The following is a 56603-nucleotide window of genomic DNA, read 5'->3' on the forward strand; positions in this document are numbered from 1 at the left end:
GGAGAAAACAAGCGACAGCTGTGGATCCCGGAAGGATTTGCGCATGGCTTTGTTACTCTGACAGAGACGGCCGAGTTCTTGTATAAAACAACCAATTATTATGCCCCCGTAAGTGATAGAGGCATTGCATGGAATGATGCCTCTATTGGTATTAAGTGGCCCGAGTTAAACGCGGATATCCTGACCTCTGCAAAAGATAGTACTGCCAAGTCATTAGCGACCGCAGACCTGTTTATCTAAATTACACTCCCTGCATTACTGCAGGGAGTCTTTAGTTCGCTGAGATAATATGGATTTATATACGGGTTCGAAAGGTATTCTTGCCAGAAAAAACAATATTGAACCTATGCTTGGTTGCTCATTACGTCATATGGCAGGGGCCGTCTCTTTCTCTGAAAATGATGTTTTAGTTGGCTGGGGCCAAAAAGCCAATACCAGGCAGATTAAGCAGAAGGCACAAGCGTTAGGGTTGTCCTATTGGCAGCTGGAAGATGGCTTTATCGGTTATATCGGTCATCCCGCCAGGGGGGGCAAGGCGGTCTCGTTGATCGCCGATCCTGTGGGGATCTATTACGATGCCCGCCAGCCCAGCCAGCTTGAGCAGTTGATTGCCGCCCCGTGCGAGCCACAGATGTTGGCACGGGCCGAGCGATTGATCAGTGAGTTGGTTCACCTCGGGATCACCAAATACAACTGTTATGCCACTGTGCCGGCTCACGCTGCCAACCATGGCAGCGTGAGTCGTTTCGCCGCACAAGGGGGGGAGGGTGGCCTGCCATCGGCGCTGGCCGCGCGGTTGCAGCAGAGCGCCAAACCCAGGGTCCTGTTGGTCGATCAGGTGGCGGGAGATCTCTCCATTCCGGGGGCGCTGGCCAGTGAAGCTGATTTTGTGGCGATGGTGGAGGCGGCGCGCCGCAATCATCCCGATGCGCGCCTGCTGCTGCGCACCCATCCCGATACGCGCTTTGGCAAGAAAAGCGGTGTGCTGGCGCGCTTGCAGCTAAATGATGTTGAAGTGGTTGCCGAGCATTGTCATCCTCATGCGCTGCTCAATGCGGTGGATGCTGTCTATACAGTCTCATCCCAGCTTGGTTTTGAGGGGTTGTTGCTGGGCAAGCCGGTCTACTGCTTCGGTATGCCGTTTTATGCCGGTTGGGGGCTGACCCATGACAGCAAGCAGTGCGAGCGCCGCAACGTAAACGTGTCGCTCGCCCAGCTGGTCGCGGCAGCCTTGATTTGCTACCCGCGCTATCTGGACCCCGTGCTTGGCCAGCGTTGTGAAGTGGAAGAGGTCATTGCCATCATCGCTCGCCAGCAAAAGCCCGCTCCACGTTGGCGCAGGCTTTATCTGGTCGGTTTCTCGCTGTGGAAGCGCGCCTTTATGCAGGCGTTTTGTCATCACCTGGCCGAGGAGCTTTGTTTTGTTAGCAAGCCTCCCAAGCGGTTGACTGGTGATGAGCAGGTTCTGGTGTGGGGAAGTCGCTATCCCGAGCTGGTTTCAGCGATACGGGTCGAAGACGGCTTTATCCGCTCGAAAGGGTTGGGTTCCAACCTGTGCCGTCCTTCGTCACTGTCACTGGATCCGGTCGGCATTTATTTTGATAGCCGAACCCCCAGCGGGTTGGAGCAGTTGCTCAACTATCAGCAATTGACCGAGCCGGAGATTGAACGTGGCGAGAGGTTGATCTCGTTGCTTCGTCAACATCAGATCAGCAAGTACAACGTGGGGGAGATTCAACCCTATTCACCGCCCATGGATGGTCGACAACTGGTGTTGGTGGTGGGGCAGGTGGATGGTGATGCCTCTATTCTGACCGGTAGCCCGTATATTCGCAGCAACGAGCAGTTGCTCTGGGCGGTGCGAGCGGCCAAACCCGACGCTCATATTCTCTACAAACCGCATCCTGATGTGGTGGCGGGCAACCGTGGCGGGGCGATTTCTGCGGCTTGTCTGGCGGAGTGTGTCGATAGTCAGGTGCTGGATGTTGGCCTCACCAGTCTGTATCCCCATGTGGATGAGCTGCATACCATGACGTCACTCAGTGGCTTCGAGGCGCTGGTGCAGGGAGTCAAAGTGACGACCTGGGGCCAACCCTTTTACAGTGGCTGGGGTCTGACCACGGATGCCAATCCGCCTGCTCGCCGTCAGCGCACGCTGCCTTTGTCAGCACTGGTCTATCTGACGCTGGTCGCCTATCCACTCTATCTGGATTGGCAAACCGGGCTCTGGATCAGCCCTGAGCAGTTGATCCACCAGTTGGCGACACAGGGACACTCATCAGCTCAGAAAGCGAGCCGCTGGCAACGCTGGCAGCTCAAGTTCGGTTATTTGATCCAGACGCTCATGCAGCGCCCCTCTCTCTCCCCGTTTTTGAGATAAGTCGTTAATGAAGATTTTGTTACTGCAAGGACCGCTTGGTCCTTTCTTTCAGACCCTGAGTCGTCAGTTGACCGAGGCGGGACATCAGGTGGTGAAGATCCAGTTCAATGGCGGGGATGAGTGCTGGCCCTGTGCTGGAGAAAATCTGCGCTTTCGCGGCAAACCGGAGAGCTGGAACGCCTTCTTTCGCCGGGTGCTCAAGCAGCATGGTATTGATGCGGTGGTCTGTTACGGGGATTGCCGTTACTACCATCTGGAGGCAGGTCGCATCTGCAAGCTGAAGCGAGTGCCATTCTGGGCAATGGAAGAGGGGTACCTCAGGCCTGACTATGTGACCCTTGAGCAAGGGGGGGTCAATGCCTTCAGCCCCTGGTATGAGCGGCGCGATCAACTTGCCCAACTGGATTGGCCTGAGCCTTATGACAGTTCACTCAAGGTGGGCAAGACCTTCGCCGTGCGCGCCTGGTATGCCAGTCGCTACCACATCAACAAGTCGTTGTATCGCTGGCGTTATCCCCACTTCGTCAATCATCGCCCCTGGAGTCTGGTGCAAGAGGCGATGGGGTGGGTCTGCGGGGCCATGGTGAAGTATGGAAACGTGCGTCAGGATCGCGCCCTGCTCAAGGCGTTGCCCCGGCACGCTGGACGGATCTTTTTCGTGCCATTGCAAGTGACCGAAGACTTTCAAATCAGGGAACACTCAGACTTGAGCGGGGTCGAGGAGATGGTTGCGCAGGTGATCAACTCGTTTGCGCAGCATGCCAAGCCTGAAGATATATTGCTGTTCAAGCATCACCCCATGGATCGGGGCTATGTCAGCTATCGCGCCCAGATCAATCGACTCATTGCCGTACTTGGCCTGGAGGGGAGGGTCTTTTACGGTTATGAACTGCCACTGCCGACCCTGTATCCCTTGCTCAAGGGGGTTGTTACCATCAACAGCACGGTCGGTCTCTCTGCCCTGCTCCATGACGTGCCCACCTTTTGTATGGGACGGGCACTCTATGATATCGCCGGGTTGACCACCAAAGGCTCGCTGGCCTCCTTCTGGCACAAGCAGAGCCCGGTATGTGCCGAAACATTCAAGCGGGTGCGCCACTCCTTGCTCCATCTGACCCAGCTCAATGCCAGTTTTTACCGTCATTTGAATATGAGTGCGCAGGCGGTCATGGAAAAAATGAAGCTTTCGAAGTCCTGTCTGGGAGATGGTGTTGTATCACCGGAACGCCGTATGAGAGTGAATAAAACAATGTGCCTTACATTGCCCTGGCTGGCGACTCTCGACAGTATTACCGACCCGTTTACATCTGTGGGTTCAACCGCTCTGATGTTACTCGTTTGAAGTCTGCTGAATTTTGCGTTAGTTTGTTAGTGAGAGGTAAATAAAACCAGGAAGGTTAACATGAACATTCACGGTTGCTTGTTATCCATTGGGTTATTGGGGTTGCCGACTTTTTCCATGGCAGCTGATCATGATCTTTCACTGATTATTCACGGCGCATCTATTCACAGTCATTGCTCAAAAGGTACAGGAAGCAAGAGCAAGACCTGTGATTTTAATGGTTTTAACCCCGGGCTGGGATTGGCGTGGGTGTTCTTGGGTGACAGCGACACGGGGAAACTGGCGCTTCGAGGTGGTTTTTATCGAGATTCTCTCGATAATACAGCAGGTTATGCCGGTGTCTCTTATCGAAAAGAGTGGTATTTCACCGAACATGTATTTGCCGGAGTTGGCATGGAGGCCGGTTATCTCAACGGTTCGGGTATTGATGGTTTTGCTGCATTACCGATGGTGACATTGGGTTATAAATCGGTTGCATTGGAAATAGGCTATGCACCCAAGGTTGATTGGGTACCAGGAGGAGACCATGTTGCGGTCACCACATTTACATTGCGATGGACGCTATAATAGTCCGGATATATTGCTGCAAGTTTTTAATTTGTAACTTTACCACGTACTTTTCATTCATGGTTGCTGGGAAATACACGCTCTTGTTGCTTTTTATATATTAAAAGTCAAGTTTTCCTGAAAAGCTAGAAAGTTGAAGATCACTTTTTTATGTGGGCGACAATGATGTTTGATTTATTCAAGGTGGAGTCAATAGCATATTTATTTGTCAGTGTTGATTGCGCCTGAATAATTCGGAAAATAAAAAAGCCCTTCACCATGGTGAAGGGCTTTTTGCTATCTGGCGTTAGCCGATGGGGTCGCCCCGCTCTGGTTTAGTAGCCCTGCTGGTGCACATCCATTACGGCGCGACCGGACGGGTCGGCCATCTCCTTGAACTTGGCATCCCACTCCAGCGCGGTGGGGGTGGAGCAGGCGACCGACTTGCCGTAGGGCACGGTGCGGGCGGCGGCTTCCAGCGGGAAGTGCTCGTCGAAGATGGCGCGGTAGAAGTAGGCCTCTTTGGTGAGCGGAGTGTTGATGGGGAAGCGGAATGCGGCCGCCTCGAACATCTGATCCGTCACTTCCTGCTCCACCATGGCTTTCAGGCTGTCGATCCACGAATAACCCACGCCGTCGGAGAACTGCTCCTTCTGGCGCCAAGCCACTTCGTGGGGCAGCAGATCCTCGAACGCTTCGCGCAGGATGTGCTTCTCGATCTTGCCCTTGCCGCACATCTTGTCGGCGGGCTGCAGGCGCATCGCCACGTCCATGAACTCCTTGTCGAGGAAGGGCACGCGACCTTCCACACCCCAGGCGGCCATCGACTTGTTGGCTCGCAGGCAGTCATAGAGGTGCAAAGAGGCAAGCTTGCGCACGTTCTCTTCGTGGAACTCGCGGGCATTGGGCGCCTTGTGGAAGTAGAGGTAGCCACCGAACAGCTCGTCGGAGCCTTCACCGGAGAGCACCATCTTGATCCCCATCGCCTTGATGTAACGGGCCATCAGATACATCGGCGTGGAGGCGCGGATGGTGGTGACGTCATAGGTCTCCAGGTGATAGATGACGTCGCGCAGGGCATCCAGACCCTCCTGCACGGTGAAGTGGATCTGGTGATGGATGGTGCCGAGGTGATCGGCCACTTTACGGGCGGCGGCAAGATCCGGCGACCCTTCCAGCCCCACGGCGAAGGAGTGCAGTTGTGGCCACCAGGCTTCGCTCTTGCCATCGTCCTCGATGCGACGCGCCGCATAGAGCTTGGTAATGGCGGAGATAACGGAGGAGTCCAGCCCGCCGGAGAGCAGCACGCCATAAGGCACGTCGCACATCAGCTGGCGCTTGACCGCCGCTTCCAGCGCGGCTTTCAGCTCCGCTTTGTCGCTGACGTTGTGCTCGACCGCGCTGTATTCCATCCAGTCGCGCTTGTACCACTGTTTGAGCTCGCCATCCTTGCTCCACAGGTAGTGTCCCGGCGGGAAGGTTTCGACGCTCTTGCAGACCGGCACCAGCGCCTTCATTTCGGAGGCGACATAGAAGTTGCCGTGCTCGTCGCGGCCGGTATAGAGGGGGATGATCCCCATGTGGTCGCGACCAATCAGGTAGGCATCCTGTTCGGCGTCATAAAGAATGAAGGCAAAGATGCCGTTGAGATCGTCGAGAAACGCCGGGCCCTTCTCCTTGTAAAGGGCCAGCAGCACTTCGCAGTCAGATTTGGTCTGGAACTGGAAGTCGACCTTGAGGGTCTTCTCCAGCTCTTTGTGGTTGTAGATCTCGCCATTGACCGCCAGCACATGGGTGCGCTCGGGGTTGTAGAGCGGCTGGGCGCCATTGCCCGGGTCGACGATGGCCAGACGCTCATGTACCAGAATGGCTTTGTCGGAGCTGTAGACGCCGGACCAGTCAGGCCCGCGGTGACGAAGTCGCTTGGACATCTCCAGCGCCGATTTGCGCAGGGCTACTGCATCGGACTTGATATCCAGAATGCCGAAAATTGAACACATTGGCGGTAATCCTCTTGATTTTTAGATGAGCCCCCCACGTTTGGGCTCGAAATTCCATTTACATTCCTCGTCAGACACAATGCCTAGCGGAAAAACCTTTTGCAAGCGGGAAAACCGCAGAAAATCATGCCGTAAGCGTCAAGCGGATCAACAGGATAAGGGCTGCTGCAACGGGGCAGGGTGACGTGAACGTCAAGTCGAGGCGGGTTCGAAGATGACGTAGACCTTGCGACAGGGGGTGAGGGTCTCCCACTCTCCGACAAAACCGGCGGGAATGACGAATTGATCGCCGGGTTTGAGGGCCAGCTGGCCGCCCAGATTGTCGTGGATCACCACATCCCCCTCCAGCAGCTGGCAATACTCGTGTTCGGTGTAGTGGATGGCCCAGCGGCCGGGCTCGCAAGCCCAGAAGCCGACGTGAAACTGCTGGCGGGGGTCGGAGTAGTGGTTCCACACCGTCTGGCTCGGGTTGCCCGCTTTAATGCGCTCGGGGGCGGGCATCAGCGGGGTAGGGGCCGCCTCGTGGCGGTCGAGCAGGATCCAGTCGTTGAGGGTCTTCATGGTGCCTCCTTGGCTTCGGCAGATAGGAACGCGGGGCCATCCCGGCCCGCGTTTGTTTGTTTTATTAAACGAGGTTGTGCATAACTTAAACGATGCGCATTCCCTTGCCAAGGGCTGCTGGCCGACGACTCAAAGCGGCTGCAAGCGGCGGATCACATGACGGGCAAAGCCGCTGCCCGCTTCGTTGTAGACGTTGAACACCGCATCCACCCCCTGCTCCTGCAAGGAGGCGATATCATCCTCGAAGCGGACGATGGCAGCGATCTTGCCGTTGAACCCGTGGCTGCGCAGCTTCTCGATGGCGTAGAGATTACCCGAGTGGTGGGGCATCGCCAGCAGCACCAGATTGACCTGGTTGGAGAGCAGCACCTTGTCCCAGAAGTCGGTATCGGTGGCATCCCCCTCGATGACGTTCATCCCCTGGGCGCGCAGGGTGGGTAGCTTCTCGCTGTCGTTCTCCACCCCGAGGATGACGTTGCCGTACTTGTTCTCCAGCTCGAAGTAGGCCCCCTGACCGATCCGCCCCATACCGAGGATGATCACCTCGGCATCGCCAAGCTCTATGGGTCTGTCTTCCGGATGGAGGTTGCTCGCTTGCAATCCTCGCAGCCAGTGGCCGATGCGGTGATATATGCGCTCGCTCTGGGCATTGAGGGGGGCGGAGATCATAAAGCTCGCCGCCAGTGCCAGCGAGACCGCCACCAGCCACTCGTGGGAGAGCCAGCCCGCCTTGGCGGCGATGGCGGCGACGATCAGGCCAAACTCCGAGAAGTTGGTGAGCGCCAGGGTGGAGAGCAGCGCGGTGCGCACCCGCAGGTGAGCGCCGCTGTAGACCAGATAGTAGAGCGCGCTTTTCAGTGGCAGAGCCAGCACCAGCGCCAGTGCCAGCAACATAGTGTCGTGGGTCGGCAGACCGTTGAGGCCGATGGTGAGGAAGAAGCAGATAAGAAACAGGTCTTTGAGGTTGAAGAGCGCCTTGGCAAGCCCGGCTGCGGCAGGATGGGAGGCGAGCATCATGCCGATGATCAGGGCTCCCAGATCCGGCTTGAGGCCGACCACTTCAAAACCGGCTGCCCCGACGACCAGTGCCAGAAAGACCCCGAACAGCACCTGCAGCTCGCCGTGACCAGCCCGCTCCAGGAGCTTGAACAGCAGCGGACGCAGCAGCGGCAGTCCCAGCACCCAGAGCGCCCAGATGCTGGGCCACTTGCCGCTGGAAAACGCCAAAAAGGCCACAGCGAACACATCCTGCATGACCAGCACGCCGATGGCGATGCGGGCGTAGAGGGCATTCATGTCGCTGCGATCTTCCAGCACCTTGACCGCAAAGACGGTGCTGGAAAAGGAGAGGGCAAAGCCCAGCAGCAGCGCCAGTTTCCAGTCCAGCGAGAGGGCAAGTTCAAGCCCCAGCCCTTTGCAGACCAGCAGCACCACGGTAAAGAGCAGGGTGGAGAGCAGCAGGTGCAGGCTGGTAGTACCCCACACATCGCGCCGCATCAGGGTCTTGATATTGAGCTTGAGACCGATGGTGAACAGCAGCAGGGTGACGCCGAGATCGGCCACCTCGCTCAGGGCGGGGGTATTTTCATATCCCATGCCGTTGAGGATAAAACCGGCGGCCAGAAAGCCGAGCAGGGGGGGCAGGCCAATCAGATTGACTACCATGCCGCAGCCAAAGGCCACGGCGATCAGAATGGGTTCCATAACAGATCCTGCAAGGGCAGGAGAGACCTGCCCTGTTTAACGCTTGGTGGTGATTAGACGATATCGATGTCGACCACGGAGTCGAAAATATGGTTCGGCCGAAAAGGCATGCGGTCTATATCGGCGACCTTGCTCACCCCGGAGAGCACCAGCACCGTCTCGAGACCGGCCTGAAAGCCCGCCAGAATGTCGGTGCGCAGGTTGTCGCCGATGATGATGGTGTCGTCGGAGTGGGCCTCCATCCGGTTGAGCGCCGCACGGATGATCCAGGCGCTCGGCTTGCCGACATAGAACGGCTTCTTGCCGGTCATCCGCTCGATGGGGGCGCACAGGGCGCCGCAGGCCGGGTGCATCATGGGGCCGTGGGTATCGGGGTTGGTCGCGATAAAGCGGGCCCCCTGATCGACGAACTTGGCCCCCTGTTGCATCATGGTCCAGTTGTAGTTGCGGGTCTCGCCTACCACCACGAAGTCGGGGTCGATATCGGTGATGGTGAAACCGGCTTTGTAGAGCTCGTGGGTCAGCGCCCCTTCACCGATCACATAGGCCTTCTTGCCATCCTGACGCTTGAGGAAATCGGCGGTACCCATGGCGGAGGTGTAGAAGCATTCCTCCGGCACTTCGATACCTGCGGAGCGGAAGCGGTTTTGCAGATCTTTCTGGGTCTGGGCCGGGTAGTTGGTGAGGAACAAGAGCTTGCTGCCCTGCTCCAGCAGGCGATGGACGAAACGGTCAGCACCTGGGATGAGATCGTTGTTGTGCAGGATGACACCGTCGATATCGCAGATGACGTTCTTCTTCATGAAAACTCCTTGTCAAGGCGCAGGCGAGCCGCCAATCGGTAAGATGTTCAATCATTTATGATTTTTGTGACGCCATTATAAGTCTGTTTGATGACAAGTCTCCCCTGTCTCGCCACTTGGGTGCACAATAAAGTTGTCATGGTGTCAGTCTGGTGGAGGGGCTGACGCCGGGATCACTTTGCTGCTGGAGCCGTCGCTATGGACACCCCGATTCCCAAGCCCGTCACATCCGAACACCTCACCGCCGCGCAATTTATCGCCGGACTGCCGAAACTGGAGCTGCACCTGCATATCGAGGGCAGCCTCGAACCCGAGCTGATGTTTGAGCTGGGCCGCCGCAATAACATCCCGCTGCCCTGGCCTGATGTGGCCAGCGTGCGCGCCGCCTATGATTTTGACTGCCTGCAATCCTTTCTCGACCTCTACTATCGCGGCGCCAGCGTGCTGGTGACCGAGCAGGATTTTTTCGACCTCACCTGGGCCTATCTTGAACGTTGCGCTGCTGACAAGGTGGTGCATGTGGAGATCTTCTTTGACCCGCAGACCCACACCGCCCGCGGCGTCCCCTTTGCTACTGTGCTGGGCGGTATCGAGCGGGCGCTGCAGACTGGGGAGCGGGAGTTTGGCATCAGCTGGCGGCTTATCATGAGCTTTTTGCGCCACCTCAGCGAGGATGAAGCGTTCGCTACGTTGGCAGAGGCTATGCCCTTCCTGTCGCGCATTCACGGCATCGGCCTCGACTCGGGGGAGAGGGGCAATCCGCCGACCAAGTTTGCCAGGGTCTTCGCCAAATGCCGCGAGCTGCGGCTGCCGGTGGTGGCCCACGCCGGCGAAGAGGGGCCTGCCGACTACATCTGGCAGGCGATCAACGAGCTGCAGGTATGCCGTATCGATCACGGAGTGCGCTCGGCCGATGATCCCGAGCTGCTGCGCTATCTGGCCGATACCCGCTTGCCGCTTACCGTCTGCCCCCTCTCCAACACCCGGCTCAAGGTGTTCGGCAATATGGCCCAGCACAATGTGCTGCGGCTGCTGGAGCAGGGGCTCTGCGTCACCATCAACTCGGACGACCCCGCCTACTTTGGCGGCTATATGAATGCCAACTTTGCGGCGCTGGCCGATGGCCTTGGCGCGACCATGAGTCAGCTATGTCGCTTGTCGCTCAATGCGGTGGAGGCGAGCTGGCTCTCTCTGGCCGACAAGGCGCGGCTGACCAGGGAGATCCGCAGTTATGCCGCGACTCACGGGGTGATCCTGCATTGAGTCAGGCGCCAATGAAGTCGAGATGACATGCAGTAGATATAAAGAGAGGCCCGCCATCACTGGCGGGCCTCTCTTATTTTAAAGGCTGGTGTGATTTCTGGAGGAGGGCTGTATTACGCCACTCGCACCAGAAACTTCTCGCCCTGTCCTTCGCGCTTGAAGCGCTCGAGCTGGGTAGGCAGTGCCTCAAAGTCGCCGACCACCAGCGGCGGTAGGGTCAGCTCGCCGCTCGCCATCTGCGCCATCATGGCGACCCCGGCGGCGACCAGTCGGCTCCACTGTTTGTCCGAGCCAAAGGCGTGCTGGGCACCCAGTGCAATCTCGTGTAACGAGTGGCAATGGGCAAAGGCGGGCAGCGGATTGTGCGGGATGCGCCCCAGCACAGTCACCATATGGCCGTAGTAGCCAAGGGCGGGCAGCAGGCTCTCTGCCTGTTGGCTCGAGACCAGATCGATGATCCCCTCGAACGGCTCGTTGCCGTTGGCGGCCTGCAAGGTGGCCAGCCAGTCTGGTTCCCGATAATCGGCCACCCCCTGCACGCCGATCTGTTTGAGCCACTGATGGTGGCGTGGGCTGGCGCTGGCAAAGACCCGCGCTCCTTGCTGGAGGGCAAGTTGCACCGCAAATCGGCCGACACTGCTGCCGGCACCTGTGATGAGCAGTGCTTCCCCGTGCAGGCGCGGCAGCTTGGCCAGTGCCTGCCAAGCGGTGAGACCGGGACAGGGCAGGGCGGCGGCGGCCTCGTCACTCAGGGCATCGGGCACCGGCAGCAGGGCACGGGCCGGTACCCTGGTGTGGCGGGCAAAGCTGCCGTGGTGGCGCAGGTCGGTGTGATAGGCGACCCGGGCACCGAGGCGCAGATGGCTGACGTTGGCGCCGAGGGCCATGATAGTGCCCATGCCATCAACGCCGGGCACCTGACCGTCCTGCCAGTGGGAGTGGCCATATTCGATCAGCTTCCAGTCCACCGGATTGAAGGCGATAACCCGGTTTGCCACCAGCACCTCGTCAGGGGCGAGCGGTGCCAGGGGCAGATCGGCGAGGGTCAGCTGGGTCGGTTCACCGGGGGCATGCCAGCACCAGGCTTGGGTGTGATTCATGGTGACTCCTTGTGAAAGCGAGGGGAGATAACAACGAGATCATTGCAACAGCAATATAGAGAAACTGCCACTGCTGCGAATGGGCAACAATACGGCAGGCCCCAACCTGTGGGGCCTGCGTTACATGGCTGGTTGGCCATCGGCAATCAGCTGCTGGTGGTTGCGTCATCAGCCTGATAGACGGGGTAGTCGGTCAGCCCCTTCTCGCCGCCGCCGAACAGGGTGGCCGGATCGTGGGGGGCCAGCGGATAGCCGTGGCGCAGCCGGTTCGGCAGATCCGGGCTGGCGACGAAGGGGCGGCCAAAGCCAATCATGTCGGCCCAGCCCGCTTCGAGGGCGGCGCGAGCCCGCTTGCCATCATATTTACCGGCGTAGATCAGGGTGTTGGGGAAGGCATCGCGCAGACCCTGCTTGAAGTTCTCCGGCATCAGGGGGGCATCGTCCCAGTCCGCTTCGGCGATGTGCAGGTAGACCACGTTGAGTTGGCCCAGCAGTCGGGCGGCGGCCAGATAGGTCTCCTGCGGATTGGCATCGACGGTGCCGTTGAGGGTGGTGAGCGGCGCAAGGCGCACCCCGACCCGGTCAGCCCCGATCTCGCTGCAGACCGCTTCGGTCACCTCTTTGAGGAAGCGCAACCGGTTCTCCAGCGATCCGCCATAACTGTCGGTGCGGGCGTTGGATTCGGAGTCGAGGAACTGGTTGATCAGATAACCGTTGGCGGCGTGCAGCTCGATGCCGTCAAAACCGGCGCTGATGGCGTTGCGAGCCGCCTGACGGAACTGGCCCACCACTGCATCGATATCGGCCTGAGTCATGGCGCGCGGGGTGACGGTCTCGACAAAGCCCGGCACATCGCTGCCGTTATCGACGAACACCTTGACGCCCACTGCGGGCAGGGCTGAAGCGGAGATGGGCTGGGCGCCGCCGATGTTGTCCGGATGGGTGACCCGGCCCACGTGCCAGAGCTGGGCGAAGATGGTGCCCCCCTTGGCGTGTACGGCATCGGTCACCCCTTTCCAGCCAGCGATCTGCTCGGCGCTGTAGATGCCCGGCGTCCAGGCATAGCCCTTGCCCATGGGGTCGATTTGGGTGCCTTCGCTGATGATCAGGCCCGCCTCGGCGCGCTGGGCGTAGTAGCTCGCCATCATGGTGTTGGCCACATCACCCGGCTGACTGGCACGGGAGCGGGTCATGGGGGGCATGACGATGCGGTTGGCAAGGTGCAGCTGGCCAAGGCGCAGCGGGCAGAACAGGTGATCGTGGCTCATCTTGAGTTCCTCATGGTGGAAGTGAGGCCACTTTATGCCGCCATCTTGTTGTGAAAAAGAGGGGTAATTGCACAAGAGAATTGTGCTTGATGCAGCAATCAGCACAAACCGCCGGGAAAGAAGGCGTTGAGGCATAAAGTTGAAGCATAAAAAAGAGGGCCGTCTGGCCCTCTTCTATTTTCTGCTGGTGGCAGGCTCAAGCCGCGGCGGGCATCACTTTCACCCGCTCGATGCGCCGCTCGCTCACCTCGATCACCTCGAAGTTGAGCTGCTGCAGTTGCAACTGCTGACCCGGGGTGGGCAGGGTGCCGAAGTGGGAGAGCAGCATGCCCGCCAGGGTCACGTATTCATCGCTCTCGCTCACCAGCCCCTCGTACTCCAGCACCTGCTCCACATGGTGGATGTTGGTGCTGCCGTTGATCAGCCACCCTTCGCCATCGCGCACGATATCCGGGGTTTCGTCCTCGTCCGGCAGTTCGCCGACGATGGCCTCCAGCAGGTCGTGGGTGGTGACCAGCCCCTGAATGACGCCAAACTCGTCGGAGACCAGAATAAGGCTCCCCTTGGCTTTGCGCAGCTCCGCCAGCAGGCGGATCACGTTGATGGTCTGCGGCACGATTATGGGATCGTTCTGCTTGGCCAGTTCGCTCAAGGATTGCCCTTCGTTCAAGGCAAACAGCAGATCGCGCGCCTTGACCACTCCGATCACCTCGTCCAGATCCCCGTCACAGATAGGGAACAGGCTGTGGGGCTCGCGCTGCAGCAGGGCGCGGATCTCGTCGCTGGAGTCGTTGATATCGATCCAGGCCATCTCCGAGCGCGGGGTCATGATGGTGCGAATGGAGCGCTCGGCCAGCGACAGCACGCCGGTCACCATATAGCGCTCCTCCTCGCCAAAGCTGAGCGGTTCGGCAGGTGCGGCATCCAGATCGTCATCCGGCTGATCCTGATAGGCCTTGCTGCCCATCAATTTGAAGATGGCGGCGGTGGTGCGCTCACGCAGGGGCAGCTTGGATTCGTGACGCATGGCGCTGCGCTGGGCCAGCTGGTTGAAAAACTCGATCAGCACCGAGAAGCCGATGGCTGCGTAGAGGTAGCCCTTCGGAATATGGAAGCCAAATCCTTCCGCCACCAGGCTGAAGCCGATCATCAGCAGGAAGCTCAGACAGAGCACCACCACGGTGGGGTGGGCGTTGACGAAGCGGGTCAGCGGCTTGGAGGCGAGCACCATCACCACCATGGCGATGGTCACGGCGGCCATCATGACGCCAAGGTGCTCCACCATGCCGACGGCGGTGATGATGGAGTCGAGCGAGAAGACCGCATCGAGCACCAGAATTTGGGCGATCACCACGCCGAAGCTGGCGTAGGCGCCGACAGGGCCGTCATCCTGGGGTTTGGCTTCCAGCCGCTCATGCAGCTCGGAGGTAGCCTTGAACAGCAGGAACAGGCCGCCTCCCATCAGGATCAGGTCCCGACCGGAGAAGGGGTGATCCCACAGGTGCAAAATCGGGGTGGTCAGGGTGACCAGCCATGACATGACGCTCAAGAGCCCAAGTCGCATCAGCAGGGCCAGCGACAGGCCGATGATGCGTGCCTTGTCCCGTTGGGCGGGGGGCAGTTTTTTCACCAGAATGGCGATAAAGACCAGGTTGTCGATCCCCAGCACGATTTCCAGAATGATCAGGGTAAACAGACCAATCCAGATGTGGGGATCCAGCAGCAATTCCATTGTATGACCTCAATAAAAACAGACAGAGCAGAGAGTGATCACGGCGCACGATGGCCGCAGTAACAGCAAGGCAAAGGTGTTATTCAGAGGCGCTGATTAAGCAGAAAAAGATAGGCTTTGACAGAGAGAGACGAAGGGCAACTTCGGGGATTGTCCATGATGGGCAATAAAACCTCGGGTGAAAAATGAGCCCTGATGATAGCGGCTGGCGCCGATTTGGCAAGAGCCGCGTCAGTGGGCGTCATCGGGGGTTGTGATGCGACAGGGGGAGGCGGCCGCGTCGCGCTCCCCCGTGCGGTCGTTACAACCAGCGCTTTTCGCGGGTGAAACAGACCGACAGCCAGGCATCGCCAAGGCTATCGCCGAGGCGGGACCAGAGCTCCTGGCGCAGGGCATCCTGCCGTTCGACCGGCCACTCCTGGCCCGGTGCCACCAGAATGTTCAATTCCAGATCGAAGCGGCGCCCGCTCTTGGCCAGATGGCTGTAGCACTCGACGCCATGGCGCTGGCGCAGCGCCTCGACTTCGCTCTCGACCAGTTGGGAGACATCCCCTCTGGGGGCAATTTTCAGCACTTCCCGCAGGTTGCGACCGAGCACCTTGATGGGAATGAGGGTGGCACAGAGGGCCAGCAGCGAGACCAGCACCGGGTCTATGTAGCGGTTGTATTGGCCGTAGCCGATGGCATCGAGGCCGATGGCAACCACAAAGCCAATCAGCAGAGTGGCGCTGAGCAGGGTATCCACCAGCCACTCCTTCGAGTCGACCCTCACCAGTTCGGAGTCAACCTGCTCGGCGACCTGGGCTTCAATCCGGTAGAGGATGGCGCAGAAGAAGGTGGAGACAACGGCATAGATAAGGGCGTGGCCGAGATCGATCTCCCGTCCGCCAGCAAGCAGGGTGGTGACGCCGTTGTAGAGTGCCGCCAGACAGAGCAGCAGAATAATGGAGCCGTTGATGACGTTGGCGATGGGCTCGAAATGAGCGTAGCCATACTGGAAGCGGTCATCGGAGGGGCGGGTAACAAGATAGGCTGTGATGAGGCCAAGGCCCGTCATGCCCATGCTGAACAGGGTGAAAATACCATCGAGCATGATGGCATTGGAGCCGACGAACAGGCCGTAGCTGATGCCGAAGATGGCGAAAGTGATGCAGCCAAACAGCGACAGGGTGAGTGCCTGCTTCTCTGTGGTGACCAGCGTACTGATAACATGGCTGTGGTGAGCCATAAAAGTCCTCCTTTCAAATGGTTAATATTGCTACGCGCAAGGGGTTTTCTAGCTGATATACTGCCCGCTCACATGTGAGCGGACTGGCCTGATTGCCATTGATAGGCGAGGGGCCAGTCGTAGTCGCCGGGGTGCCGGCATCAAGCAAAATAAGGGAACAAGGATTCATGATCCCGAGACTCGATTACCAGGACAGTTTGTCACCCACAACCCTGTCGTTCCTAGAGTTGCTAGGGCGCAGCGCCTTTCGTGGTGATATCGAAAAGTCTTATGCAAGCCGGTTGGCGATGGCGACGGACAACAGTGTCTATCAGGTAGTACCTCAAGCGGTTCTCTATCCGCGCAGTGCGGATGACATAGCAGTGATGCTCAAGCTGGCGGCTGAGCCGGCGTACCACACTCTGAGTTTTTTCCCTCGCGGTGGCGGTACCGGCACCAACGGTCAGTCATTGGGCGGCGGCATTATCGTCGATCTCTCCCGTCATATGAACCAGATCATGGAAATTAATCTGGAAGAGGGGTGGGTACGCGCCCAGGCCGGGGTGGTGAAAGACCAGCTCAATGCCTATTTGAAGCCTCACGGCTACTTCTTCTCGCCGGATCTCTCCACCTCCAACCGCGCCACTCTGGGTGGCATGATCAACACCGATGCCTCGGGGCAGGGCTCGCTGGTATACGGCAAAACCTCGGATCACGTGCTCGGCCTCAAAGCCGTGCTGGAGAATGGCGACCTGATGGCGACCGAACCGCTGACCGGCGAGCGACTGGCCGACAAGTTGGCGCTGGAGAATCGGGAAGGGGAGATCTATCGCACCCTCTATCGTATCGGCAAGGAGCGCCGAGCCGACATCGAGGCGACCTTCCCCAAGCTCAACCGCTTTCTGACCGGCTACGATCTCAAGCACCTCTATCAACCCGATACCGACACGCTGGATGTGAGCCGGGTACTGTGCGGATCTGAAGGGTCTCTCGGCTTTATCACCGAAGCCAAACTCAATATCACGCCAATCCCGCGCTACCGCACCCTGGTCAACGTCAAGTACGACAGTTTCCCCTCCGCCCTGCGCAACGCCCCCTTTATGGTTGAGGCCCAAGCGCTGTCGGTGGAGACGGTGGATTCCCGGGTGCTCGGGTTGGCCCGCGCCGACATCATCTGGCATTCGGTGAAAGAACTTATTCAGGATGTGCCCGGCAAAGATCTGCAGGGGCTCAACATTGTCGAGTTTGCCGACACCGACGAAGCTGCGCACAAGGCCAAGGTAGCTGAGCTATGCCGCCGTATCGACGCGCTGCTGGCCAAGGGTGAAGCCGGGATCATCGGCTATCAGGTGTGTGATCACCTGCCGAGCATCGAGACCATCTACGCCATGCGCAAGAAGTCGGTGGGGCTGCTGGGCAACGCCGAAGGGCGCAAGAAGCCTGTGGCCTTCACCGAAGATACCGCGGTGCCGCCAGAGTCGCTGGCTGATTTCATCATGGAGTTTCGCGCCCTGCTGGACGCTCACGGCCTCGACTACGGCATGTTTGGCCACGTCGATGCCGGTGTGCTGCACGTGCGCCCGGCGCTGGATTTGTGCGATCCCGAGCAGGAGGTGCTGCTGCGCCGCATCTCCGATCAGGTGGTGGCCCTTACCGCCAAATATGGCGGTCTGATGTGGGGCGAGCATGGCAAGGGCTTTCGCTCCGAATACAGCCCCGCCTTCTTTGGCGAGCTGTGGGAAGAGCTGCAGCGGGTCAAGGGGGCGTTCGACCCGGCCAACCGCATCAACCCGGGCAAGATCTGTATCCCCTACGGTAGCGGCGCCGAGCTGGTGTCGGTGGATGGCCCCAAGCGTGGTAAGTATGACCGCCAGATCCCGCTCGCGGTGCGCACCAGCTACACCCGCGCCATGGATTGCAACGGCAACGGCCTCTGTTTCACCTTCGAGACCGACTCCCCCATGTGCCCCTCGGTCAAGATCAGCCGCGATCGCCGCCACTCCCCCAAGGGGCGGGCGGGCCTGATGCGTGAATGGTTGCGTCAGCTGGCGGAGCAGGGCTTCGATCCGTTGGCGGAAGAGGTGGCACTGCAATCCGGTGGTGTGCGCTTCAAACAGCTGGTGGACAAGGTACGCAACAGCTGGGCTAAACAGCGCGGCGAGTATGACTTCTCCCACGAGGTGATGGAGGCGATGGCCGGCTGCCTCGCCTGCAAAGCGTGCACCAGCCAGTGCCCGATCAAGGTGGATGTGCCCGATTTTCGCGCCCGCTTTATGCAGCTCTATCACGGCCGCTACCTGCGAGCTCCCAAGGATTACTTCGTTGGTACCGTCGAAAGCTATACGCCGCTGCTTGCCAAGGCGCCGAAGCTGGTCAACTTCTTCCTCGAAAAAGAGTGGGCCCAGAAGGCGGCCGAGAAGAGCATCGGCATGGTCGATGTGCCGCTTCTGAGCGTGCCGACTCTGGCCGAGGCGCTGCGCGATAACCGCGCCCGCTATTTTGATCTGCAGGGTCTGGAGCGGATGAGTGCCGAGCAGCGCAAGCAGGTGGTGCTCATCGTGCAGGATCCCTTCACCAGCTATTATGATGCCCCCGTGGTGCGCGACCTGGTGAAACTCGCCAGCAAGCTCGGATTCCAGCCCTACCTGCTGCCCTTTAAACCCAACGGAAAACCCCAGCATATCAAGGGGTTCCTGCGTGCCTTTGCCCGCACAGCTGCCAACAGCGCCCAGTTCCTCAACAAGGTGGCGGCGCTTGGCATCCCTATGGTGGGGGTGGATCCGGCCATGGTGCTCTGCTATCGCGACGAATATGCCAAGGCGTTGGGGCCGGCCCGCGGTGATTTTCAGGTGATGCTGCCTCAGGAGTGGCTGCTCTCGCTGCCGGCTGATCAACTGCCTGCTAGTGCCAACAAGGCAAAGAGCGAGGAGGGGAGCGAGCCCTGGTATCTCTTTGCCCACTGCACCGAGAAGACCGCCAAGCCCTCGACCCACGGCGACTGGAGTACCCTGTTTGGCCGTTTCGGGGCCAGCTTGCAGCCGGTCTCTGTGGGTTGCTGCGGTATGGCGGGCACCTATGGCCACGACGTCAAACAGGTGGAGAATTCCAAGGGAATTTATGGGTTGAGCTGGGCCGAGCCACTCGCTCGTCTGCCCAAGGGACGCTGTCTGGCGACCGGTTATTCGTGCCGCAGTCAGGTCAAGCGGATGGAGGGGGAGAAGCTAAAACATCCATTGCAAGCCCTGTTGGAGCTGCTCTGATGCTGCGTTTCCCCAAGCGGTTTCGGGTGCCGAAGGCCTATCGGCACCCATGCTTCTTGCTACTGCCCGCTACCCCTGCTCAGGCGGTGGTAGAGTTTGTCGCCATGTTGCGCGAGCGGGAACAACTCCATCAGCTGTTTCGTCCAAACGATATCTGGCCCTCCACCAACTTCAGCCTGAGCCAGCACGAAGGGGATCTGGAGTGGCAGCAGTCGGAATTTCTGGCCAAGCGCTCCTTTGCCTATGGCCTCTGGAGTCCGGACCGGGAGCCTGAGTTTTGGGGAGGCGTCTACCTCTATCCATCGGTGCTGCCGGAGGTGGAGGTCGAACTCTTCTTCTGGAAGGTGGCCGAGGCGCCCATCGCTGATGAGGAGCTGGAGACGCAGTTGCGCGAGTGGCTCGCCAGTGTGTGGCAGTGGCCAGAACCCCGCCTACCGGGACGAGATGTGCCCTGGGCCGAGTGGCCCGGCGTTACCTACCCTTGGTGACATCCCGCTTAAGGGCATGATTGTGTAACATGCAGCGCCGGGTCGGTGCTGCGTTGTTAACACGTCACCTGGTAACCAACAACTCATATAACCGAACCATTTTGCCGATGGAGGGCGTTTCACCCATATCGGTACGCATTCATCGCTTACATAAGGAGTCTGCTCGCAATGAGTCACGATATTGCGCCCATCTGGCGTAAACCCATGAGTCTGGAGGGGCTCAACGCCACCTCTCGCAACACCCTGATGGCCCATCTCGATATCGTCTACACGGCTTTTGGCACCGATTGGCTTGAAGCGACTATGCCGGTGGATCATCGCACTCACCAGCCTCTTGGCATGCTCCATGGCGGCGCATCTGTGGTGCTGGCGGAAACCTTGGGATCGATTGCCGCCAATATGGCGGTCGGGCCAGATAGCTACTGTGTGGGGCTGGAGGTGAATGCCAACCATCTGCGAGCCAAGCGGGAAGGGGTGGTGACCGGGCGTTGTCAACCGCTCCATCTGGGAGCAACAACCCAGGTGTGGCAGATTGAAATTCGGGACGAACGTGAGCGTTTATTGTGCACCAGCCGACTGACCATGGCGGTGCTCAAACACAAGCGGGGCAAGGACTCCAGCGAGGAGTGATCTACAATAACGCACTATGAGTGCAAAATAAGCAAGCCATACTCGTCAGATCCCTCTATAATTGCCAACGTCTTGAGAGGCTTATCACATTTTTCAAGACAGCAGAACAAAGTGGCGCTATAATCGCCGCCTTTTTGCTATTCCGCGGTGTTAGCCGCCTGCCTTAATCTGGAAGAATCTATGTCTGATACCGAACAACTGCCCCTTTTTAGTGAGCTTGGACTGGCCGCGCCTGTATTGAAAGCGCTGCAGGACGTGGGCTATGAGCGCCCGTCACCGATCCAGGCCGCAGCAATTCCCCACCTGATGGCGGGACACGATCTGCTGGGGCAGGCGCAAACCGGTACAGGGAAGACCGCTGCTTTTGCCTTGCCTCTGTTGTCTCGTCTGGAAGCTGGTAACCGCAACACCCAGATCCTGGTGCTGGCGCCTACCCGCGAACTGGCGCTGCAAGTGGCTGAAGCGTGCCAACGCTACGCCCACCATATGCCTGACTTCCACGTACTGCCGATCTACGGTGGTTCCTCTTACGAAACCCAGACCCGCGCCCTGCGTCGCGGTGCCCAGGTTGTCGTCGGTACTCCGGGTCGTGTGATGGATCTGATCCGTCGCAAGAACCTGGATCTCTCCGGCCTGAAAGCTCTGGTGCTGGACGAAGCGGACGAAATGCTGCGTATGGGCTTCATCGACGACGTGGACTGGATCATGGAGCAGTGCCCGAGCACTCGTCAGGTTGCCCTGTTCTCTGCCACCATGCCGGAGCAGATCCGTCGTGTTGCCCAGAAGCACCTGAAGCAGCCCAAAGAGATCAAGATTGCCTCCAAGACCTCTACAGCAACCACTATTCGCCAGCGCTACTGGCAGGTAACCGGTCTGCACAAGCTGGACGCCATGACCCGCCTGCTGGAAGTTGAACCGTATGAGGCTGTTCTTGTCTTCGTGCGTACCAAGAACGCTGCCGAAGAGCTGGCTGGCAAACTGGCCGCTCGCGGTCACGCCTGTGAAGCATTGCATGGTGATATCCCGCAGAAACTGCGTGAGCGTACCGTCGACAAGCTGCGTCAAGGCCAGCTGGATATCCTGATCGCCACCGACGTTGTCGCCCGTGGTCTGGACGTTGAGCGCATCACTCACGTAGTGAACTACGACATTCCGTACGACACCGAATCTTACGTTCACCGTATCGGTCGTACCGGTCGTGCCGGTCGTAAAGGCGAAGCCATCCTGTTCGTCGCTCCCCGCGAGCGTCGCATGCTGCGCGCCATCGAGCACGCAACTCGTCAGGCTATCGAGCCGATGAAGATGCCGAGCACCGATGACATCAACCAGCATCGTCTGGCCAAGTTTAAAGAGCGCATTCGCGAAACCATGATGGGTGAAGAGCTCGAGATCTACCACAACCTGGTGAACGAGCTGATCGAAGAGGATTCTGCTGATCCGCTGGAGCTGGCTGCTGCACTGGCCAAGCTCGTTCAGGGTGACCAACCGCTGCTGCTGGATGACTCCATTCCGGATCCGCTGTTCAACAATAGCAACGATCGCGGTGGCTTCGAGCGCCGTGAGTTCAATGACCGTGGCGGTCGTGACTTCGGTGACCGTGGTGATCGTCCTGCCCGTCGCATGCCGTCCCTGGAGCCGCGTCCGCTGAAAGACAACCCGGATGTGGAGATGGAGCGCTATCGCGTAGACGTGGGTGCCCATCACGGCGTCAAGCCGGGCCAGATCGTAGGCGCCATCGCCAACGAAGCGAACATCGAGAGCCGCTTCATCGGCAACATCGACATCGCTGATGACTTCTCCACTGTCGATCTGCCGAAAGGCATGACCGCCGATGTACTGGAAGTGATCAAGAAAGCTCGTGTTTGCCAGCGTCCGCTGCAGATCACTCGCTACACCGAAGTGCCGGCCGGTGGCAACACCAGCAGCCGTCCGCCCCGTGGTGATCGTCCGTTCCGTGGCGACCGTCCTTTCAACAAGGATCGCCGTCCCCAGGGTGACCGTCCGTTCAACAAGAGCGGGGAGCGCCGTGAAGGTGGCTTCAACAAAGATCGCAAATTCGGTGGCAAGCGTCGCGAAAGCTGATTGCTGATCCCGTTATGAAGAAGGCCGCTCATTGAGCGGCCTTTTTTTGTATCTGCGATAGGGACTGTACCGTCAGTTTGCCTGTGTGGGGTCATATTTCTGTTCCACAAGCCAGGTCGAGAGCCAAAGGGAGATGAATATTTTCCGATGCAGTTGTGACATTCGGAGCCAGGATGCCATGCTTTTGGTGGCATTCGGGTACAGCCTGATGCTGGTTGCCTGTTGTGGTGAGCTGGTTGCAGCAACATTGTTTTGCATTGTGACTCTGCCGTTGTCATGTGGGTGGGCTGAGTGAAACCAATAAAACAAACAGTACGATACGGAGGTCTATCATGGGTGGATGGCTTGGCAGGATGCTGCTGTTATCCGGCTGTCTCGTTTCTGGCATGGTGTTGGCTGATGATCCCTTCCTCAAGATCAAGGGGGATGGCTGCTGCCATGGTAAAGGAGAGGTCGTGTTGACCCGGGCCGAGTTTGAGGCCTTACCTCAGACAGAGGTCAAGACCGAGACCCCCTGGACCGAGGGGGACCACACCTATCGTGGCGTGCTGCTGCGAGATCTGGTCAAGATGTATGGTCTCAAGAGTGGGGAGGTCAAGGCGGTCGCCATCAATGATTACTGGGCGGCTGTGCCGCTGGAAGATGGAGATAAATATGCGGTACTGCTGGCCGAGAAGCAGGATGGCAAGGCGTTGACCCTGCGCAACAAGGGGCCGCTCTGGATCATCTATCCCCTCTCTGATCACCCGGAGCTGAACAAGGAGCTCTATCACAGCCGGATGGTGTGGCAACTGACGGCGATTGAGAGCAAATAAGATGCTGCGCGGCAAGTTTCTGAGCTTGATCCTGATGGTGACTACCTTTTTGGGGGTCGCCATCTGGTCGGTCTGGAACTATGACCGTGCTTTTAATGCTGTGACCCGCTATACCCAACTCTCCGCCTGGGCGTTGGCGCAGCTGGAGCTGGAAATCCGTGGCTTTGATGAGGCTCTTTCTCTCTATCGTACCGGTTCGACCAGTCAGGAGGAGATGAACAAGCGCTTTGATATTGCCTGGAACCGGCTCGATGTCTTCCTGCACGGGGATGAAGCCAGGCCAGTGAGAACGCGTTTTGGGGCTGAACAGGCAGCAGGCAATATCATGGCCCTGTTCGAGAAGTATGAGCAGGACGTGATCAGTGGAGGGCGAGATTCAAAAGAACTTGCTCGCTTCGCCGAGGAGTTGGCGCGGGATCTGGCCGCGATCCGCGATGTGATGGTGAAAAATTTCACCGGCCCATCCGCCATTGCCCAGCGGGAGGTGCTCAATTCGTCGCGTACCCAGAACTTTTTCATTCTGGCCTTCCTGATGCTGGCGACCGTGGTGATGCTGCTGATGTTGTTTCGCGAAGTGCGCCACCAGCACTTTCTGGCGTGGAATGATGCGTTAACCTGTTTGCCAAATCGGGCCTCCCTGATCAAACACCTCAAACAGCTGACGGGACATAAAGGGCGTCCCAGTAGTGTGACTGTCTGTCTGGTGGATCTTGGTCATTTCAGGGAGGTGAATGACAGCTTGGGCTACGAGGCGGGGGATGCATTGCTGACGCAACTGGCCGGGCGGATCCGCGCGGTATCGGTTGACGGTATCTTTGCCGCCCGCACAGGTAGCGATGAGTTTGCCATCATTATTTCCGGTGTCATGCCCACCTATCTGCGCTTTCCATTTCTGGAACAGCTGCGTAATGAGCTTGCCGGGCTCGCCTTGGCGACCGACCCCGCCCACAGGGTACGGGTCTTTATGGGGATCAGCCAGTACGTGCGACCGGTACACACGCCGGAGGAGATGCTGCTGTTTGCCGATATCGCTCTCGACAGTGCCAAGCGCAAGCGGCTGAATCGTTACGTGGTTTTCTCCAGCAGCATGTATCAGCACTATCTGCGTAACCGCCGTTTGTCGACCGAGTTGCGCGAGCTGATCCAGCACCACAGTAATTTGCAGTTGAGCCTCTACTATCAGCCCATTGTCCGTGGTCAAGGTAGGGTGCGACTGGGGGCTGAGGTGCTGATCCGCTGGAATCATCCTGAGTACGGTTTTATACCGCCCCTGGACATCATCTCGCTCGCTGAGGAGAACGGCTTGGGTGAGGCGCTGGGATTATGGGTCTTCCGGCGCTTGCAACATGATCTTGCCACTTTCCCTGGCGACTTGATTGAGCCGCTGGAGATCTCGGTTAACCTTTCCAGCTCCATGTTCAATATGGGGTTGGCAGCCCAGCTGGAAGAGAACATGAAAGATGGACCACTAAGCCTGCAACAGCTGATCGTCGAGCTGACCGAAACTATTGCTCTGGATGATATAGAGCTGAGCAAGCAGATCATCGACACCCTGCGTCAGATCGGAGTGCGCGTGGCTCTCGATGATTTCGGCACTGGCTGGTCATCGTTCTCCTACTTGCGGGAACTCTATTTCGACAAGCTCAAGATCGACCGCTCATTTATCACAGCCATCGACAATGACACCCGACAGGCCCTGTTCGTCGAGGCGATTACCAGTCTTTCTCATCAGCTCGGTGTGCGGGTGGTGGCGGAAGGAGTGGAGAACAACGATGAGCTGAATGCGGTGTTGAGTATCGGGGTGGACGAAATTCAGGGCTACTTCTACTCGAGACCCTTGCCGGTGCAGGACTTTTTGCTGTTCTGCCATCGCTACTTTATCAATCGGAGCATCATGCAGGAGGTCGCACTGGGTTAGAGAGCTGTATCTTTTCATCTTCACCACAAGCTATCTGATGTTGTTCCTCTAGCCGAATCAATAAAGAAGGCGACCATGTGGTCGCTAATGCCAGTCAGTTAAGCCTGAGTGACATTGTTTTTATTGGATTTTTTAACTCCATACTTCTCTGGTCTTGGCTTCACACTGCGGGGTAACTCCGCTCCCGTCATGCCTGCAGCACAAACTGCCTGCTTCTCCAGCTCTGTCATCCGCTTCGGGAGACGCCCCGGTGACAGGTACGGTATGCAGCTCAGTTCATGGATGAGTGACATCGACGCCATGTGAAAACTCCGCTGGTTCGCCGTGTATTCGTTCAAACTCGCCGCCATCATCACCATCTGGTGCGCAGCAGGTTGTACGCCAGCAACACGCCCCACCGTTATTGCTGTATCCCCGCCGCCTTTTTGCCAGGCAGGGTCAGCCGATGTTGTTGCAGGCTGTGCTTCATCTCCCGACAGCCCAACTCGATTTCCCTACGCTGGATATAGAGCTCGACAATGTCGGCGCCCGGGAAACGCATCGGGTCGACCATCGAGGTCAGCACTTGCCGCTCCTTGCCATTGATGTGGCGGGTCAGCAAGCACGCTGCCACCATGCCAGCCAGTTGCGGGCACTTCCTCCTCGCCTGTGGACTGGTTTTGAGATGCACCAGAGCATTCTGACCTCCTGCTTGCGTACCACCGCTTATTGGGAGCCCTTTTTGAGTGGCAGCAACCAAGTGCTGTTCGCTGCCGGTTGTTTGCCATGCGTGGAGCAGTCGAGGGCGCAGAACCCCTTGTCGAACAGGGTGAGCGAGTGGTCCGGTGTGCGCGATGAGTTGCTTGGCCAGTACTATCTCGTTGACGCCGCAGCTCTCTATGACCGCTTGTACAAGCAGGTGGCTGGTGAGCCCCATCTGGCAGAGCATGCCTACTTGCGGATAGGCAGTCTCGCCATGCCGCGTGCCAGGTTTGGTAAAGACAGCGGCATTGTTCGGGGTAGCACCACACCATCGACGGCGAGTGGCCCAAGCGGGGGGTCTGCTGGTGCCAGCGCGATGCGGTTTCGTGAAACAGCCGTTCGATAATCTTGTCCCCCAGTTTTTGGCGAGCTTGCAGGAAAGCGCTGTGGGCAACGAAAGGGCGGTTGCCGGGCAAAAGGATATCGAGCTGATTGACTAGCTGGGTCATGGGGATGCGGCGGAAGATCTCCATGCCGATGATGATCCGTACCAGACGCTCCATTGGCATACGGCGATGACGCAGGGTGGCGACATCCTCTTCGGCGAGCTGCGTTGTGATGAGCTCGGGAGGAATGAGGTCTGAGAGTGACTCGAACTGAGCGGCATTGCTGGCGTAGAGGAAGTCGGAAACTTGAGCTATATGCATAAAAAATCCGAAACCAATCAACATGTTCTGGATTTTTACACAGCAGAATGATCGATCAGATCCTTAACTGATCGGCATTAGCTCATTGAGCGGCCTTTTTTTGTAAGCACGCCAGGTTGTAAGGACGCAGTGAGCCGTAGATGAGAGTAAAAAGGTACCACGCCTTTTAGTTATCCTTCCTGCTGTCATAACGGCGCGATACGCGGTGACAGCCTGGCCGTGGTCATATGGAGTGATAAGAAGAAGTGTGGGTGTGGCCACCGACGCGACTTGTAGTGCCCTACTGTTGCTCTAAGGGGCGTTCTGGATGAGGTTTCTCCCTTCAGCAGAAGAAGGGCGAATGCCGACAAATGATACTGGCGGCGATGAGCAAGTTCATCTCCCACCCGTTGTTGAATGGGATGTGCCGGGGTCTATTGGATTGAGCCGTCGAGTTGGAGTGGTGTTGCTCATAGAGGCGAGGGCCTGGCGAGAGCGTCCACCTGTTCTTGTCGCTGCAATACTTGTCCGGTATTTGTTTTTCCGGAAAGCAAAAAACCGACCCTGAGGTCGGTTTTTTTAAATTTGGCGGTGAGGGAGGGATTCGAACCCTCGATACGTTGCCGTATACACACTTTCCAGGCGTGCTCCTTCAGCCACTCGGACACCTCACCAAATTTTCGTTCGCTGCGCTGTTACGCTGGAACGGGGCGTAATTTAGGGGAAAGGACTGTGTGGGTCAACCTCTTTTCCCCTTATTTTTCATAATCTTTTCCGAATGCTTAACCCTTGCGCAGAATGCCGGTTTTTTAAACCGGATCAGGGCTTATCGAGGATGATCAGACTGTCCGGCAGCTCGTTTTGATCCCGGGTGGCCGGGAAGGCGTCGGTCAGAATGGCGCTAACGCGCTCCACGCACTCCAGAAAACCCTGTTCGATCTCCTTGTTGCGCACGCGCGCCACGAAGTCGTCGATGATCTCCTGCCACTGGCCGTTGTCGATATGCTGGGCGATGCCGTCATCCACCAGTATTTCTACATAGTGCTCGGCGGCCGAGACGAAGATCAGCACCCCGAGCCGGTCGCGGGTGCGGTGCAGCCCCTGCTCGACAAATTGCAGGCGAGCCATCAGCGCAGCCCGGTGCTGGCAAACCTTCTTCGGGATGAGCCGCATCTTGATGGGGGTCCAGTGGAACAGCAGGCTCAGCAGCAGCCAGACCGACCACTGCACCAGCAGGATTTCGTACCAGCCTAGCCAGAAGCCGAGCTGGAACACCAGCAGCGGCGTGAGCATCGCCAGCAGCGCCGCCCAGAGGGTGGGAATGTAGCGATAGCCATCGCTGGCCGGGGCCAGCACGGTGACCAGTTCAGCATCAGTCTCTAGCTCCGCTTCGCGCACCTTTGCCTGAAGCGTGTGGAAGAACTGTTTAGAAATCATGATTTGTCTCTTTACTCCTGTTACCAGCCACCGGAGGCTCCGCCGCCGCCAAAACTGCCGCCGCCACCGCTGAATCCGCCGCCGGAGCGACCACCAAAGGAGCCGACACCCAATCCACCAGCCATATAGGCCGACCGACGTCGTCCTCCTGGCCCACCGCCACCACCGCCGCGCAGGTTGTGGAGCACGATCATCGCAATCACCACCAGAATAAACAGCCAGGGGCCGCCACCGTTGTCACTCTTTGGCTGCTCGACCGGCTGATATTCTCCGGCGAGTGCCTTCATGATGCTCTGGCTGCCCGCCATGATCCCGGCCACCATATCGCCGCGCTTGAAGGCGGGCAGGATGCGGCCATGGATGATGTTGGCGGCGATGGCGTCGGGCAGGGCGCCTTCCAGCCCATATCCCACCTCGATCCGCACCTTGCGCTCATCCTGGGCGATCAGCAACAACACGCCATTGTTTTTGCCTTTCTGGCCGATCCCCCAGTGGCGACCGAGCTGGTAGCCGTACTCCTCGATGGTCTCCCCATCGAGGCTATCGACAGAGACCACCACCAGCTGGATACCACTGCGCTTTTCAAAGGCGGCCAGCTGTTGGGTCAGTTGATGGGCCTGTTTGCGGGACATCAGACTGGCTTCATCCACTACCCGTCCGCTCAGCGTCGGGAAGTCCGGTGCCGCTTGCAGGGCACTGGCCCAGAGCAGCAGACAGGGAAGAAACCAGCGCAGCATCATCTTCATTGGAAGCTGACCTTGGGCGCCTCATCGGCACCGGGTTTGGCACTGAAACTGGGTTTGGCCTCCAGATCCGAGTAGAGCAGCTTGGACCAGATAACGCCGGGGAAAGTGCGGATCTCGGTATTGAACTGGCGTACCGCCTCGATATAGTCGCGACGAGCCACCGAGATGCGGTTCTCGGTTCCTTCCAGTTGGGCCTGCAGGGCAAGGAACTGCTGATCCGCTTTCAGCTCGGGGTAGCGCTCTACCACCACCATCAGGCGGGAGAGGGCGCTGGAGAGCTGGTTCTGCGCCGCTTCAAACTCCTTGAGCTGGGCAGGATCGCTCACCTGCACGCTGCCGACCCGGGCACGGGCATCGGTGACCGCCTTTAGGGTCTCCTGCTCATGGCTGGCGTAGCCCTTGACTGTGGCGACCAGATTGGGGATGAGATCGGCGCGGCGCTGATACTGGTTCTCCACCTGTCCCCAGCTCGCCTTGACCTGCTCATCCAGGGTCGGAATGTTGTTCATGCCGCAGCCGGTCAGGCTGAGCAGCAGGGTCAGGGTCAACAGGCTCTGCGCGGTTCTGCGCCAGAGTGATGTGGCCATCTTGTTGTTCTCCTATGCAATTTTGAATGGAACGTATAGCGCCTTGCGAATAGTGCATCACCATACCAGCTTGGGGTCAGTTGCGACAACGCGCAGGAAGTATTGGTGGTTTGTTAATGCCGGAGACCTTGGGCAGTTGGGGCTTGTCCTTGAGCCAGGAGGACAGCTCTTCCCCGCAGCCGTTGCCGGGCGGAATGGGGGCCTGTGGTTCGCAATCGGGGCTGCCTACCGGGCAGCGCAGCCGTACGTGGAAGTGGCTGAAGTGGCCCACCCAGGGGCGCAGTTTGGCGACCCAGGGCTCGTTACCAGCCTGCTGGCAGACCGCGGATTTGATCACCGGATTGACAAAGATGCGGGCGACCTCGGGTTTGCTGGCCGCCAGCCGCAGCAGGGTGAGTTGCTGTGGGCCAAAGCGGCCCGGCAACATCTTGTAGCTGGGTTCGTCGATCAGCGCCCACTCCTTGGGGGCATCCTGCTCCCACTTGCTGATGGGGTGGTTGGCCATGCGAAACCAGATATCGGCATCGAGTCCGGTCTGATGGCTTCGATGGCCGGAGGTAAAGGGGCCGCCCCGGGCCATCGCCAGATCGGCGATGTAGAGATCCGGCAGCCCGGCCATGCGGGTCTGGTTGGCCAGCGCTTGCAGGTAGTGGATAAGGTCGGGGTGGCCGTAGTAGCGTAGCCGCTTGGTGCGGATCACCTGATAACCCGGCCCTTCGAGGGGCAGGGATACGCCGTTTTTCAGGCAACCGGCGGCATAACCGCCGATGGCTTCCGCTTGCAATACGGTCGCCAGCAACAGGGACGTCAGCATCTGCGTGCTCCTTGTCTTGCTTCGAGTCGGCTCAGCAATACGAACAGACTCAAACATATCAATAAATAGGCCGCGGCCACCAGCAGCCAGATCTCGTAGACCAGTCCGCTGGAGTTGGCCATCTCGGTGCCGACGAAGGTGAGCTCCTGCACCGAGATAAGGGAAACGATGGCGGTATCCTTCACCAGCGCGATGAGCTGACCGGTGAGGGGGGGCAACATCAGCAGCATGGCCTGCGGCAGGATCACATGGCGCAGCCGCACCCAGGGGGAGAGCCCGAGGCTCTGCGCCGCCTCCCACTGGCCACGGGGGATGGCAGCCAGCCCGGCGCGGACGATCTCGGCGACGAAGGCTGCGCTGATCATGCCAACGCAGAGGGTGCCTGAGATGAGGTTCTCCCAGCGGGCTGGTGGGCCAAACAGCGCCTCTTGCCACGGGGAGAGCGATACGGTGCCGAGCCAGCGGGAGAGGCCGCTCGCAGGCAGCAGCTGGTTGGCGATAAAGAAGTAGAAGATGAAGATAAAGACCAGCGGCGGCAGATTGCGGATCAGCTGGATAAACAGGGTCGCGGGCATCACCAGCCAGGGGCGGCGGCTGAAGGCGGCTACCCCCAGCGCAGTGCCGAGCAGCAGCGCCAGCACCATGCCGAGCAGGGCGATGCGCAAGGTAGTGAGCAGACCGCTGAAAAAGTAGGGCAACTCGCCGTGAGGGCCTGGGGTGAACAGCAGATCGAAGGCCTCATGCCAGCGCCACTGATAGGCCACCCCGATGTGCAAGCGGCTGGCCAGCCAGAGGCCAGCCAGCAGCAGGATCAGGGCGATCGCCCCATCCAGCCAGTTGATGTTCCGACATGGCTTCCGGACGATGCGCCGGATGGTCTGTTTGAGGGCCATCAGCATCAGGGGTTAGCGACCTGCGCTTCCCACGCCAGCGACTTGAACCAGTAGTCATGGCGCGCCTTGAGCCAGCCATCGGCCTGACGGGCGGCGATCCACTCGTTGAACTGCTCAGCCAGGGCATCATCCCCCTTGCGCAGGGCAAAGCCTTCATCGCCTTGTGCCAACGGCTCGGCAAACGGCATAAAGAGGGCATCCGGATGGCGCAGCGCCTCTTGCTCGGGTTTCGGGGAAGAGGAGAGGGCGCCGTGGGCGCGGCCGTTCAGCACCTCCTGAAATACCTGTGACTCGTCATCAAACTGGCGCAGGGTGGCCTTGGGGAAGTGTTCTTTTGCCACCTGTACCGGTGAGGCACCACGACGTACCGCCAGGATCACCCCGCGCTGGTTGAAGTCCGCCACGGTTTTCTTCTCTTTGGCCATGGTGCTGGAGGCGGCCAGCTGCACCCCCGAATGGGAGTAGGCCTGGGTGAAGCGCACGCTCTTCTCCCGCTCGGGGGTGATGGTGAGGCCGCCGATGATGACGTCATATTTTTTCGCCAACAGGGAGGGGATGATGCCATCCCAGGCGGTAGGCACGAACTCTACCTGCCAGCCGTTATCTGTGGCGAGGCGACGGGCCACGTCAATCTCAAAACCGATCAGGGCCCCCTGCTTGTCGCGCATCGCCCAGGGGGCGAAGGTGGACATGCCGACCCGCAGGGTACCGCTCTGCTCGATCTGTGCCTGGGTGTCGGAGGGGGCAGTTTGTGCCAGTGCCAGAGTGAGCAGGCTTGTCAGTAGCAGGGCAGCGCCCGACAGGGTGGTCTTGAATGACAGATTCATGGTTAGCGTCCTTGTTGATCCGGATTCAGGTGACGGGCCAGCGCCCGCGAACATGCTGACAGCGTCAGGGTTAACAGCAAATAGAGGGCAGCCACGGTAAACCACACCTCAAAGGTCAGAAACGTATCGGCAACCAGAGTACGCCCTTCGTTGGTCAGATCGAAGATGGCGATCACACTCACCAGCGCCGAATGTTTGATAAGGGAGACCAGCTCGTTGGTGAGCGGCGGCAAGGTGATGCGCACCAGCTGGGGCAGGATCACCTTGCGCAGGGTGATAGCCCGTGACAAGCCAAGCGACTGGGCTGCCTCCCACTGTCCTTTGGGAATGGCCTGTACACCTGCACGCAGCACTTCGGCGGTGAAGGCCCCCTGATAGAGGGAGAGGCTCAACACGGCGCAGGCCAGCGGGGCCAATCCCAGCATGGGACCCAGCAAGAAATAGAGAATATAAAGTTGCACCAGCTGGGGCGTGGTGCGCACCAGCGCCAGATAGGCGATGGCTAGCCAGGGGCCGAGCCGGGAGGGGAGCAGCCGCAGGCTGACCACGCACACACCGACCGCCATCGTGCCCAACAGACTGAGCAGCGCCACCTGCAAAGTGACCAGCAGGCCGTTTAGCAAGGGGCCGGCATAAAAGGTTCCCTCATCCCATTCACCGAGAAAGGGCAACACCCGCGGCCACTGCCACTCATAGCCCATCTGGCGAGCGCCGCTATAGAGCGCCCAGCCCAGTAGCGCAGAGAGCATCACAGAGCCTGACAACCAGCCAAGCAGGCGGGGGCGTTTGAGCCTAGCCATGATAGCTGAGCACCTGTTCGAGGAAGGCCCGGGTGCGCGGATGCCGGGGGGCGTTGAACAGCTGGGCGGGCGGGGCTGACTCGATGATCTTCCCCTCATCCATAAAGAGCACCCGATCCGCCACCTGACGGGCAAAGCCCATCTCGTGAGTAACGCAGATCAGGGTCATCCCCTCGTCAGCCAGCTCGCGGATCACATCGAGCACTTCGCGGATCATCTCGGGGTCGAGGGCGGAGGTGGGCTCGTCAAACAGCATAAGCTCGGGTTGCATGCAGAGGGAGCGGGCGATGGCGACCCGCTGCTGCTGGCCGCCGGAGAGCTGGTGGGGGTACTTGTCGGCCTGTGCCTGAATGCGCACCCGCTCGAGCAGCCCGAGCGCCCGGGCTTTGGCCTCCTGAGGGCGCAACCCCAGGGTATGCACCGGTGCCACCATCAGGTTTTCCAGCACCGTCATATGGGGGAAGAGGTTGAACTGCTGAAACACCATGCCAACCCGACCTTGCAGGCGGCGCAGGTAGGAAGGGGTCACCGGCTCGCCAAACAGGAACAGCTGGCCGTCGTCGATCCCCTCCAGCCCGTTGATGGTGCGGATCAGGGTCGATTTTCCCGAGCCTGACGGGCCACAGATGACCCACTTCTCTCCCCGTTCAATGGTGAGATCGATGTGATGAAGAGCCTGAAAGTCGCCATAGAATTTGTCGACGCCACAAAAGCGCACACAGGGTTGCGAGCTGGTCAAGAAGCGGGTTCCACTGAGAATCATTTACGCCATGGTATTGATTTTATAGGGGGATGACAAAGAAAACCCCCTTGTCAGCATCCTGATGGCTATTCACAATGGCGCCATTTCGTGATGACAGGAGCTTTTCATGCGTATTACATCCTTGCTTGCCGGTTCGCAGGTGCAGCTGTTGATGCCGCCAGCGGTTCGCTATCGCTGCGTCATTTTTCTGCTGTTGCTGGTGAGTTGGGGCGTGGTGGCGGCCTCCTTGTGGGATGGTTGGGGCGCCATGGCGCTGCTCAACTGGGTGGGCGTGGTCTTTGGTGGCATCACCGGGATCATGGTGTCGCAGCCCCGCAGCTGGCAGCCCTGGCGCCTGGCGGAGCTGGGGTGGGACGAACAGCATATCTATTTGCTCAATGGCAACAAGGATGAGGCGCTGGCGCTGCCCCGCAGCACGCTGGTGGCGCTCGAGCGGGAGCGGCGAGTGGGTCACGACGGCCAGTGGCTCGACTTCAGCCTCGATCTGCAACTGAATGAAGAGGAGCTGGCGGCGGCCATGGCCTTGCTGGATCTCAAGGCGGGGGAGCTCCATCTGGTGAGCCCGTCTGTCTATCGCTTCGGCTTTAAACGGGCCTGGCACGGTCGCCGGATGCTGGCGCAACGGTTGTCAGATCTGCAATCGGCCTGAGTCGACTATTTTCTCGACAATTCCCGGCAAAGCTCAGATACTGCCAGTGACTCGAATTGATCTTGTCTGCACTGTTAACCCAAGAGATCAATCACTTGACGACAGTGTGGAGAAGGCCACGGCATGAAGCCATGGCAGGTCCGGCATAGGGGTTGTGCCCTTACCGTTATGCTGGGAATTGCATAGAGAAGGCACCTTGAATCGAGAGTGGATGGCATGAAGATTTACGTAGGAAATCTGTCGTACCGGATGACGGCCGACGAACTGAAAACCCTGTTCAGCCAGTTTGGACAGGTCGACAAGGTTGATATCATCATCGACCGCGATACCGGCCAGTCAAAGGGGTTTGGTTTTATTGAAATGCCGGTCAATGGTGATGCCGAAAAGGCCATCGCTGGTCTGCATGGCACAGAAGTCGGTGGCCGTACCATCACCGTCAACCAGGCCAAACCGAAGACAGATGCTCCCCGTGGTCGCCCGCAACAGCGCCACCGCTAAGGTACCTCGGCAATAAAAAAACGGCATGGGTTTCCCCCATGCCGTTTTTGTTTCTGAATGTTTTGCTGTGATTAGGGAACGTCGTAGCCGAGCGCCGCCTTGCGGATGCGGAACCACTGCTGGCGGTTGAGCTCGACAGATTCGGCTGCCACGGCGGCAGCAATCCGCTCCCGCTTGCCAGAGCCAATCAATGGTAGCGGCTGGCTTGGCAGCATCATTACCCAGGCATAGACCACCTGCTCGATAGTCTGGACGCCCACTTCCTGACGGATTTGCTCCAGCTCGGCACGCAGCGGCCCATAGGCGTCATCGCTGAACAGTCGGCCGCCGCCGAGGCATGACCAGGCCATCGGCTTGATGCCGAGTTGCTGGCACTGATCCAGGGTACCATCGAGGGTCCCTTCCTGATGGAGCGGCGAGATCTCCAGCTGGTTGGTGACCAGCGGGAAGGGGAGGCGCGATTGCAGCAGCTCGAACTGACGGGCGGTGAAGTTGGATACCCCGGCGTGCTTGATCTTGCCCGCCTGTTTCAGGGTGATAAAGGCGTCGGCCACTTCATCGGCGTTCATCAGAGGATCCGGGCGGTGGATCAGCAGCAGGTCCAGATGGTCGGTGCCGAGCTTGCGCAGCGAGGCTTCGGCGCTGGCGATGATATGGTCCTTGCCGGTGTTGTAGTGGTTGAGAGCATGCTCCGGCTTGGCGGTGAGGGCGATACCGCACTTGGTGACGATCTCCATCCGGCTGCGCAGGGAAGGCTCGAGGCGCAGGGCGTGGCCAAAGGCCTCTTCGCACTGATAGCCGCCATAGATATCGGCGTGATCGATGGTGGTGACCCCCAGATCCAGATGATATTTCATCAGATCAAGCAGAGCGGCCGGAGAGAGCTGCCACTCCATCAGGCGCCAGTAACCCATGATGAGGCGAGAGAAGGTGGGGCCTTGCGGATGCAGGGCGACACGGGATACAGACATTGTTGACTCCTTGAAAAACACGATGCGAAAACGATGTGCAACATAGATGACTGCGGGCATCTTGGCCTCATGTGGCTGGCAAAGCAATAATGGGCAGTGGCATGATTCGAACTTTGGTTCTGACCGAAGAGAGTTGGGGAGAGAATTGGATGGAAGGATTTGCCGAGCGCTTGCAGAGCCTGATCGGGGAGATGAGCGTGAGCGCCTTTGCCCGCAAGGTGGGGCTCAGTGAAGCGCTGATCCGCAAATATTTGAAGGGGGCCGAGCCTGGCTTGGCGCGGGCCAACCAGATCGCCATGGGGGCCAACTGCTCGCTGGAGTGGCTGGCAACCGGTTGCGGTTATCTCTACCGTCAGGCGGAAGTGGTGGACAGGGAGGCGCTGGCGGCGGCGCAGCAACTGCTGGGTGAGCAGCAACCCGGGGTGGGGTTGCCCGATGAGGAGGCACTGGTCACCCTGCTCGCCTATTACCAGTTTTTGCGCACCCACAAGAAAGCGGACGGTTTTCTCGACTTGGCGCTGGCGCGGGAGTTTGGTCGCCATCTGGGGGAAGCGTGATGAGGGGCATATTACCCTTTGGTCGTGTCACGGCCGGTTGATTATTCTGATACGCTCTAAGCAAGATAAATTATCCATGGAACGGGCGATGAGCTACTTGATCCTCGGAAGCGGTGCGCTGGGCTCGGCGCTGGCAAGAGAGCTGATGGCAAGGGAGGAGTCCTTCCTTCTGGCCGGGCGCAACTATCCCAAAGGGATCGAGATGGAGGACTTCTTCCCGCTGCCAGATGTCGATGCCATCTCGTTCGATGCCTTGTTTACCCTCTACGATAGCGATCCGCTTCCCACCGTTGTGATCAATACCATCGGCGTGTTGCACGATGTCAGCTTTATGCCGGAGCGGCGGGTCGAAGAGGTGCACCCCAAGTGGCTGTGCGACAGCCTGCTGGCCAATGCCTGGCCAACACTGGCGCTGGCTGCCCGTTTCAGCCGGTTGATGGGCAATGACCATCCGCTGTGGCTCTGCGCCATCTCTGATCTGGCGGGCTCCATTACCGCCAACCGGGAGGGGGGGCGTTACAGCTACCGGATGAGCAAGGCGGCCCTCGACATGGGGGTTAAAACCCTTGCCCTTGAGTGGACGCAGCGTTTCCCGCACGCGGGGGTGGTGGCGGTGGCCCCCGGTTTGATGGACTCCCCGATGAATACCCCCTTTCTGAGCGAGTTGCCTGCGGATCAATTGCTGGATCCTGCCGAGGTGGCGGTGAAACTGCTCAATCTCGTCAAGGGGTTATCATTGACTCAATCGGGACAGCTATTGGATCTGAACGGTCAGCCGCTGCCCTGGTAAATCCCCCCTGCGGGTTCCCCGGACGCCTATTGGCTTCACATTCTGCTCATGCGCCCCTTGCCAAGCGAGGGGCGCATGGCTAACGTCACTCTCCTGTTTCAGGAGGGATCTCATGCGCTATATCGATTTACGAAGTGACACCGTCACCCAGCCTACTGATGCCATGCGTCAGGCCATGCTCCACGCCGAAGTGGGTGACGATGTCTATGGTGAAGATCCGGGCGTCAACGCGCTGGAGGCCCATGGGGCCAGATTGCTGGGCAAACAGGCGGCGCTGTTTGTGCCATCGGGCACCATGTCTAACCTGCTGGCGGTGATGAGCCACTGTCAGCGTGGGGAGGGGGCCATCCTCGGCAACGCCGCTCACATCTATCGCTATGAAGCGCAGGGGAGTGCCGTGCTGGGCTCCGTAGCCCTGCAACCCTTGCCGATGCAGCGTGACGGCACGCTGGCCTTCGATGATATCAAGGCCGCGCTGGCACCTGATGATGCCCACTTCGTTCAGACTCGCCTGATCTGCCTTGAGAACACCCACAATGGCAAGGTGCTGCCGCTCTCCTATCTGCAGGAGATGGGGACATTCGTTGCCGAACGCGGCTTGAAGCTTCATCTTGATGGTGCCCGGCTCTTTAACGCTGCCGTGGCCAGCGAGATCCCAGTCGCGGTGATCGCCGCACCGTTTGACAGCATCTCGATTTGTCTCTCCAAGGGGTTGGGGGCTCCGGTGGGCTCGCTGCTGGTGGGCAGCCATGATTTCATCGCCCGTGCGCGCCGACTGCGCAAGATGCTGGGGGGCGGCATGCGTCAGGCGGGCATTCTGGCGCAAGCCGGTCTGTTTGCCCTCGAGCAGCATGTGACCCGCCTGGCCGATGATCACCGCCGTGCCAAACGGCTGGCCGAAGGGTTGGCTGCACTGCCGGGCATCGAGCTCGACCTCTCGCTGGTACAGAGCAACATGGTGTTCCTGCGGCTGCGTGAGGGGGAGTCCGCCCCTCTGCTCGCTTTTATGAAAGAGCGGGGGATCCTCTTCTCCGGTTACGGCGAGCTGCGGTTGGTGACCCATCTGCAGATCAACGATGACGATATTGAAGAGGTGATCGACGCCTTCACCGAGTATCTCGGGGCGCGTTGAGACGGCTTGGTGAGGTAGAGGTTATACCGAGACCTGTTTATACCGAAATAACAGAGGACGCCGCGGCGCCCTCTGTTATTTGCAGCAAGCTCACGCCTGCCGCTGACCGCTCATCAGCATGGCCTCATCGGTGGCATCGTAGATCATCACCGCAATGTGGGTTACCTGACCACCGAAATCGGCCAGTGGCACTAGCGTCAGGTTCTGGAACATGTGGGGGGCCGAGCCGGTAATGGGGCGATAGTTGGAGAAGCGCAGCAGATAGGGCTTCTGCTCCCAGGTGCTGAAGGCGCGGTTGTTGAGCTTGAAGACCATGTTGGCCTTGCGCTCGAACCAGGCTCTGTCCACATCGGGAAAGAGCTCGAACAGCACGCCATCGCGTACTTCACCGGCCAGTCGGCCGCTGTGGCTCTCCATAAAGCCGTTCCACACCTGAACCTTGTACTCCTTGTCGAGCACCACCAGGCCTACGTCCAGGTTCTGGACTATGTTCATCAGCCAATGAAATTCACGGATTTCCATAGTCACTCCTAGAGCATGTGCATGATTTTATTGTTCATGGTAGCGATGGAATCTTCGGTAAACAGCAGCAGCAGATCACACTGTACCGCGTAATCCTGGATCCGGTAGTTGATCTCGATAGCGAGGGTGCGGCGCCAGCGACTCTTGTTGGTGTTGATCAGCTCGTTGATGGGTCTGTGCTGACCGAGTACCACTGGATGACCCTGACTGAAGGGGGTATCGAGCTGGTTGGCGTAGCCACGCAGGAAGGCGCCGATCAGCACGTTGGCGGTATCCATCAGCAGCTCCAGTTCGGCGGTGCGATCCAGCGTTCCCTGATGGTTCATCAGCTTGGCCAAATCTTTGAAGCTGGAGTCATGGAACAGGATCAACGCTTCACCAGCGATCCCCGCCCCGATAAAGCCCTGACAAACGGCAGATAGGGTATCCGAATCGGCGGCTGCCGAGAGGGCCATGTGCAGCTCGGAAACCTCCAGCACGTTGACGTTGGGGATGGGTAGCACCACGAAGGCGTTGAGCAGACGGGCCAGCAAGTCGGCCGCCTGACCCATGGAGACGTTGGCCAGCTCCTGATAGACATCGCGAATTTCGGGGGTAATTTTGACGCCCGCATCAGCGACCACGCCGCTTGGCAGCGCCTCGGCGGCACTTGGCTGACCGCTTGGAACAGCACTCCAGAAACCATGTTGTTTAAGCAGGGCAAGCAGGGTATCGGGGGCGGCGGGTTTCTTAATGAAATCGAGCGCCCCCAGCCCCATGACCCGCTGATAGGCCTCTGGCTGGATATCCCCGGAGACCACGATCACCTTGCTGCGCAGCCCTTCCCGTTTCAGGGTCTCCAGCACACCGTAACCGTCCATCTCCGGCATGGTGAGATCGAGAAAGATGAGATCGCCATGGCCCATCAGCACCTGTTCGATCCCTTCAAGGCCATTGGCCGCATAGTGCAAATCGACTTTCCAGTCAGCCGGGAGCGCTCGTGCCAGCTGTTTGCGGGCGAACCCGGAGTCATCACATATCAATACATTCATGGTGTTAGGCAGGCTCTGTTGGCAAGGATTGCTATAAGTGTGGCCCGCTAACAGTCAGATGCAATGTGGGAGGTTATCACCCTGTGAAAATTGGTTATCCCATTGCCGGTTACGATAGCGTGCGGAGTATTTCTCAACAAATTCAGCGAACATCTTAACACGCAACGGGGCGAACTGGTGTTGGCAACACAACATGTAGAAGGGACGATTACCGGTTTGCCAGTCGGTCAGTACCGGCACCAGCTGCTCGTCATGGAGGAAGCTGCTCAGGTAGTGCAGCGGGGCGTTAACGATCCCCAGATGACGTCGAGCTGCGCGCACGGCGGCCTGGGTCTGGTTGACGATCAGTTTGGCGCTGCGTTTGATGCAGACGCTCTGGCCATCTTTGTCTGTCAGCTGCCAGTGCTGGTGTGGCCAGCAGTAGATGAGATCGTGCTCTTCCAGCTGGTTGGGGTGGGAAGGCGTGCCCTTTTTGGTCAAATAGAGTGGTGAGGCAAACAGGCCGTATTCGATATGACCGAGACAGATAGCATTGGGCAGTGACTGGGGCAGCTCACCGTTGAAGAACACCAGATCCCGATCATTGTCGAACAGGTGTTGATGATCATTGGTTTGGGTGATATCGAACTGTACCTCGGGATAGTGCAGTCCGAATTCTGCCAGCATATCGATGAGGATTGTGTTGGAGAGCGCGATCGGCGCAGCTATCCGGATAAGCCCGGTGATATCAGCTTCTTTACCCCGGATTTCGCTGGTGGCTTGTTCAATTTGTGCAAGCGGTGTACAGAGACGCTCATAGTATCTGAGCCCCTCATCGGTAAGACGGAGTTTGCGGGTAGAGCGATGTAACAGGGAACAACCCAGTTGCTCTTCCAGCTGTGAAATGCGTCGACTGATGGTGCCTGTTGGCATGCCCAGTGCGGCAGCAGCGTGGGAGAATCCTCCCTCTTGCACCACCTTGACGAACAGGTAGAACTCTTCGATGTGCTTCATAAACGCTGTTCTGGGTGTAACAAGGGGGCAACCATAAAAAGAGCATCCCGGGTTGGCAAGCGTAATTCAGCGTTTAATTGATCTGGATTCGATTTCTATTGATACCAGTCCACCTCTTTTTTGTCTTCGAACGAGAACGCTTTCTGCTGCACTTTCGTTGTCACTCTCACTGCGACGAGGACTATCGGATCGCTCAAGTGAGAGAGGCGACCTGGCGTGGATCATCTTGTTGGAAAATGACGAGTACGCTGGTCAGGACGAATTTTTTCTCTGCGATGTGAATGTGATGAGAGTCGCGCATGCATCATGTCGGTCTCGTGCGAATAGATAATGTTTTTGAGGTATTTAAGTTCTTTGTTAAGTCGCTATTTTAAGCTGCGTAGCGATTTTTTGTTTGTTTATTCAACGCTCTGGTTAATAAATGAAATTTTTAAGAGGGAAATGCCGGCACGCCTCTACGTTGACTTTTTTGTCAGTAGTTGGGTGTTTGTTATAAATCGTAAAAATGTTTTTGAAGTATCCAGAGTGCAATTCTTAGTGCTTGTTTTTGCTGGGAAAAAAAGTTAAAAACGAGCAGGTGATTTGTTTTGATTGGCAAGAGTATTGGCTGAGTCCTTTTTTCTGTGGTTGTATTGGCTCTCCTGCTATTGATTTCTGAAATCAGTTTTCTGCTTTTGGCCATCGCGAGAAATAGTGGCCGAGAGGTGTTTTCACCTTGTATTCTGCATACGGCGGTTTGCCCGTTTGTTTCCGGTTCACCAGTGACCATCCAGCATGAACGACTTTGACCAGATGAATACGCTTGACGAAGGGTTACTGAAGACAATGGATGTTCTGCATACCCCTATCTGGGTCTATGACATCGAACATCACCATATTTTCTGGGCAAACCGCGCAGCACTCCCCCTCTGGGAGGCCACCTCCCTTGAAGAGCTCTGTTCCAGGGACTTTTCGGCTGATATGGCGACAGCGATAGCGCTGTTGTTGCAACGCTACCTCGGTGATTTTCAGCAGGGGCGTAGCTATAACGAATGGTGGACTATCTCCCCAAAGGGGGTCAAAAAGCAGATCTATCTACGTCTCTCCGGCATTCAGCTGGCAGGCCGTTTGATGATGATGACCGAAGCTGTTGTCGACTCAGATACCCTCTATCAGGAGTCCTCTTTGGCGACCGGCGATACTCTTGCCTGCCTGTTCGATAGCCACGGTGTATTCGAGAGCGGCAACTACCACTTCGAAATGTGTTTCGGCCACCAGATCGCCAAGCTCTCCCAGGTATTTTCCGGCAATGACGACAGCTTCTACCAGAAGCTCTCCCGTCTCGATGAGGTGGTCACCGAGGGTGAGTGCCGTACCCTCAAGGGGATGCGCTGGTTCCAGTATCAGTTCCGCTATATCCAGCAGGGTGCCCGCATTCTGCTTACCATGCGGGACATTACCGATCGCAAACTCGAGGAGCTGGAGCATCGCCACCTCGCTTGGCACGACTCTCTGACCGGCCTGCTCAATCGTTATGGTTTGATGAAATCCCTTGAGGCCTATTGCGGGCTGGGGGAGCGTTTCGCGCTGGTGTTCATGGATCTCGACAACTTCAAGCTGGTCAACGACAACTACGGCCACAAGGCTGGAGATCGACTGCTGGAGCGGGTCGCCGGCCGCCTCAAACAGATATGCCCGCGGGATGTTGAGCTGGCACGTCTTGGTGGGGACGAGTTTACCGCGTTGGTTCCCTTGGGAAACCAGAGTGAACGCGCCCAGGATGTGGCCGATCAGATGCTCTCCCAGATGACCAAGCCACTGCAACTGAGCGGGCTGCCTGAGGTGACCATCGGCGGCAGTATCGGCATCGCCATCTATCCCGATGATGCGGACGATGGTGACAACCTCATCACCCGTGCCGACATGGCCATGTATCAGGCCAAGCAGATGGGGCGTCTGCGCTGGCAGCGTTTCACCCCCAGCATGCAGCAGACTCTGCAGCGCAAGCTCAATCTCAAGCAATTTCTGGCCAAGGCCATCGGCCGTCAGGAGCTGAGCCTCTGTTATCAGCCACAGGTTGATGCCGCCAAACAGCGCCTGATCGGCTACGAAGCGTTGCTGCGCTGGTACAACCCGGTGCTCGGCCATGTCTCGCCAGTGGAATTTATCCCATTGGCCGAAGAGATGGGGCTGATCCGCGAGATCGGCAGTTGGGTGCTCTCTACCGCGCTGGCACAGATGGCCAGTTGGAAGAAGCGCTTCCATCAGCGGGTGCCAGTCTCCGTCAACCTCTCCGGTTTCCAGCTCTCGTCAGCGCTGCCCGGGCAAGTGCGCGAGCAGCTGGAGCTCCACGGAGTGGATGCCTCCCTGTTGACGCTGGAGCTGACCGAAACCGTGCTGATGCTCGATATGAAGGGGTGCCTCGATATTCTCGATGACTTGAGTGAACTGGGGATCAAGATTGCCATCGACGATTTTGGTACCGGCTACTCATCCCTTGCCTATCTCAATCGTCTGCCCATCGATACAATCAAGCTGGATCGTTCTTTCGTCACAGGCCTCAACCTGCCGGTGATCCGGGCGACCGCCGCCATGGCTACCAATCTGGGGTTGGGGATCATGGCAGAAGGAGTAGAGGAGCCTCACGAGCTGGCTGCACTGCAGACCCAGGGGTGCCATGTGTTCCAGGGGTATCTGTTCAGCAAGCCGCTGACGGTGGTGCAAGTCGAGGCGAGTGGTTTCGTGGTGGAGTGTCAGGTTGGGCGTTATCCACTGCTCAATGCTGTAATGGCAGAGTAACAAGTGTGCGTTAGGCCACAACTTGGGATTTTATCCTGCAATATTTAATCAAAATTAATCATTATTTTGCGATCGGTCATGAGACGGATTGGCAGAAATTGCTAGCATGCGACCTCGTTTCTAGGGAAAGGAGTATCGCAATAATGAGTCATGCTGCTGTCAATGACCGTCCGGCCAGCCCTCCCAAGGGGTGGCTGAACCGTTTCCTCAATGGCGTCGAGAAAGCTGGGAACAAATTACCCGACCCCGCCATGCTGTTCCTTTATGCCTTGCTGATCGTCTGGGTCGGCTCCTGGGTGTTGTCACAATTCCAGTTTGATCTGGTCAACCCCCGTACCGGGGAGGCGGTAGTGGTGAACAACCTGCTGACCGGTGCCGGTCTGGCCGAGTTTCTCTCCACCATGGTGACCACCTTCACCGGTTTTGCCCCGCTGGGTATCGTACTGGTGGCCATGCTCGGGGTCGGGGTGGCCGAGCAGTCCGGTTTTATCAATACCGGTCTGAAAAAGTTGCTGAAAGTGACGCCTGCTCGTTTTCTCACCCCCATGCTGATCCTGGTAGCGATCGTCAGCCATACCGCTGCAGATGCGGGTTATGTGCTGGTGATCCCCATCGGTGGCATCATCTTCCACGCTGCCGGACGCCATCCACTGGCGGGGATCGCCGCTGCCTTTGCCGGTGTCTCCGGCGGCTTTGCCGCCAACTTCCTGCCATCCGGCGGGGATGCCTTGCTGCAGGGCTTTACCCAGTCCGCCGCTCAGTTGCTCGATCCTGACTACATGGTCAACACCCTGTGCAACATCATCTTTACCGGCGCCTCTTCGCTGCTGATCATCTGTGTCGGCTGGTTCATCAGCGAAAAGGTGGTTGAACCGCGCCTCAAGCACGTAGCACTCAACGAGGATCTGGAAAGTGCCGATGAGATGGGGCGCTACAGCGCGCAAGAGAGCCGGGCCTTCAACTGGGCCGGGTTTGCCATGCTGGCGGCCATCGTACTGCTGGCGTTTGCCCTGTCACCGAGCGATTCACCGCTGCGTGCTGCTGATGGTTCCCTGACCACCTTCGCCGCTCCCGTGATGAAATCCATTGTGCCGCTCATCTTCCTGCTCTTTATCCTGCCCGGGATTGTCTACGGCTTTGTCGCAGGCAGCTTCAAGAGTGGCAAGGATGTGATCGACGCCATGTCGGCCACCATGAACAAGATGGGCTCCTACATGGTGATGGCATTCTTCTGCGCGCTCTTTATCAAGGCGTTTGGTGACTCCAATCTGGGCACCCTGCTGGCCCTCTCCGGAGCAGAAGTGCTCCATGCGCTGGCGCTGCCCGGTGAGGTGACCATCGTCGGGATGATCCTGCTCACCGCCACCGTCAATCTGGTGGTGGGGTCGGCCTCGGCCAAGTGGGCGCTGATCAGCCCGATCCTGGTGCCCATGCTGATGGCGGTAGGGATCTCTCCCGAGCTGACCCAGGCGGCCTATCGGGTCGGTGATTCTGCTTCCAATATCATCACTCCGTTGATGGTCTTCTTCCCGCTGGTGGTGGTCTATTGCCAGCAGTATGTGAAGAGCACCGGGATTGGCACACTGGTCTCCATGATGCTGCCCTACTCACTGGCCTTTCTGGTGAGCTGGACCATCTTTCTGCTGCTCTACTGGGCGCTCGGCTTCCCGCTCGGGTTGCAAGCCCCTTACGTCTATCCGGCCCCTTAAGCCGGGTGTGCGAGGGAGCCTTGGGCTCCCTCGTTTTTTTCGCTATGGTGTTACCTCATTTTGGAGGTGCCATGAATCAGACCATCGATCTTATCCTTTCCCATCGCTCCATTCGTCAGTTCACTGCCGAGCCGATCGCCCCGCAGCAGCTGGATGCCATTCTCGCCGCCGCCCAGTCCGCCTCGACCTCTAGCTTTTTGCAGGTGACCAGTATTGTGCGAGTCAGCGAACCCGAGGCGCGTGAGCAGCTGGCCATGCTGGCGGGCAATCAGCCGTATGTGGTGCAGGCGGCCGAGTTTCTGGTCTTCTGCGCCGATTACCATCGTCACAGCCAGATCGTGCCCGAGGCCCAGACCGGTTATGCGGAGCAGTTGCTGATCGGGGCCATCGACGGCGCCCTGATGGCGCAAAATGCCCTGCTGGCAGCTCAGTCGCTGGGGCTGGGCGGGGTCTATATTGGCGGCATTCGCAACCATCCGGCCGAGGTGAGCGAGCTGCTGGGCTTGCCCCATCAGGTGATCCCGCTGTTTGGTCTCTGCCTTGGTCATCCTGCCCAGCAGCCGGAGCAGAAACCCCGTCTGCCCAGGGGATTGGTGGTGCATCAGGAGCGCTACCAGCACGAGCTGGATCGCGACCTGCTGGCCCGGTACGATCAGCAGATCGCGGACTACTATCAGGCCCGCAGCAGCAACAACAAACAGCAGACCTGGAGTGGCCAGATCCGCGCCATTCTGGGCAAAGAGTCCCGTCCTTTCATGCTGGGCTTCCTGCAATCACGGGGCTTTAACCTCAAGTAATGGCGCTAATGGGCGATACTATGGAGAGATAATCAACATGGTCATCATCCCCTGAGTCTGCAATCTCTCCCTGAGACCGGGGGCACAGCTTGGTGACAAACGTGGGCAAGGGGGGGATCTGCAGGCTACCTTAAGTGGGTAAGCTGTTGTAGGATCACGCAATTGAATAGGAACAGGGGTTTGGACATCCTATGATTTTAACTTTGGTATTGCTGTCTATCGGCGCACTCCTGTTTTTGGTTATCGCCTATAACGTGGTGCAGCAATATAAGCAGAAGGCGGAGGCGGACAAGCGTCACGCCGTTGCCAGACACAAGACTGTGGCCGATGAGACCGAAGAGGTGCTGCTGAACGTCAATCTGGTGCCTTTCTCCAAGAATATGGTGTTGCTGTTGCAGCACCGGATCCTCGATGCTTATCGCGCCATCGCCCAGGTGATGCCCAACAACCAGATCAAGCAGCGTATCGCCGATGTGCAGACCCAGATCAAGAATGTGCAGGAGAACTATAGCGTTCAGGATGAGGGGCAGTTCAAGACCCCGGAGTCCGATCGTCAGGCGATCCAGATGCTGCAACTAGTCAAGAAGATGCGGGCCGTGCTGCGTGTCGAGCACAACAAGGGCAAGATTGACCCTCAGGGGTTTGCCCAGGAAGAGCGTCGCCTCGAGCTGATGCAGCTCAAGATCAACATCTCCAATCTGGTCAAGCGGGCGATGGATGCCCGCATTCAGGGCCAATATGGTACTTGCCGCCAGCTCTATACCAAGGGTCTGTCGGCCATGGCGAGCGTGGGCGACAAGGATCCCTATCTGCTGGCTCGTGAAGAGGATATGCGTCAGGGGCTCAAGGAGCTTGAAGAGCTGCAGCAGCAAAACAGCGCGCAGGATCTGCAAAACATCAAGGACAAGGAAGCCGACGAGCTCGATGTCCTGTTTCAACCCAAGAAGAAATGGTAAGCATGTCCCACCCACTCGATTCCACACTGGGGCCAATGGCCCCATTTGTTTCTCAGCTGTTGGCCGAACTGGCCGCCACTGGCGTCACAATTTCACAGCCAACGGTCGATCACCTCTGTTATCGGGCGGCAACCCTGCAGGAGTACCGCGCGCTATGTGCTGTGTTGGCTGAGGCGGGCACCTTGCTGGTGGAGGGTATGATTGGCGGACGTCCCATAGCCACTTATCAGTTGCATCAGCCGCTGTTGGTTGATGAGGTACAGGTACCCTGTATCGAGCTGGCTGCACCGAAACCGGGTCGCGTCCATCGGGCTGGGCTGGAACATATCGAGCTGGTGGTCGCTTCACTGCAGGAGCTGGTAGCGCGCTATCCCGAGCTGCCATTCAAAACCGGCAACATGCAGGATACCCGCAACCCCGATATTGGCCTGATGTTGCCCTCCGGACAGATCAAGTTTCATCTGCTCCCGCTGGCGGAGGTGATCGCCGAAGAGGTGGCGACCGGTGCTGTGGTCGCGGTGCCTGCGGATTATTTCGAGCAGGAGTGATCCTGCGCTCAATGCGGTGCGAGCCTGACAGGATCTTGAATAACGCAGCAAAAGGGGTCACCGGTGTGACCCCTTTTGCTATCTGGCGGTGCTTGGTGGCGAGATCGCTATCTGCTCGTGGGTGACCCTGTTTGCGCTGAGCCCGTTACCCGTGTCTGTGGGGTTGCTGGGCGGGCAGTGGCGATTGGCTTCGCTGCTTGAGACGGCCGAGCCAGAGGCTCAAGCCTGCTGTCAGGATGAGGACTAGTTCAATACCTATGACCAGACCGCCTAGCTCGCCCTGTTCCCAGAAGGGGTGCAGGTAAAGCCCACCCAGACTGGCTCCCAGATAGTAGGCCACCAGATAGAGGGAGGAGGCGAGTGCACGGTTGTGTTCGACATGATGACCGACCCAGGCACTGGCGCAGGCGTGTGCCAGGAAAAAGCCGAAGCTGGAGATCAGCAAGCCACTCAGGATCCCGAGCAGACTGCACTGCAGCAGCCACAGACTCCCGAGGGCCATCAGCGCGATCCCGACCAGCAGCATGCGTTGTGCCCCCCAGCGATTGGCAAAGCGACCGCTCAGAGAGGAGGCCACCGTCCCCGAGAGATAGGTGAGAAACAGCATGCCGAGCCACTGGGTGGGCAAGGAGAAAGGAGGCTTGGCCAGCAGGAAAGTGAGGTAGCTGAACTGGTTCAAAAACACCATAAAGTTGAGTCCCCCGATAAGGTAAGCCCCTACCAGCAAGGGATTGGTCAGGTGTTGCTGCAAGGCGCGAGCAAATTGGCCGCGAACGGGGGCGCTCGCCACAAAGCGGGTCTGATGGGGCAGCAGCCAGAAGACCAGCGGCAGCAGTGACAGGCTGATCACACCAATCCCCAGAAAGGTATGCTGCCAGTCGCCAAACCAGCCCGCCAACAGACCGCCGACCACTCGACCGGCAATGCCACCGAGGGAGTTGGCGGCAATATAGACCCCCACCGCCGAGAGCAGCGCCCGTTTGCTGAACTCTTCCCCCATATAGGCAATCGCGGTCGCGGGCAGCCCTGCCAGCAGCGCGCCCTGCAAGATGCGTAGCAGCAGCAGGGTGCCAAACTGCTCAACCAGCGGGATTAACAGTGAGAGCAGGATCGCCAGGGTGAGGGTACCCAGCATGACCTGCCGACGGCCATGGCGATCCGCCAGTCTGGCGCAGATCAGCAGGGAGGCGGCGAGGCCTGCTGTGCATCCTGCCAGGGTCCAGCTGGCCGAGAGGGAGTTGACCGAGAAGACCTCGGCAATCAGGGGTAACAGGGGATGGGTCTGGTAGAGGTTCAGAAACACCAGAAAAGAGCCCAGGCTGAGGGCCAGGGTTGCACGTATCCACTCGCGACTTCCAACTTCAATCATTGCGTATTGTCCTGACTACTTTTGGTCAGGGTAGAGTCCTTGCGATTATAAATATAATATATTTAAGTTATCCATCTCATAAGATGAATTGATACATGGATCTGAAACAGCTCACCTATCTGCTGGCGGTCAGGGATGCCGGCTCATTTACCAAGGCAGCCAACAGTTTGCATGTGGCACAACCTGCCATCAGCATGGCCATCGCCAAGCTGGAGCAGCAGCTCGAGTTGCGGCTGTTTGATCGGCAGGACCGGGCGGTACGGCTCACCCCAGAGGGAGAGGTGCTCTGTCGCCATGCCGAGCGTCTGTTGCTGCAGATGCATCAGGCCGAGGCCGAGATGGCCGAGCTCAAGGGGCTGGAGCGGGGGGAAGTGCGGATCGGGATCCCCTACATGATGGGCTCCTACTATTTTCCCCCTCGTCTGATGGCCTTCAAGCACCGCTACCCCGGCCTCAAGATCCGGGTCGAAGAGGCCGGTACCCGCGAGCTGCTCAGCCGGATGGTGGATGGCTCCCTCGATCTGGCCATTCTCATCACCAGTGATCTCCCCCCTGCCATCGAGGGGGCACATCTGCTGAGCGAAGAGATGTTGATGGTGGTGGGGGACGAGCACCCCTTGCGTGGCGCATCGGCCGTCACCCTCTCGCAGTTTTTCGCTCAGGAGCTGGCGCTGTTTCGCCGTGGCTTTTATCACCGGGAGCATATGGAGGCGCTGGCCCAGAGCCTGGGCGTTGAACCCGATATCGCCTTCGAGAGCAATCTTATCCCTCTGCTCAAGGCGGTGGTGCGGCAAGGCTTTGCTGTGACCACCTTCTTGCGGATGGTGCTGGAAGAGGAGCCGGATCTGAGTGGCGTACCCTTCGACCCGCCCATCTATCTCGATCTCTGCGTGGCGTGGCGGCGTGGCGATCCGCTCTCCATGGCCAACCGTGCCTTGCGTGATTTCCTACTCAAGGAGCGCCCGGCCTGATGGCGGCGGGCTATTGCTGAAAGTTTGTTACTATTAACGGTGGGTTCGCTTGAGGGCTACACCATGAAATTGCAGCAATTGCGCTATATCGTCGAGGTGGCGAACCACAGGCTGAATCTGTCGGCCACCGCCGAGAGCCTCTTTACCTCCCAGCCCGGGATCAGCAAACAGGTGCGGATGCTGGAGGATGAGCTGGGGATCCAGATCTTCGAGCGCAGCGGCAAACACCTGACCCAGATCACCCCCATAGGTCGGGACGTGATCAAAGTGGCCGCCGAGGTGCTGGACAAGGTGGCCACCATCAAGGTGATGGCCAGGCAGCATGTGCATCCGGAGCAGGGAACCCTCACCATTGCCGCTACTCATCTGCAAGCCCGTTATATTCTGCCCGCCATCCTCAAGGTTTTTATGGCCCGCTTTCCCAAAGTTGCCGTAACTGTGATGCAGGGGAGTGCGGCGCAGTGCCGCGTAGCTGTGCATGATGGCGCTGCCGATCTGCTGCTGGCGGATGAACCTGAGGAGGGGAGCGATCTGCTCATGCTCCCCTCTTTTCAGTGGCAACGGGGCTTGGTGCTGCCCAAGGATCATCCGTTGGCCAAAGCAACATCGCTGACCCCGGCCGAGCTGGTGGAGTTTGCATTGGTGACCGATGGAAGGGCGCTCTCTGCTGCACATGGCACTGATTGCGCTCATGCCGAGAGCCGAATCGCCTGCTGTGCGAGCGACAGCGATGTGCTCAAGACCTATGTCAGACAAGGAATGGGCATCGGGGTGATGGCAACTTTTGCTTGGGAGCCCCAGCGCGATGGGGATCTGGTGCTCAAAACGGCGCCCTGGCTACCAAGCGGTGTGGCCACTATCGGGTTGCGCAGAGGGGCATTTTTATGCGGCTATCTCTACGATCTGATTGAACGTCTCGCGCCGCAATTGACCCGCGAGAGGGTCGAACAATACTGTGCTGCCCGCACTGGCGAAGAGCTTGAAGCTCTGCTGGCCAATCTGACCGTGCCACTTAGATAGCCAGGGTTGATGTGTGGTCGTCCCAAGAAAAACGCCTCCGAATAGGAGGCGTTTGACTATCTGGTATTCGTCAATGCAGGCTCACTTCTTCAGCATATGATCCAGCTTGTTGGCCTTGGTCGACAGATAGAACTCGTTGTGGGGATTGCGCCCTTCCTGCAACGGTACCCGTTCGGCCACCGGAATACCGAAGGATTCCATCGCTTTCATCTTGCGCGGGTTGTTGGTCATCAGTTTGAGAGACTTGACCTCAAGCTGCTTGAGCATATCGGCGCAGATGGTGTAGTCGCGCATATCGGCGGCGAAACCAAGGGCCACGTTGGCTTCCACGGTATCGGCCCCCTGATCCTGCAGGTGATAGGCGCGGATCTTGTTGAGCAAGCCGATGCCACGGCCCTCTTGACGCACATACAACAACACGCCACGACCGGCTTTGGCGATATTCTCCATGGCCGCCTGCAACTGAAAACCGCAGTCACAACGCAGGCTGAACAGGGCGTCGCCGGTCAGACACTCTGAGTGGATCCGGCCCAGCACGGGCTCTTCACCGGTAATGTCGCCCATCACCAGTGCGGCGTGATCTTTGCCTGTGCCGGTTTCCTGAAAACCTACCAGCGTGAAGGTGCCCCAGGGGGTTGGCAATTTGGATTGGGCCACGAGGGTAACGCTGCTCATAGGTTGCTCCTTACTACTAACGGCTCAAAAAAGGGGGCCAGTTTAGCGCGCCTTATCAGGAACGACCATAAGAACAAGTCCCTGCATTGCTTAATGAAATCTCCAAATGAGATACAAGCACAGCTGTCCGGCGGGGTTTTGGCCCTTTGTGCGGATTGATGACTGCCAGGCTCACCACATTCGGGTATAATCGGCGCCCATTAACCCACCCCTTCGGGATGGGAGCAACACAGTGCAGGAGAGAAGTTATGCCTCAGATGGCCCCCGTAATGACAATTGATGGCCCCAGTGGTGCAGGTAAAGGCACCTTGTGTCAGCTGCTTGCTGAGAAGCTGGGTTGGCACTTGCTGGACTCGGGCGCCATCTATCGGGTGCTGTCCCTGGCCGCCCTGCATCACGATGTAGAGCTGGACAGTGAAGCCTCACTGGTGCCACTGGCTGCCAATCTGGATGTGCAATTTCAGGTAGAAGGCGATTTGGTCAAGGTGATCCTGGAAGGGGAAGATGTCTCCCGCACCATCCGCACCGAAGAAGTGGGTAATGCTGCCAGTAAAATCGCTGCCTTCCCCCGGGTGCGCGAAGCCTTGCTGCGCCGTCAGCGGGCATTTCGTCAGGCCCCGGGTCTGATTGCCGATGGTCGTGACATGGGCACAGTGGTTTTCCCCGAGGCCGAGGTGAAGATTTTCCTCGACGCCAGTGCCGAAGAACGGGCCCAGCGTCGCTATAAGCAGTTGCAAGATAAGGGCTTTGATGTTAACTTTGAGCGTCTTTTAACCGAGATTCGGGAACGTGACGATCGCGACAGAAATCGCGCTGCTGCACCCCTGAAACCGGCAGAAGATGCTCTGGTGGTAGACTCTACCGCCATGACCATAGATGAAGTGCTGGCAACAGTACTCGCCTATGCAGAGCAACAACTTGGTGATGCCAGCGCAAGCTGACATCCGGTCGTCTGCACCAAGGATGGCGCAGATTATTTAAAACAGCCCCGCTTGTGCCGGATTGCAAGTGGATGTTTCATTTGTGACATAAACAATGATCGAATCTTTTGCTCAACTCTTTGAAGAGTCCCTGAACGCCGTTGAAACCCGTCAAGGTTCCATCGTCAAGGGTACTGTCGTTGCTATCGAGAACGGTTTCGTACTGGTTGACGCCGGTCTGAAATCCGAGTCCGCTATCCCGGCTGAAGAATTCAAGAACGCCATGGGCGAGCTGGAAATCAACGTCGGCGACACCGTTGACGTGGCTCTGGACTCTATCGAAGATGGTTTCGGCGAAACCAAGCTGTCCCGCGAAAAAGCCAAGCGCCACGAAGCCTGGCTGCAGCTTGAGAAGGCTTACGAAGAGCAAGCTACCGTTATCGGTATCATCAACGGCAAGGTCAAGGGTGGTTTCACCGTTGAACTGAACGGCATCCGTGCCTTCCTGCCGGGTTCTCTGGTTGACGTGCGTCCGATCCGTGACACCGCTCACCTAGAAAACAAAGAACTCGAGTTCAAAGTCATCAAGCTGGACCAGAAGCGCAACAACGTTGTTGTTTCCCGTCGTGCCGTGATCGAGACCGAGAACACCTCCGAGCGCGAAAGCCTGCTGGCTAACCTGCAAGAAGGTCAAGAAGTTAAGGGTATCGTCAAGAACCTGACCGACTACGGTGCATTCGTAGATCTGGGCGGTGTTGACGGCCTGCTGCACATCACCGACATGGCGTGGAAGCGCGTTAAGCATCCTTCCGAAATCGTCAACGTTGGCGACGAGATCGCTGTCAAGGTTCTGAAGTTCGACCGCGAGCGTACTCGTGTATCCCTGGGTCTGAAGCAGCTGGGCGAAGATCCCTGGGTTGCTATCGCCAAGCGTTACCCGGAGACCACCCGTCTGTCTGGCCGCGTGACCAACCTGACTGACTACGGCTGCTTCGTTGAAATCGAAGAAGGCGTTGAAGGCCTGGTACACGTATCCGAGATGGATTGGACCAACAAGAACATCCACCCGTCCAAAGTTGTTAACGTTGGCGACGTGGTTGACGTGATGGTTCTGGACATCGACGAAGAGCGTCGTCGTATCTCCCTGGGTCTGAAGCAGTGCAAATCCAACCCGTGGCAGCTGTTTGCCGAAACTCACGCCAAAGGCGACCGTGTTTCCGGCAAGATCAAGTCCATCACTGACTTCGGTATCTTCATCGGTCTGGATGGTGGCATCGACGGCCTGGTTCACCTGTCTGACATCTCCTGGAACAACCAGGGCGAAGAAGCCGTGCGTGAATTCAAGAAAGGCGACGAGATCGAAGCCGTTGTTCTGCAAGTGGATCCGGAGCGTGAGCGCATCTCCCTGGGTGTCAAGCAGATCGAAGAAGACCCGTTCAACAAGTACCTGGCTGACAACAAGAAAGGTGCTATCGTGAAGGGTAAGGTTACCGAGGTTGATGCCAAAGGTGCCGTTATCGAACTGGCTGATGGCGTAGAAGGCTACCTGCGTGCCTCCGACGCTGCTCGTGACCGCGTAGAAGACGCCACTCTGGTGCTGTCTGTTGGTGACGAAGTTGAAGCTAAATTCATGGGCGTTGATCGTAAGAACCGCACCGTAAGCCTGTCTGTCCGTGCTAAGGACGAGGCTGATGAGCGTGTTGCTATCGATAACCTGAACCAGCAAGAAGAAGTTGTGTTCAGCAATGCTATGATGGAAGCGTTCAAAGCCGCCAAGGGTGAGTAATCCTTGATGCAAGAAAAGGGCGGCATTGCGCCGCCCTTTTTTATCCTGGCAAAATGAATATTGCATGTGATCGGGGAAGGAGATTTAACGTTATGACCAAATCAGATCTCATCGAACAACTGGCAGCCAGCCGCATGCATATGCCGGCCAAGGATGTCGAAGCCGCCATCAAGGAGATCCTTGAGCAGATGGCGTCGACCTTGCAAAACGGCGACCGGATTGAAATCCGCGGATTTGGCAGTTTTTCACTGCACTATCGTGCGCCCCGTGTGGGCCGCAACCCCAAGACTGGGGACAAGGTTGAACTGACCGGGAAATATGTCCCGCACTTCAAACCTGGCAAAGAGTTGCGCGAGCGCGTCAACATCATTGAATAATGCAGAAATGGGCATACCTCGGGTATGCCTTTTTTCTTTTTGGCACCGATTCCTGTGCCAATCGTCTTGTTTCTTAAACTCTTTTCCCATTCACTCTAGAGTCTGCCTGCGATTTTAAGGATAATCAGCCTCTCATTAGATACTGACAGGGAGCTCTTATGAAGCGTATTTTGGCCCTCATTCCGCTGGTGCTGGTGTTTGTTCTGACCCTGGCGCTGGGCTCACAAAATGGCCAGCTGGTTCAGTTCAATTACCTGATCGCTCAGGGTGAGTTTTCGCTTGCCATGCTGTTGGGCTTCTTCTTCGCTGGCGGTTTTTTGCTGGGCTGGCTGGTATTCGGCCTGCTGTTCCTGCGCCTGAAAATGCAAAACCGCACCCTCAACCGCACCATGCGTCGTCAATCCCGCGAGTTGGAGCTGGCCCGGTCACCGGGTAAGGAATAATGTTCCTCAATGCTTGAACTGCTTTTCCTGCTGTTGCCCATCGCCGCCGGTTATGGCTGGTACATGGGGCGCAGGAGTGTTCGCCAGGACACCCAGAAACAGAGTAACCAGTTTTCCCGCCAGTATGTGGCGGGCCTCAACTATTTGCTGTCCGATGAATCCGACAAGGCGGTGGATCTCTTTATCCAGCTGCTTGAGGTGGACAGTGAAACCATCGAAACACACCTCTCCCTCGGCAACCTGTTTCGCCAGCGTGGGGAGGTTGATCGTGCCATCAAGATCCACCAGAACCTGGTAACCCGCCAGCTGACCCGGGAGCAGCGACAGCTTGCCCTGCAGGAGCTTGCGCGCGACTTTCTTGCTGCTGGTCTGCTCGATCGGGCGGAAGCGCTCTGGAATGAGCTGTGTGATGACAGCGACTATGAAGAGACGGCGCTGGCACAGCTGTTGATCATCCATCAGCAGTTGCGGGATTGGGATAAGGCCATCAATGTGGCGATGCGTCTGCAAAAATTCCAGGGCAAGAAGCTGGCCGACCCCATCTCCCATTTCTATTGCGAACAGGCCGAAATCGCGCTGCGTGAGGGCAATAAAGGGGAGGGGCTGGCCAAGCTCAAACGGGCGCTCAGTATCAATCCGGCATGTGCCCGGGCCAGTTTGCGCCTCGCTGAGCTCGCCATGGCAGATGGAGAGTATGAGCAGGCCAGCAAGGAGCTGCTGCGGGTGTTCGAGCAGGATATCGACTTTGCCTCCGAGGCGATGCCCAAATTGCTCGAGTGCTATCAGCAGTTGGGCCGTACGCCCGCATTGATCCCGCTGCTTGAGAAGGCAGTGGAAGATCACGCCGGCGTCAGCGTGACCCTGGCTCTTGCCAAGCTGGTTGAAGAGCGTGATGGCCTGAGCCAGGCCCGTTCGCTGGTGCTGCGTCAGCTGCGTCGTCATCCGTCGATGAAAGGTTTTTACCAGCTGGTGGGTTTTCAGCTGGCCAGTGCGGAAGAGGGGCCTGCCAAGGAGAGCCTCGAACTGCTGCAACAACTGGTCGGCGAGCAGATCAAAATCAAGTCAACCCACAAGTGTCGGCAGTGCGGCTTTGCCACTCACTCGCTGTTCTGGCAGTGTCCGTCTTGTCGCCAGTGGGGTTCCATCAAGCCGATCCGTGGTCTGGACGGTGAATAACAAGCAATAGGATGTGAGATGCAAGATCCCAAAGTACTGGTAGCGCTGGATTATCAGCACGAGGCAGATGCCTTAGCGTTCGTTGAACGTATCTCTCCGGCCCAGTGCCGTCTCAAGGTAGGCAAGGAGATGTTTACCCTGTTTGGCCCGCAGTTTGTACGCCAGCTGGTGGCCAAGGGATTCGATGTCTTTCTGGATCTGAAATTTCACGATATTCCCAATACCGTTGCCAAAGCCGTGGCAGCCAGTGCCGAGCTCGGTGTCTGGATGGTCAACGTGCATGCCAGTGGTGGTGAGCGGATGATGCGTGCCGCCAAAGAGGCGCTGCTGCCTTATGGCGACAAGGCGCCATTGTTGATCGGGGTGACCGTACTGACCAGCATGGAGCAGTCCGACATGATCCCTCTTGGCCTGGATGTAAGCCCTGCCGAGCAGGTGATCCGGCTGGCTACCTTGACCAAGGCATCCGGCTTGGATGGGGTGGTCTGCTCTGCCAACGAGGCCCATGAGCTGAAAGCCTTGCTGGGTGATGAGTTCAAGCTGGTGACTCCGGGTATTCGCCCGACCGGCTCAGCGGCCGGGGATCAGCGCCGGGTGATGAC

51 protein-coding genes, 1 tRNA gene and 1 pseudogene (1 of these 53 running past the window's edge) are annotated in these 56603 nt (G+C 58.2%); 29 read left to right on the plus strand and 24 right to left on the minus strand.

Annotated elements, in window-relative coordinates:
* The 4 genes from rfbC to G5367_RS11925 all read left to right on the plus strand — a co-directional run.
* Nucleotides 1–240 (plus strand): dTDP-4-dehydrorhamnose 3,5-epimerase (gene rfbC / locus G5367_RS11910; RefSeq protein ID WP_421294382.1); only part of this gene is annotated, 240 nt, incomplete at its 5' end.
* A 106-nt stretch (nucleotides 241–346) separates the two neighbouring features.
* Nucleotides 347–2380: a capsular polysaccharide biosynthesis protein gene (locus G5367_RS11915; protein WP_421244244.1), complete on the plus strand. Its 2034-nt coding sequence runs from the start codon at nucleotides 347–349 to the stop codon at nucleotides 2378–2380.
* 7 nt (nucleotides 2381–2387) lie between these two features.
* Entirely contained in the window at nucleotides 2388–3722 is a 1335-nt protein-coding gene (locus tag G5367_RS11920) for a capsule biosynthesis protein (RefSeq protein ID WP_421244245.1), read from the plus strand.
* A gap of 60 nt (nucleotides 3723–3782) precedes the next feature.
* A complete protein-coding gene (locus G5367_RS11925) occupies nucleotides 3783–4289 on the plus strand; it encodes a hypothetical protein (RefSeq protein WP_421244246.1) in 507 nt (168 codons plus the stop codon).
* A 314-nt stretch (nucleotides 4290–4603) separates the two neighbouring features.
* On the opposite strand, the gene asnB is transcribed toward G5367_RS11925, so the two are convergent.
* From asnB to G5367_RS11945, 4 genes are all read right to left on the minus strand, one after another.
* Nucleotides 4604–6268: an asparagine synthase B gene (gene asnB / locus G5367_RS11930; RefSeq protein WP_005361356.1), complete on the minus strand. Its 1665-nt coding sequence runs from the start codon at nucleotides 6266–6268 to the stop codon at nucleotides 4604–4606.
* Nucleotides 6269–6460: 192 nt separating this feature from the next.
* Complete coding sequence (locus tag G5367_RS11935) at nucleotides 6461–6829, minus strand: cupin domain-containing protein (RefSeq protein ID WP_216979005.1); 369 nt, start codon at nucleotides 6827–6829, stop codon at nucleotides 6461–6463.
* Between the two features lie 129 nt (nucleotides 6830–6958).
* Nucleotides 6959–8533: a cation:proton antiporter family protein gene (locus G5367_RS11940; RefSeq protein ID WP_159158691.1), complete on the minus strand. Its 1575-nt coding sequence runs from the start codon at nucleotides 8531–8533 to the stop codon at nucleotides 6959–6961.
* Between the two features lie 53 nt (nucleotides 8534–8586).
* Nucleotides 8587–9336 (minus strand): HAD-IIA family hydrolase, encoded by a 750-nt coding sequence (locus tag G5367_RS11945; RefSeq protein ID WP_005337281.1) that lies wholly within the window; start codon nucleotides 9334–9336, stop codon nucleotides 8587–8589.
* Between the two features lie 198 nt (nucleotides 9337–9534).
* Here G5367_RS11945 and G5367_RS11950 point away from each other — a divergent pair, with 198 nt between their 5' ends.
* Nucleotides 9535–10599: an adenosine deaminase gene (locus tag G5367_RS11950; RefSeq protein ID WP_216979004.1), complete on the plus strand. Its 1065-nt coding sequence runs from the start codon at nucleotides 9535–9537 to the stop codon at nucleotides 10597–10599.
* A gap of 113 nt (nucleotides 10600–10712) precedes the next feature.
* Here the strand turns inward: G5367_RS11950 and G5367_RS11955 are convergent, their stop codons facing one another.
* The 4 genes from G5367_RS11955 to G5367_RS11970 form a co-directional block, all read right to left on the minus strand.
* Complete coding sequence (locus G5367_RS11955) at nucleotides 10713–11699, minus strand: zinc-binding dehydrogenase (RefSeq protein WP_337072959.1); 987 nt, start codon at nucleotides 11697–11699, stop codon at nucleotides 10713–10715.
* 146 nt (nucleotides 11700–11845) lie between these two features.
* The gene (locus tag G5367_RS11960; RefSeq protein ID WP_421244249.1) at nucleotides 11846–12967 is read right to left on the minus strand and encodes an alkene reductase; all 1122 of its coding nucleotides are present in this window, start codon (nucleotides 12965–12967) and stop codon (nucleotides 11846–11848) included.
* Between the two features lie 196 nt (nucleotides 12968–13163).
* Nucleotides 13164–14699, minus strand: a complete 1536-nt coding sequence (locus G5367_RS11965; RefSeq protein ID WP_421244250.1) for a TerC family protein — start codon at nucleotides 14697–14699, stop codon at nucleotides 13164–13166.
* A 301-nt stretch (nucleotides 14700–15000) separates the two neighbouring features.
* Nucleotides 15001–15927, minus strand: a complete 927-nt coding sequence (locus G5367_RS11970; RefSeq protein ID WP_216979000.1) for a cation diffusion facilitator family transporter — start codon at nucleotides 15925–15927, stop codon at nucleotides 15001–15003.
* A gap of 167 nt (nucleotides 15928–16094) precedes the next feature.
* Between G5367_RS11970 and G5367_RS11975 the strand changes: the two genes are divergently transcribed.
* The 6 genes from G5367_RS11975 to G5367_RS12000 all read left to right on the plus strand — a co-directional run bounded on the left by G5367_RS11975 (nucleotide 16095) and on the right by G5367_RS12000 (nucleotide 25099).
* Entirely contained in the window at nucleotides 16095–19166 is a 3072-nt protein-coding gene (locus G5367_RS11975) for an FAD-binding and (Fe-S)-binding domain-containing protein (protein ID WP_421244252.1), read from the plus strand.
* On the plus strand, nucleotides 19166–19654 hold the full coding sequence (locus tag G5367_RS11980; RefSeq protein WP_421244253.1) for a hypothetical protein: 489 nt from the start codon (nucleotides 19166–19168) through the stop codon (nucleotides 19652–19654). Before G5367_RS11975 ends, G5367_RS11980 begins: the two co-directional genes overlap by 1 nt.
* A 168-nt stretch (nucleotides 19655–19822) precedes the next feature.
* A complete protein-coding gene (locus tag G5367_RS11985; RefSeq protein WP_058056665.1) occupies nucleotides 19823–20284 on the plus strand; it encodes a hotdog fold thioesterase in 462 nt (153 codons plus the stop codon).
* Nucleotides 20285–20464: 180 nt separating this feature from the next.
* The gene (locus G5367_RS11990) at nucleotides 20465–22366 is read left to right on the plus strand and encodes a DEAD/DEAH box helicase (RefSeq protein WP_421244254.1); all 1902 of its coding nucleotides are present in this window, start codon (nucleotides 20465–20467) and stop codon (nucleotides 22364–22366) included.
* Between the two features lie 332 nt (nucleotides 22367–22698).
* Nucleotides 22699–23181 (plus strand): molybdopterin-dependent oxidoreductase, encoded by a 483-nt coding sequence (locus G5367_RS11995; RefSeq protein ID WP_115520969.1) that lies wholly within the window; start codon nucleotides 22699–22701, stop codon nucleotides 23179–23181.
* A 1-nt stretch (nucleotide 23182) separates the two neighbouring features.
* Complete coding sequence (locus G5367_RS12000) at nucleotides 23183–25099, plus strand: putative bifunctional diguanylate cyclase/phosphodiesterase (RefSeq protein ID WP_421212156.1); 1917 nt, start codon at nucleotides 23183–23185, stop codon at nucleotides 25097–25099.
* Nucleotides 25100–25197: 98 nt separating this feature from the next.
* Here G5367_RS12000 and G5367_RS12005 read toward each other — a convergent pair.
* The 10 genes and pseudogenes from G5367_RS12005 to G5367_RS12050 all read right to left on the minus strand — a co-directional run bounded on the left by G5367_RS12005 (nucleotide 25198) and on the right by G5367_RS12050 (nucleotide 33333).
* Nucleotides 25198–26487, minus strand: a pseudogene (locus G5367_RS12005) (IS4 family transposase).
* A 565-nt stretch (nucleotides 26488–27052) separates the two neighbouring features.
* Nucleotides 27053–27140: transfer RNA gene (locus G5367_RS12010), tRNA-Ser, on the minus strand.
* 145 nt (nucleotides 27141–27285) lie between these two features.
* On the minus strand, nucleotides 27286–27903 hold the full coding sequence (locus tag G5367_RS12015; protein ID WP_164537057.1) for a TPM domain-containing protein: 618 nt from the start codon (nucleotides 27901–27903) through the stop codon (nucleotides 27286–27288).
* A 20-nt stretch (nucleotides 27904–27923) separates the two neighbouring features.
* On the minus strand, nucleotides 27924–28649 hold the full coding sequence (locus G5367_RS12020) for a TPM domain-containing protein (RefSeq protein WP_164537056.1): 726 nt from the start codon (nucleotides 28647–28649) through the stop codon (nucleotides 27924–27926).
* Entirely contained in the window at nucleotides 28646–29236 is a 591-nt protein-coding gene (locus G5367_RS12025) for a LemA family protein (protein ID WP_164537055.1), read from the minus strand. The genes G5367_RS12020 and G5367_RS12025 overlap by 4 nt, the downstream gene beginning before the upstream one ends.
* Before the next feature lie 76 nt (nucleotides 29237–29312).
* The gene (gene mepA / locus G5367_RS12030) at nucleotides 29313–30050 is read right to left on the minus strand and encodes a penicillin-insensitive murein endopeptidase (RefSeq protein ID WP_421244255.1); all 738 of its coding nucleotides are present in this window, start codon (nucleotides 30048–30050) and stop codon (nucleotides 29313–29315) included.
* Nucleotides 30044–30949 (minus strand): amino acid ABC transporter permease, encoded by a 906-nt coding sequence (locus G5367_RS12035; protein WP_421244256.1) that lies wholly within the window; start codon nucleotides 30947–30949, stop codon nucleotides 30044–30046. Before G5367_RS12035 ends, mepA begins: the two co-directional genes overlap by 7 nt.
* The gene (locus G5367_RS12040) at nucleotides 30949–31770 is read right to left on the minus strand and encodes a transporter substrate-binding domain-containing protein (RefSeq protein ID WP_421244257.1); all 822 of its coding nucleotides are present in this window, start codon (nucleotides 31768–31770) and stop codon (nucleotides 30949–30951) included. Before G5367_RS12040 ends, G5367_RS12035 begins: the two co-directional genes overlap by 1 nt.
* A gap of 2 nt (nucleotides 31771–31772) precedes the next feature.
* Entirely contained in the window at nucleotides 31773–32570 is a 798-nt protein-coding gene (locus tag G5367_RS12045; RefSeq protein ID WP_150389275.1) for an amino acid ABC transporter permease, read from the minus strand.
* Nucleotides 32563–33333 carry an amino acid ABC transporter ATP-binding protein gene (locus tag G5367_RS12050; protein WP_075115892.1) on the minus strand — a complete coding sequence of 257 codons (771 nt, stop codon included), beginning with the start codon at nucleotides 33331–33333 and terminating at the stop codon, nucleotides 32563–32565. Before G5367_RS12050 ends, G5367_RS12045 begins: the two co-directional genes overlap by 8 nt.
* 106 nt (nucleotides 33334–33439) lie before the next feature.
* Here G5367_RS12050 and G5367_RS12055 point away from each other — a divergent pair, with 106 nt between their 5' ends.
* Together G5367_RS12055 and G5367_RS12060 are read left to right on the plus strand one after the other, a co-directional pair.
* Nucleotides 33440–33982, plus strand: coding sequence for a hypothetical protein (locus tag G5367_RS12055; protein WP_421244258.1), 543 nt, complete (start codon nucleotides 33440–33442; stop codon nucleotides 33980–33982).
* Between the two features lie 216 nt (nucleotides 33983–34198).
* Entirely contained in the window at nucleotides 34199–34480 is a 282-nt protein-coding gene (locus G5367_RS12060) for an RNA recognition motif domain-containing protein (protein ID WP_005337180.1), read from the plus strand.
* Nucleotides 34481–34551: 71 nt separating this feature from the next.
* Here the strand turns inward: G5367_RS12060 and G5367_RS12065 are convergent, their stop codons facing one another.
* Nucleotides 34552–35451, minus strand: a complete 900-nt coding sequence (locus G5367_RS12065) for an aldo/keto reductase (RefSeq protein ID WP_421244259.1) — start codon at nucleotides 35449–35451, stop codon at nucleotides 34552–34554.
* Between the two features lie 149 nt (nucleotides 35452–35600).
* On the opposite strand from G5367_RS12065, the gene G5367_RS12070 reads away from it, so the two are divergent.
* The 3 genes from G5367_RS12070 (at nucleotide 35601) to ltaE (ending at nucleotide 37930) form a co-directional block, all read left to right on the plus strand.
* A complete protein-coding gene (locus tag G5367_RS12070; protein WP_033137628.1) occupies nucleotides 35601–36008 on the plus strand; it encodes a helix-turn-helix domain-containing protein in 408 nt (135 codons plus the stop codon).
* Between the two features lie 88 nt (nucleotides 36009–36096).
* A complete protein-coding gene (locus G5367_RS12075; protein WP_304520825.1) occupies nucleotides 36097–36798 on the plus strand; it encodes a short-chain dehydrogenase in 702 nt (233 codons plus the stop codon).
* A 112-nt stretch (nucleotides 36799–36910) separates the two neighbouring features.
* Complete coding sequence (gene ltaE, locus G5367_RS12080) at nucleotides 36911–37930, plus strand: low-specificity L-threonine aldolase (protein ID WP_421244260.1); 1020 nt, start codon at nucleotides 36911–36913, stop codon at nucleotides 37928–37930.
* A 90-nt stretch (nucleotides 37931–38020) separates the two neighbouring features.
* Here ltaE and G5367_RS12085 read toward each other — a convergent pair whose 3' ends face one another.
* The 3 genes from G5367_RS12085 to G5367_RS12095 are packed head-to-tail and all read right to left on the minus strand — an operon-like array spanning nucleotide 38021 to nucleotide 40476.
* Entirely contained in the window at nucleotides 38021–38452 is a 432-nt protein-coding gene (locus G5367_RS12085) for a PAS domain-containing protein (RefSeq protein ID WP_005346525.1), read from the minus strand.
* 8 nt (nucleotides 38453–38460) lie between these two features.
* On the minus strand, nucleotides 38461–39483 hold the full coding sequence (locus tag G5367_RS12090; protein WP_216978987.1) for a response regulator: 1023 nt from the start codon (nucleotides 39481–39483) through the stop codon (nucleotides 38461–38463).
* A gap of 54 nt (nucleotides 39484–39537) precedes the next feature.
* Nucleotides 39538–40476, minus strand: a complete 939-nt coding sequence (locus G5367_RS12095; protein WP_337072945.1) for a LysR family transcriptional regulator — start codon at nucleotides 40474–40476, stop codon at nucleotides 39538–39540.
* 825 nt (nucleotides 40477–41301) lie between these two features.
* Here G5367_RS12095 and G5367_RS12100 point away from each other — a divergent pair.
* From G5367_RS12100 to G5367_RS12120, 5 genes are all read left to right on the plus strand, one after another.
* Nucleotides 41302–43254 (plus strand): putative bifunctional diguanylate cyclase/phosphodiesterase, encoded by a 1953-nt coding sequence (locus tag G5367_RS12100; protein WP_337072963.1) that lies wholly within the window; start codon nucleotides 41302–41304, stop codon nucleotides 43252–43254.
* 143 nt (nucleotides 43255–43397) lie between these two features.
* Nucleotides 43398–44963 (plus strand): AbgT family transporter, encoded by a 1566-nt coding sequence (locus G5367_RS12105; RefSeq protein WP_421294394.1) that lies wholly within the window; start codon nucleotides 43398–43400, stop codon nucleotides 44961–44963.
* A gap of 71 nt (nucleotides 44964–45034) precedes the next feature.
* Nucleotides 45035–45760, plus strand: coding sequence for an oxygen-insensitive NADPH nitroreductase (gene nfsA, locus G5367_RS12110; RefSeq protein ID WP_421244262.1), 726 nt, complete (start codon nucleotides 45035–45037; stop codon nucleotides 45758–45760).
* 191 nt (nucleotides 45761–45951) lie between these two features.
* Nucleotides 45952–46716, plus strand: a complete 765-nt coding sequence (locus tag G5367_RS12115; protein ID WP_005346503.1) for a hypothetical protein — start codon at nucleotides 45952–45954, stop codon at nucleotides 46714–46716.
* Nucleotides 46710–47264 carry a VOC family protein gene (locus G5367_RS12120; RefSeq protein ID WP_337072942.1) on the plus strand — a complete coding sequence of 185 codons (555 nt, stop codon included), beginning with the start codon at nucleotides 46710–46712 and terminating at the stop codon, nucleotides 47262–47264. The genes G5367_RS12115 and G5367_RS12120 overlap by 7 nt, the downstream gene beginning before the upstream one ends.
* A 145-nt stretch (nucleotides 47265–47409) precedes the next feature.
* Here G5367_RS12120 and G5367_RS12125 read toward each other — a convergent pair whose 3' ends face one another.
* Nucleotides 47410–48633: an MFS transporter gene (locus tag G5367_RS12125; protein ID WP_421244263.1), complete on the minus strand. Its 1224-nt coding sequence runs from the start codon at nucleotides 48631–48633 to the stop codon at nucleotides 47410–47412.
* Nucleotides 48634–48728: 95 nt separating this feature from the next.
* Here G5367_RS12125 and G5367_RS12130 point away from each other — a divergent pair, with 95 nt between their 5' ends.
* Together G5367_RS12130 and G5367_RS12135 are read left to right on the plus strand one after the other, a co-directional pair.
* Nucleotides 48729–49604, plus strand: coding sequence for a LysR family transcriptional regulator (locus G5367_RS12130; protein WP_421244264.1), 876 nt, complete (start codon nucleotides 48729–48731; stop codon nucleotides 49602–49604).
* 63 nt (nucleotides 49605–49667) lie between these two features.
* Nucleotides 49668–50624 carry a LysR substrate-binding domain-containing protein gene (locus G5367_RS12135; RefSeq protein WP_374995685.1) on the plus strand — a complete coding sequence of 319 codons (957 nt, stop codon included), beginning with the start codon at nucleotides 49668–49670 and terminating at the stop codon, nucleotides 50622–50624.
* A gap of 81 nt (nucleotides 50625–50705) precedes the next feature.
* Here the strand turns inward: G5367_RS12135 and ribA are convergent, their stop codons facing one another.
* Nucleotides 50706–51299, minus strand: coding sequence for a GTP cyclohydrolase II (gene ribA / locus G5367_RS12140; protein ID WP_103251772.1), 594 nt, complete (start codon nucleotides 51297–51299; stop codon nucleotides 50706–50708).
* 248 nt (nucleotides 51300–51547) lie between these two features.
* On the opposite strand from ribA, the gene cmk reads away from it, so the two are divergent.
* From cmk to pyrF, 6 genes are all read left to right on the plus strand, one after another.
* Nucleotides 51548–52240 (plus strand): (d)CMP kinase, encoded by a 693-nt coding sequence (cmk, locus tag G5367_RS12145; RefSeq protein WP_421294398.1) that lies wholly within the window; start codon nucleotides 51548–51550, stop codon nucleotides 52238–52240.
* Between the two features lie 94 nt (nucleotides 52241–52334).
* Nucleotides 52335–54005, plus strand: coding sequence for a 30S ribosomal protein S1 (gene rpsA / locus G5367_RS12150; protein ID WP_005337148.1), 1671 nt, complete (start codon nucleotides 52335–52337; stop codon nucleotides 54003–54005).
* Between the two features lie 92 nt (nucleotides 54006–54097).
* Nucleotides 54098–54382 (plus strand): integration host factor subunit beta, encoded by a 285-nt coding sequence (gene ihfB, locus G5367_RS12155; protein ID WP_005299934.1) that lies wholly within the window; start codon nucleotides 54098–54100, stop codon nucleotides 54380–54382.
* 158 nt (nucleotides 54383–54540) lie between these two features.
* Nucleotides 54541–54825: a LapA family protein gene (locus G5367_RS12160; RefSeq protein WP_005337143.1), complete on the plus strand. Its 285-nt coding sequence runs from the start codon at nucleotides 54541–54543 to the stop codon at nucleotides 54823–54825.
* Between the two features lie 9 nt (nucleotides 54826–54834).
* On the plus strand, nucleotides 54835–56001 hold the full coding sequence (gene lapB, locus G5367_RS12165; RefSeq protein WP_421244266.1) for a lipopolysaccharide assembly protein LapB: 1167 nt from the start codon (nucleotides 54835–54837) through the stop codon (nucleotides 55999–56001).
* Nucleotides 56002–56019: 18 nt separating this feature from the next.
* A protein-coding gene (pyrF, locus tag G5367_RS12170; protein WP_005351164.1) for an orotidine-5'-phosphate decarboxylase crosses the window boundary here: on the plus strand, nucleotides 56020–56603 show its 5' portion. Its footprint extends 118 nt past the window's final position; 584 of the gene's 702 nt are visible here — the first part of the coding sequence; it begins with the start codon at nucleotides 56020–56022; its stop codon lies beyond the right edge, outside the window.

The sequence above is a fragment of the Aeromonas sp. 604282 genome (assembly GCF_049170575.1).
In the GTDB taxonomy this organism is placed as follows: domain Bacteria; phylum Pseudomonadota; class Gammaproteobacteria; order Enterobacterales; family Aeromonadaceae; genus Aeromonas; species Aeromonas veronii_A.

What these genes read in the sequence shown, in the direction of transcription:
- G5367_RS12095 (WP_337072945.1), bottom strand. Translation starts at nt 40,476, where the DNA reads ATGAAGCACATCGAAGAGTTCTACCTGTTCGTCAAGGTGGTGCAAGAG.
- G5367_RS12075 (WP_304520825.1), top strand. Translation starts at nt 36,097, where the DNA reads ATGAGCTACTTGATCCTCGGAAGCGGTGCGCTGGGCTCGGCGCTGGCA.
- ihfB (WP_005299934.1), top strand. Translation starts at nt 54,098, where the DNA reads ATGACCAAATCAGATCTCATCGAACAACTGGCAGCCAGCCGCATGCAT.
- G5367_RS12120 (WP_337072942.1), top strand. Translation starts at nt 46,710, where the DNA reads ATGGTAAGCATGTCCCACCCACTCGATTCCACACTGGGGCCAATGGCC.
- G5367_RS11945 (WP_005337281.1), bottom strand. Translation starts at nt 9,336, where the DNA reads ATGAAGAAGAACGTCATCTGCGATATCGACGGTGTCATCCTGCACAAC.
- G5367_RS12100 (WP_337072963.1), top strand. Translation starts at nt 41,302, where the DNA reads ATGGATGTTCTGCATACCCCTATCTGGGTCTATGACATCGAACATCAC.
- G5367_RS12025 (WP_164537055.1), bottom strand. Translation starts at nt 29,236, where the DNA reads ATGGCCACATCACTCTGGCGCAGAACCGCGCAGAGCCTGTTGACCCTG.
- G5367_RS12085 (WP_005346525.1), bottom strand. Translation starts at nt 38,452, where the DNA reads ATGGAAATCCGTGAATTTCATTGGCTGATGAACATAGTCCAGAACCTG.
- G5367_RS11965 (WP_421244250.1), bottom strand. Translation starts at nt 14,699, where the DNA reads ATGGAATTGCTGCTGGATCCCCACATCTGGATTGGTCTGTTTACCCTG.
- G5367_RS11925 (WP_421244246.1), top strand. Translation starts at nt 3,783, where the DNA reads ATGAACATTCACGGTTGCTTGTTATCCATTGGGTTATTGGGGTTGCCG.
- G5367_RS12135 (WP_374995685.1), top strand. Translation starts at nt 49,668, where the DNA reads ATGAAATTGCAGCAATTGCGCTATATCGTCGAGGTGGCGAACCACAGG.
- G5367_RS11980 (WP_421244253.1), top strand. Translation starts at nt 19,166, where the DNA reads ATGCTGCGTTTCCCCAAGCGGTTTCGGGTGCCGAAGGCCTATCGGCAC.
- G5367_RS12065 (WP_421244259.1), bottom strand. Translation starts at nt 35,451, where the DNA reads ATGTCTGTATCCCGTGTCGCCCTGCATCCGCAAGGCCCCACCTTCTCT.
- G5367_RS12015 (WP_164537057.1), bottom strand. Translation starts at nt 27,903, where the DNA reads ATGATTTCTAAACAGTTCTTCCACACGCTTCAGGCAAAGGTGCGCGAA.
- cmk (WP_421294398.1), top strand. Translation starts at nt 51,548, where the DNA reads ATGCCTCAGATGGCCCCCGTAATGACAATTGATGGCCCCAGTGGTGCA.
- G5367_RS11950 (WP_216979004.1), top strand. Translation starts at nt 9,535, where the DNA reads ATGGACACCCCGATTCCCAAGCCCGTCACATCCGAACACCTCACCGCC.
- G5367_RS11975 (WP_421244252.1), top strand. Translation starts at nt 16,095, where the DNA reads ATGATCCCGAGACTCGATTACCAGGACAGTTTGTCACCCACAACCCTG.
- G5367_RS11940 (WP_159158691.1), bottom strand. Translation starts at nt 8,533, where the DNA reads ATGGAACCCATTCTGATCGCCGTGGCCTTTGGCTGCGGCATGGTAGTC.
- G5367_RS12040 (WP_421244257.1), bottom strand. Translation starts at nt 31,770, where the DNA reads ATGAATCTGTCATTCAAGACCACCCTGTCGGGCGCTGCCCTGCTACTG.
- G5367_RS11990 (WP_421244254.1), top strand. Translation starts at nt 20,465, where the DNA reads ATGTCTGATACCGAACAACTGCCCCTTTTTAGTGAGCTTGGACTGGCC.
- G5367_RS12035 (WP_421244256.1), bottom strand. Translation starts at nt 30,949, where the DNA reads ATGCTGATGGCCCTCAAACAGACCATCCGGCGCATCGTCCGGAAGCCA.
- G5367_RS11985 (WP_058056665.1), top strand. Translation starts at nt 19,823, where the DNA reads ATGAGTCACGATATTGCGCCCATCTGGCGTAAACCCATGAGTCTGGAG.
- asnB (WP_005361356.1), bottom strand. Translation starts at nt 6,268, where the DNA reads ATGTGTTCAATTTTCGGCATTCTGGATATCAAGTCCGATGCAGTAGCC.
- G5367_RS12070 (WP_033137628.1), top strand. Translation starts at nt 35,601, where the DNA reads ATGGAAGGATTTGCCGAGCGCTTGCAGAGCCTGATCGGGGAGATGAGC.
- mepA (WP_421244255.1), bottom strand. Translation starts at nt 30,050, where the DNA reads ATGCTGACGTCCCTGTTGCTGGCGACCGTATTGCAAGCGGAAGCCATC.
- G5367_RS12090 (WP_216978987.1), bottom strand. Translation starts at nt 39,483, where the DNA reads ATGAATGTATTGATATGTGATGACTCCGGGTTCGCCCGCAAACAGCTG.
- rpsA (WP_005337148.1), top strand. Translation starts at nt 52,335, where the DNA reads ATGATCGAATCTTTTGCTCAACTCTTTGAAGAGTCCCTGAACGCCGTT.
- G5367_RS12020 (WP_164537056.1), bottom strand. Translation starts at nt 28,649, where the DNA reads ATGAAGATGATGCTGCGCTGGTTTCTTCCCTGTCTGCTGCTCTGGGCC.
- ltaE (WP_421244260.1), top strand. Translation starts at nt 36,911, where the DNA reads ATGCGCTATATCGATTTACGAAGTGACACCGTCACCCAGCCTACTGAT.
- G5367_RS12060 (WP_005337180.1), top strand. Translation starts at nt 34,199, where the DNA reads ATGAAGATTTACGTAGGAAATCTGTCGTACCGGATGACGGCCGACGAA.
- G5367_RS12160 (WP_005337143.1), top strand. Translation starts at nt 54,541, where the DNA reads ATGAAGCGTATTTTGGCCCTCATTCCGCTGGTGCTGGTGTTTGTTCTG.
- G5367_RS11970 (WP_216979000.1), bottom strand. Translation starts at nt 15,927, where the DNA reads ATGGCTCACCACAGCCATGTTATCAGTACGCTGGTCACCACAGAGAAG.
- G5367_RS12050 (WP_075115892.1), bottom strand. Translation starts at nt 33,333, where the DNA reads ATGATTCTCAGTGGAACCCGCTTCTTGACCAGCTCGCAACCCTGTGTG.
- G5367_RS11995 (WP_115520969.1), top strand. Translation starts at nt 22,699, where the DNA reads ATGGGTGGATGGCTTGGCAGGATGCTGCTGTTATCCGGCTGTCTCGTT.
- G5367_RS12000 (WP_421212156.1), top strand. Translation starts at nt 23,183, where the DNA reads ATGCTGCGCGGCAAGTTTCTGAGCTTGATCCTGATGGTGACTACCTTT.
- lapB (WP_421244266.1), top strand. Translation starts at nt 54,835, where the DNA reads ATGCTTGAACTGCTTTTCCTGCTGTTGCCCATCGCCGCCGGTTATGGC.
- G5367_RS11915 (WP_421244244.1), top strand. Translation starts at nt 347, where the DNA reads ATGCTTGGTTGCTCATTACGTCATATGGCAGGGGCCGTCTCTTTCTCT.
- G5367_RS12105 (WP_421294394.1), top strand. Translation starts at nt 43,398, where the DNA reads ATGAGTCATGCTGCTGTCAATGACCGTCCGGCCAGCCCTCCCAAGGGG.
- ribA (WP_103251772.1), bottom strand. Translation starts at nt 51,299, where the DNA reads ATGAGCAGCGTTACCCTCGTGGCCCAATCCAAATTGCCAACCCCCTGG.
- G5367_RS11935 (WP_216979005.1), bottom strand. Translation starts at nt 6,829, where the DNA reads ATGAAGACCCTCAACGACTGGATCCTGCTCGACCGCCACGAGGCGGCC.
- G5367_RS12055 (WP_421244258.1), top strand. Translation starts at nt 33,440, where the DNA reads ATGCGTATTACATCCTTGCTTGCCGGTTCGCAGGTGCAGCTGTTGATG.
- G5367_RS11960 (WP_421244249.1), bottom strand. Translation starts at nt 12,967, where the DNA reads ATGAGCCACGATCACCTGTTCTGCCCGCTGCGCCTTGGCCAGCTGCAC.
- G5367_RS11920 (WP_421244245.1), top strand. Translation starts at nt 2,388, where the DNA reads ATGAAGATTTTGTTACTGCAAGGACCGCTTGGTCCTTTCTTTCAGACC.
- G5367_RS11955 (WP_337072959.1), bottom strand. Translation starts at nt 11,699, where the DNA reads ATGAATCACACCCAAGCCTGGTGCTGGCATGCCCCCGGTGAACCGACC.
- nfsA (WP_421244262.1), top strand. Translation starts at nt 45,035, where the DNA reads ATGAATCAGACCATCGATCTTATCCTTTCCCATCGCTCCATTCGTCAG.
- G5367_RS12045 (WP_150389275.1), bottom strand. Translation starts at nt 32,570, where the DNA reads ATGGCTAGGCTCAAACGCCCCCGCCTGCTTGGCTGGTTGTCAGGCTCT.
- G5367_RS12115 (WP_005346503.1), top strand. Translation starts at nt 45,952, where the DNA reads ATGATTTTAACTTTGGTATTGCTGTCTATCGGCGCACTCCTGTTTTTG.
- G5367_RS12125 (WP_421244263.1), bottom strand. Translation starts at nt 48,633, where the DNA reads ATGATTGAAGTTGGAAGTCGCGAGTGGATACGTGCAACCCTGGCCCTC.
- G5367_RS12130 (WP_421244264.1), top strand. Translation starts at nt 48,729, where the DNA reads ATGGATCTGAAACAGCTCACCTATCTGCTGGCGGTCAGGGATGCCGGC.